We start from the raw sequence: 55801 nt of genomic DNA, 5'->3' as shown, positions 1-55801 counted from the left end.
CCGAAGTACGCGGCGGACGTGCCGAGGAACCCGACCGCCACACCGGCCAGGGCCGCCCCCACCAGCCGGCCCGCCTGGTGCACCAGAGCCCCGACCCCGATGGCCGAGGGCACGTCCTCCGCGGGTACGAGGTCGTTGCCCAGCAGCGCGCACGCCGGGTTGTCGACGGTCGCGACGACACCCGTGAGGGCGGCCAGCACCATCAGCGAGGTCATGTCGATGAGGTCCAGCGCCACGAGGACGGCCGTGGTGAACGCGATCGCGCCGAGCACCGCCTGGCTCACGGCCGCCGTCAGCTTGCGCGGCCACCGGTCGACGGCGGCCCCGCCGAGCACGCTGATCAGCAGCGCCGGAGCGGCCTGCACGGACATGGACAGGCCTGTTGCGGCGGCGGACCCGGTGATCTGCAGGACCAGCAGGTTCTGCACCGTGAGCTGCATCCACGTACCGGCGTTCGACACGAAGTTCGCGACGGACCACCAGCGCATGCTGCGGTACCGCAGCGACCGCCAGGGCGAGCGGGAAGCGGGCAGGGCAGGGGAGGGGAAGGAAGGCACAGTGCGGTACTCGAAGACGAGTCGGAGGACTCAAAGGAGGGCGACGAGGGAGCGCGGCACACCGGCGGCGCTGCACGGTGGACCCCTCGACGGGTACGGCGCCGACCATCGTGGCAGAGGGGACCGGAGAAGCGGTTCCACCTGCCCTTGATCCACCCTCTCCCGCCGTCCAAACGCCCTGCCCGGCAGGGGCCTTGAGGCCACAGTGTGGTTGATCACACGGCAGTCGGCACACGGCAGTCGACACACGGCGGTTGATCACGCGCACACGGAAGCGGGGCCCGTCGCCTCGGGCGACGAGCCCCGCTCATCGGGGGTGACCTGGCTTACCCGGACTTGCCCCGGCCGCTCAGGGCGTCCCGCAGCCGGTCCACCATTCCGGTGCCCGGAGCCAGGAGCTTGTTGGCCGGAGGCTTGTCGGGGGCCGCCGGGTGGGGCCGGGTCGGAGCGGTCTTCTTCGCCTTGCGCACCTTGTCGCCCAGCTCGTTGAGCGTGTCCATCGGACAGGCCTGCCGCAGCCGCGGGAAGAGGTTGCCCTCCTCGTCGGCGATGTGCGAGCGGATCTCGCTCATCAGCATGCCCACCAGCCGGTCGAAGTCGGCGTCGCCGGCGTCGCAGCCCTCCAGATCCTTCATGATCTGCTCGGCCGTGGCGTGATCCTTCAGCTCCTGATCGGCGACGGCGTCCCCGCCCGCCACGTGCTCGCGTACGGCGGGGTAGAGGTAGGCCTCCTCGGCCACCGAGTGCCGTACGAGCTCCATCGTGACCTGATCGGCGTACATCTTGCGTTCCTGGTGGCCGGACGGCAGTGCCTCGATCCTGCCGAACATCTCCTCGACCTCGCGGTGGTCGGTCACCAGCTCCTCGATGACGTTTCCTCCGTGTCCCATCTCCTTCACCTCCAGCGCTGGGGTCCCCCCCGTCCTCGGGGGGTTGACGTGCCGGTCCGCCGGGTGCCGCGCCGGCGGCTCAGGCGGGGAGCTTGGCCCGGACCCGCCCCACCGCGGTGGCCGGCCGCGCGGTGGCGCGGACGGAGCGGCGCACCAGGCCCGCGTCGCGCCGCAGACCCCGGGCGGCGTGGGTGCCGCGCCACACCACCGAGGGGCGGGCGCCGGTGTCGTCGGCGGCGATCAGCAGTCCGCCGAGCATGGACATGTTCTTGAAGAAGTGGATGCGCTGCTGCGCCCGCTCCTCGGGGTTCTGCGCCTCCCAGAAGCGGTGTCCCGCCAGTGTGGTCGGCACCAGCGTTGCCGCGATGGCCAGTGCGGCCGGGCGCGGCACGCGCCCCGTGGCCAGCATCAGCCCCGCCGCCACCTGTACGGCTCCGCTGAGCCGTACGACCTGCTCGGTGCGGTCCGGCAGGACCGGGACCCGCTCGGTGACCGGTTGGACGACAGGCTCGGCGGCGTCGGACACCTCCTTCGGGTCGCGGACGGAATTCATACCGCCCGTGAGGAACATCGAGGCCAGCAAGGGGCGGCCGAGCACACGCAACAGACTCATGGCCCTCTCCAGAGAGTCGGTGGGTACAGCGCTCGCCGGGTTCCCCAGCCCGGCCCGAACCACTCACACCGTCCGGTGCCGCGCCCACGCCTCCTCGCGCAGCGCCCCGGACAGCCGTCCGCACCGTGCGGGTTGTGGCCCGCTCTGACCAGGGGTGAGGTATCAGGGACAACTGCCGCAAACCAAGTAACACATGCGCGAGATGTTGAAGAAGTGATGCAAATAAACTTCTGCGCCAGTTGGCATGATTTGTCGCAATCAGGTGCACTAGAGAGGAAGCATCCACTTCAGCAGAGGAGATGGTGCAATGACTGCCACCGAGAAGGCCACCAAGGACCTGACGGGCATCCAGAGCGCCGACATCGAGGCCGCGCTCGACCCCGCAGAAGCCGACGGCATCTACCGCGACAGCCGCGAGTGCGCCGCACTGGCCCTGTTCAAGGGCGGCTACGGCCTGCTCCTTTCGCCGCCCACCCCGCGCCCCAAGAAGGGCTAGTGGACCGACAGGAGTAGAAGATGGAGCAGTCAGGCACTTCGTCCCTCTTGCAGGGCGCGGTGCAGGACCTGGCTTCCGGTGTGGTCTCCGCTCTTCGGAGCGGAGACCACGCTCGTGCGACCGCCCCCGAGCGGTCCCACGCGGAAGCCGAGGACCTCGCCCTCGCGGCCGTACGCGTGCTGGGAGCCGACGCGTTGCTGCCGAGCACCCTTCTGCACACCCCGCCCCTGCCCGACGAACTCGCCGTATTCCGCAAGGCCGTGGAGGCCTACCCGCCCGGAGCCGACGCCGCACCCACCGTCCGGTGGAGCCACTGGGCCATGCGGCACACGCTGCGGCGGCTCGACCCGGGCCACGCCGACGCCCCGCACGAGGAGCCCGACGCCGCGTGGCTCGAGGACGCGACCTGGCAACTCCTGACACACCAGCTCGCGGTGCTGGCCGCCCTCGCCGTGCCGGGGGAGGACTGCGCGGTGGCCCGCGCGGCACGGCAGCGTCCGGTCGACGTAGCCCGGGGCTTCGTGCGCGCGGTACGCCGCAGGGACTGGCGACAGGCGGCCGGCGCCGGACGCTGGCTGACCCTGCTGGAGGGCGTACCGCAGACGCTGGGACTCGACAACGGCCTGGACTTCGTGGAGCTGATGGGCGGTCAGGATCCGCTCGTGGCTCTGCAGGTGAGTGCGGCACGGCTGACGCGGACGGGAGCGTTCGTGTGAGGGACGCACGGGGGACACGGCAGGTGGCCGAGGACGCGCTGGCATGGGTGTCGGCGCATCGCGCGCAGTTCGCGCTGGGCGAGGACGCGCTGGCCGCCGACGGACAGGTGAACCGCAGCTGGAAGCCGCTCGGGGAACTGGCCCAGGTGTGCGCGACCGTGTGCCGGCACACCGCGCCCCCGGATCCGCTCCACGCATGCGCGGCCGACCTGATGGCCTTCGCGTGGCAGGAGACCGGCCAGGGCGAGCTCTTCATGCGCCTGCAGCGGCTGGAACCCTTCGCCACCTACCCCTTGGAGGTGTACGCCGCCATGGCCGCGGCGGGCCTGCGCCACCGAGGCTACGAGGCGGCCGCCGCCACCGTCGCCCGCACCCGCGGCTGGCAGCTCACCGAGCAGGAGCCGACGCGGCGGCTCGGCGTCCTGAACGCCGAGGGGCGCAGCGGCATCCGGCAGTCCGACGCGATGCCGCGGTCGCTGCGGCGCACCTGGCTGGCCGGGCTGCCCGAGCCCTGGACCTTCGAGCAGTCCTCCGGCTACTCCCTCACCCACGTGGTCTTCCACCTCACGGACTGGGGCCGCGCCGGGCCCGCTGGGCTCCCACCCGACCTCGCCGGCTACCTGGCCGACTGGCTGCCGCCCTGGCTCGACACCTGTCTCGACGCCGGGATGTGGGACCTCGGCTGCGAGCTGCTGGCCGTGGCGGCGAGCCTGCCCCTGCTGCCCGAACCCGCCGTCCTGCACGACGCCTGGGCCCGGATCGCGGCGGTACAGCACCCCCTCGGCGCGGTCCCGGAGCAGGGGAGCGGAGCGGACCACGACAGCAGCCCGGACTTTCTCTCCCACTACCACCCCACCCTCATGGCGGCCTTCGCGGCGACCCTGACCACCGGGCGGCTCGACGACGGAACCCGGGCAGCCACGCACCACCGGCCCGGCGGACAAGGAGTGCTGGGATGACCGACACCCGCCTGATCCACAACGTCGGAGTAGGCGCCCTGGAATGGCTGTGGGCCCACCGTGACGGATTCGAGCTGGAACCCGACGTCGACCCCGAGATCGGCTTCCTGGAGCGCTTCAAACCCATCGGCGAACTGGCCATGATCTGCAAGGTGCTGTTCCGCGAGGGTGTCGCGGGATCGCGCCAGGCGCAGCTGGCCCGGCAACTCCTCGACCACGCCTGGCGCGAGACACTGGACGGCGGCCGCATGCTGGTGCGCGGACAGCTCACGGAGCCCATCTCCCCCATCCCCTTCGAGGTGTACCTGCCCTTCAAGGAACTCGGCTACAGCCGGCCGGAGGTGGAGCGGGCAGCCGTCCTCAACCACCGGATCGACAGCTGGGCGGCTTTCGAGGCGACCCCCACCCGGCGGCTCGGCCTGTCCGCGTTCCAGCGCCGGTTCGGCCTCCCGCCCCGGCCGCCGGAGGCCGAAGTGAGGGGCACGACCTGGCTGGCCCGCACCCCCGAGCCCTGGACGGTGGAGGGGCACATCGCCTACGACGTCACGCACAACGTGTTCCACCTGACCGACTGGGGGGAGAGGCCGGACGGTCTGCCGCCCGCCACCGCCGACTACCTCGCGACCTGGCTGCCGGTCTGGATCGACGACTGGCTGGACCTGGAACGCTGGGACCTGCTGGGCGAACTGCTGGTGGTCGACGCCTGCCTGCCCCGTCCGACCCTGGACGAACGGGCCTGGGAGGGCTTCGCCGCGGCACAGCAGCCCGACGGCGCCATGCCCGCCCTGCGGACGATGCCCGAGGGCGCGCCGGACGAGGTGTTCGACATCGTCTACCACCCCACCCTGGTCGCCGCCTACGCCTCCGTACTGGCCACATCCCGGTCGTTGTCCCTGCTGGCGCCCGCGTCATGACGTCCCGTCGGCACGCACCCTGGCCGGGTGGAGCGCTCGGCGACGCCGAATCCGCGGCCAACGAGCCGCCGTCCGTACGCCACGCGCCGACCGACGACGACCCGGAGGCCTCGCGCGGCACGCCTGCGGACCGGTCCCCTGCCCCGCATGACATGCCGTCGGACGAGTCCCGGCACCTGCGCGCCGCGCTCACGACCGCGGGGCCCGCCCCGCGCGTCCGGTCGCCGGAACCTCCCCCCGACGACGGCCCGGTCCTTGAACGGCTCGCCGACGCCGTCACCGCGTCCGACGCCCCGCAGGTGGTGTTCGCCCTCTCCCGGCACGGGCGCCGCAGCCTCGTGAGCGGCGGCACCGCCCCGTCCCCGCCGCTCGCCCCCGAGAACCTGCGCTACGAGATCGGCTCGGCGACGAAGACGTTCACCGGGCTGCTGCTGGCCCGGCTGATCAGCAGCGGCCGGCTGACCGGTGGTGAACCGGCCGCCGCCCTCCTGGGCGGGGGGCGGCCGGCAGGTGCGAACCCGGTGACGCTCGCCCACCTGATCACCCACACCTCCGGGCTGCCCGCCCTGCCGGCCGGGTTCCTCCTCCGGGCCCTGCCCGCCTGGACCACCAACCCGTACGCCCGCTTCCCGGAGGCCCGGGTCGTCGACGCCTTCCTGCGTCACCGGCCGCGCCACCGCCCCGGCACCCGGTGGCGCTACTCCAACTTCGGTGTCGCCGTCCTCGGACACGCACTGGCCGCCGCGACCGGCACCCCCTGGGAGGACCTGCTCACCGACCAGATCCTGCGGCCCCTCGGTCTGGACGACACGACCCTGCGCGCTGACGACTGTGGTCTCGACGCCCTCGGGCACGGAAGGGACGGCGTGTCACCCGTGCCCGCCTTCGACGCCGGAGGCTTCCAGGCGGCGGGTGCCGTACGGGCCACGCCGCACGACCTGCTCACCTTCCTCGAGGCGCACCTGGACCCGACCGGCGTGTCACCGCACCTCGCCCCCGCCCTGCGGGCGGTGCGCCGCCCCGTGCTGCGCAGGGGCATCGGGCACCGGCACGTCCACACCATCGCCTGGTTCCGTCACCCGACGGACGGCGAACCGATGTACTTCCACAGCGGCGCGACGCTCGGCCACCAGGCGTTCCTGGGCTTTCGCGCCGACACCGGCACCGCCCTGGCCGCGCTGTGCACCCGCCGCTTCCGCGCCCACGACCCGTTCCTGGCCACCGCGTACGCGCTGCTGGCACAGGAGTAGCGGGTCCCACCCGGCGCCGGCGGTACATGCCTCGCGGACGCCGGACAGTCCTGCCCCCTCGTCACACCCGCCGCCACAGGGCCGGCGTGCGGGTGGGCGCCCATGCGCCCTGCGCCTGGTGGGTCTGCAGGCACCGGTAGCGCACACCGGCGTGAAGCACGGTGGCCCCGGCTTCATAGACACGGCCCACTGCCCACGCCTGCGTGACGTTGCCCTGCGGAGGCGTGGGTGCGACGGCGGCGGTCTTCAGGGTGAGGCCGAAGTCGCTGAGGAGCGCATTGATCGGCTGGTAGAACGTGGTGCCCCCGCTCCCGCAGTCACCGGTACCGCCGGAGGTCACGCCCTGTGCCTGGACGCCCGCGACAAAGGGCCCGCCGGAGTCGCCCGGCTCGGCGCACACCGTCGTCCGGGTCAGGCCGTCCACCCTGCCCTGTGCGTAGCTGACGCTGGTGTCGTGCTGCCCGATGCTGCCGCAGTGCCACCCGGTGGTGGAGCCCGAGCGGCAGACGGCGGCCCCGACGAGCGCCTGGACCGAGCCGGTGATCTGCACCTTCTGGTCGCCCTCGGCCCTCACGTTCGCGGTCGTGTTCCACTGGTCGTCGACGGCGACCCACGACATGTCCTTGCCCGGAAACGTGGAGGCCTGGAACGTGCCCTGCGCCGTCTTGTCGAAGCCGGTCGTCGTGTCGCCCTGCTTGCCGCAGTGGCCCGCCGAGGCGAAGCCCTGCTGTCCGCCCTTCGTGACGGAGAAGCCGATCGAACACCGGGCGGCGCCGTCGATGTAGTAGGCGTCGCCGCCGGTGATGTCCGCCAGGAGGCGTGGCCGGTTCGCCGTCACCTTGACGCCGACGCCCTTGGCGTCGAGGCCGGCCGACTTGATGAACGCGGCGGCCGCGGCCTTGGTCCGGGCCTCCACGGCGACCCGGTTCGTGGGGACGTCGACGTACCACAGGGGCGTGTCGCGGGTGTCGACGCGGGCCGCCGCCCGGTCCAGCTTCCTCTTCGCGGCCGTCAGGTCGCGCAGCGTCTTCTTCACGACGGCCGCTTTGGCACCCTGGGCCTTGATGGTGGGCACGTCGGTGGCCTTGGTGGTCGCCACCACGAGCTCCTGCGAGGTCGCGCCGCGCAGCCAGGCCCCCGCGAAACGGTTCCCCAGCGCGTTGCGCAGCAGCCCTGCCCGGGTTCCCGCCTCCGCCTCGTTGATCAGCCGCCGGGAGGCCTGGGTCCGGGTCAGCCCGAGGTCACGCTCCAGGGCGCGCAGCAGCGGAGCCGACGGCCGGTCGGCGCCGAGGGTCTGGGCGGTCGAGGGCAACGGGCCCGCGGGGGGTGCCGGTTCGGCCGCCACGGCGGACGGGAACCCGGTGGCGAGGAGCGCGCCGAGTGCGGTCAGAGCCGTCCGGCGGCCGGTCACGGCATGTCTGGGTGCCATTCGATGTGTCTCCTTCGATCGCGGTGAAACTGCCGACGAGGCCATATGCCTTGCCGGAGCGCCCCCGAGTGATGTCCCGGGCCGCCCCGTTTCGCGCTGTGGTGCGGGGAAGGGCGCCATGTGCAGTACTGCGGACACCCGGCGTGTCACGCGGACTTCAGGCCGGGCGAACCCACCTCCGTGACGAAGGACGCGGCCGTCGAGATGGTGCCCCCGGGCGTGTTGACGGCCGAGACGGTCCGGAAGTCGACCTCGGCCTTCTGGCGGCCCAGCTCGACCCGGACGTAGCCGCGCCGGCCGTCGTAGTACTTCATGTGGGGGTTGGCCTTCATGAACGTGTCCCAGTTGTCCGGCTTGCTGGTTCCGTTCCCGCCGCTGGCGATGGAGGTGCAGGTGAACTCCGTGCCCAGCGTCCTGGACTGCGGGTCGTCGAAGTCGTCCTTGAGGTCGAAGGCGTAGCCGACGTGAACATCGCCCGTGAGGACCATCCAGTTGTCGATGCCGGCGGCTTTCGCGCCCGCCATGACCCGGCCACGGGAGGCTCGGTAGCCGTCCCAGGCGTCCATGGAGACCCGGGCCGGCTCGGTCAGGTCGAACTTGCGCTGAGAGAAGCACACCTGCTGGGGCATCACGTTCCACAGCGCGCCGGAGTTGCGCCAGCCGTCCAGAAGCCAGCGCTCCTGCGCGGCGCCCGTGAGCGTACGGGCCGGATCGTCCGACTCGCTGCCCGGTGCGTGTGGCCGGTCGTCGTAGGCCTGGTCCGAGCGGTACTGGCGGGTGTCGAGGATGTCGAACTGGGCGAGCGAACCCCAGGCCAGCCGGCGGTACAACCGGGCATCGGGGCCCTGCGGCAGCTGCTCGGCACGCAGCGGCTGGTTCTCCCAGTAGGCCCGGTAGGCGGCGGCGCGCCGCACCAGGAACTGCTCCTGGGGGCTGCCGTTCTCGTCGAGGCCGCCTGCGTAGTTGTTCTCCGTCTCGTGGTCGTCCCAGGTGACGAGGAACGGGTGCCGGGCGTGCGCGGCGAGCAGGTCCGGGTCGCTCTTGTAGAGGGCGTAGCGCAGCCGGTAGTCCGCCAGGGTGGTCGTCTCGCGGTTGAAGACGTCAGGGAGTGTGCGGTCGGTGTAGCGACGGGCCCCGCCGGTGGAGTCCACCGGGTACTCGTACAGGTAGTCGCCGAGGTGGAACACCACGTCGACGTCCTCCTGCGCCAGATGCCGAAAGGCCGTGTAGTAGCCGTCCTGGTAGGCCTGGCAGGCCACGGCGGCCAGTCGCATGCCCGCCGTGTCCGTGCCCAGGGCCGGCGCCGTACGGGTCCGGCCGGTGGGGCTGATCCAGTTGCCCACCCGGAACCGGTAGTAGTAGTGGCTGTCCGGCATCAGGCCCTTGATGTCGACGTGCACACTGTGGCCGTACTCGGGATGGGCCGTGGCGGTCCCCTCCTGCGCGACGATCGCGAACCACTCGTCCAGGGCCACCTCCCAGGAGACGACGACCCGCTGCCGGCCCAGGCCGCCGTCCTCGGCGAACGGCTCGGGGGCCAGCCGGGTCCAGATCAGTACCGAGTCGGGCAGCGGGTCGCCGGAGGCCACACCCAGGGTGAACGGGTCGTCGGACACCCGGGCGGCGTCGAGTTCGGGAGCGGCGGTGGCGCCGCGGGCCGGCCGGTTGGTGGCGAAGGCGAGCATCACCGCCGCCGCGGTGACCGTGAGGAACCGGCGGCGGGCGACATGCGGCGCGGCGGTGCGCAGCACGGCGTCGTGCGGGGAGAAAGCATGCTCGGACGGTGCTCTGCGACGGCCCGTCAGCGCCATCTGGTGTCCTCTCGTACGGGGCGGTTGCGCTCCCGTGCGGATGCGTGGGGACATCGTCGGCGTGCGGAGCGCGGAGCTCGCATGCTAAGCAGACAAAATGCTTTAAACGGGCACGACGTGCGGGGGGTTCACACCACAGGTGGTACACCGGTGGCTCGGTGCGCCTGGCGGCGGGCAGCAGAAGACCCCGCGCCGGCGATCGCGTGCGGCGCGAGAGGAGTGACAAGCGAGGCCCGACCGGGCCTGCGTACACGGAAGGATCGTGTGAAGGCGTTGCTGCGGTCGCGGATCACTTCCACCTGCGGGCCGGCACCGACCGTCGCAGCGCTCCCGGTCCGAACCGGCCGCTGCGGCAGCCCTTCACCGGCCAGGTCCTCAGCGGGCCTGCCGGACGGCGGCGCCGGTCGCGGCCGGCTCGCGCGCCGGCAGGTGGTAGACGTGGAAGGCCCGTCCGATGACCGGCTGGGCGACGTTGCGCACCCGCACGCCGCCGCTCGTCATGCCGTGTTCGGTGCCGGCGTGGGCGTGCCCGTGCACCGCGAGGTCGGCGCCGGCGGTGTCGATCGCCTCCGCCAGCAGATAGCTCCCCAGGAACGGGTAGATCTCCAGCGGCTCGCCCGCCAGGGTGTCCGGGACGGGGGAGTAGTGGGTCAGGGCGATCCGCGCGTCACAGCCCTCCTGGGCCAGTTGCTCCAGGGCGGCCCGCAGACCGTCGGCACACCGGCGCGCGTGCCGGACGAACTCCTTCATCACCGGCTCGCCGAACTCCCCGGCACACCGGCCGACGAAGCCGCCCCCGAACCCCTTGGTCCCGGCGACGCCGATCCGCGCCCCGCCGCTCTCCACGACCGTGCCCTGTCCTTCCAGCACCTGCGCGCCGGCGTCCCGCAGGATGGCCGTGACCTCGTCCGGACGATCGTCGTGGTGGTCGTGGTTGCCGAGGACGGCGACGACCGGAACGGCCAGGTCCTGGATCTCCCGGGCCACCACCCGCATCTCCTCGGGCGTGCCGTGCCGGGTGAGGTCCCCGGCCAGCAGCAGGAGGTCGGCGCACTCGGGCAGGGTCTCGAAGGCGGGGCGCAGCACACCCTGGCTGTCGGGCCCCATGTGGATGTCTCCGACGGCTGCGATGCGGATCATGAGAGCTCCTCCGCGTGGTCGGGAGAGGACGCCTCGGTGACCACGAGGTCGCTGTGCACGGGGAACCCGGCGAGCTCCTCGTGGACGGTGCGCACGATCTCGTCGCGACAGGGCGCCGAGGGCACGGTGCCGGTGAGCAGGACCGTCCGGCCGCGGGCCTCGACCCGTACACCCAGTTCACCGAGCTCGCCGGAGGCGAGGCGATCCTGGAGGTGGGCGATGCGGTAGTCCAGGTTCTCGGCCGGCGGCCCGCCGCCCGCGTCCTGGGAACCGTGGGTGCTCATGGGTGCTCCTTCAGATGACGTTCAGGCGCTCCAGGAGGAAGAAGAAGGCCGCGGGCATGGGCTCGTCCCCGCACTCGCGCCGCACCTTCTCCCAGTCGACCTTCTCCCGCAGGGCGCGTGCGATGGGCAGGGCCGCCCCGAAGTCGCAGTGGTGTTCCGAGAACGCGGCGGTCAGACTCCACAGCAGATCGGTCGGGGCCAGCACGGGCATGCGCACCGAGTCGACCGACAGCTCCTGCGCCCGCTCCAGCATGTCCGCGCCGACCGGCCGGTGTGCCAGCTCGAAGATGATGTCGACCGGCTGGCCGAAGCACGTGGCCTTGATCAACCAGTCCTCCGGCGGGGTGTACACCGTCAGCCCGGCCTCGTGCAGCGTGGCCGCCACCGCTTCCGCGTCCTCGGGGCGGATCGCGAAGTCGACGTCGTGCTGGAGGTTCTTCTCGCCGCCGTGGGCGTACGCGGCCACACTCCCCGCCAGCGCGAACAGGTGCCCCTTGCGCTTGAGCAGGGCGCCGACCTGTTTGGCCGCCTCCAGGAGCGCCTGGTTGCGGTCCTGGGGGAGTTCCTGCAGCGGCTGGTCCGCCTGCGGATCCTGTGGTGGCGCGGGCTCGGCACCGTCCGGTGCCGTCCGGAGGTCGGGGATCCCCGGTCGCCGGACGAGCGTCGCGTCATCACCGTTCTGCGTCATGACCACTCCTTCGCCGAACCGGACAATCCGCTCCCGTGCGGTGTCCGGACCCGAGACGGCCTGTGTGCCCGCATTGAGTACCCGGTGTTCCCGACCCGACACGGACGGCTTCCACGCGCCTTTCACCCGGCCGACCGCCCCGGAGTGTCCCGGGACCCCGGCCGAACAAGAGAAGCGCATAGCTCGCCAAAGGCGGAATATGGGGCAAAGGGGTGGGAAGCCGGATCACGCCGCCGACAACGCGCTTGTGGAGGTCGACATGAACCAGGAGACATCACGTTCGTCGGATCTTCCGCAGCCGTTGCGGGCCGTGGCCTCGGGCCTCAGGCACCTGCCGGGCGCGGAGCAGGTGGGCAAGGCGGCCACGGGCGCGCTGGACATGATCGGCGCCGTCTCGCCGCGCGGCCGCCGGATGGCCGTCTACGCCGGCGCCGGGGTGCTCGGCGTGACCGGACTGGTGGAGTGGCCGGTCGCGGTGACCGGAGCCGCCGTGGCCTGGCTGACCCGGCCGCGGCCCGTGCAGCGGCCCGACGGCGCGTCACCGAACGGCGGAACACCGACCGGCAGCAGCGACGACCACCGCACCGCCCAGGCCGGCGAGTACGACGAGGACACCTCCGCGTACGGCCCCGGCGGCAAGCTCGCCTCCTCCCACTACCGGCACGATCGGCCGGAACAGCACGTCCACGAACAGCCCGCCAAGGTCGGCGACACCGCCACCGCCTCCGCCCTGAAGCAGGTCGCCGAGGCCACCGCGCACCACGGCGACGAGCAGCCCCACGGGCCCGCACACGACAGCCGCCCCACCGGCTGAGTCGGGACAGCAGATGCTCACACGCTTCGACGTCACCCCGCTCGTCGGGGCCGTGGCCGGCGCGGCCGCAGGCGCCGCCCGCGGCACCGCCCAGTCGATGACGTCCGTCTACGACACCACCCGCCGCGTCCGCAACGTCGCACGCAACGCCCTGACCGGCGGACAGCACTGGAAGGCCGGGCAGCGCCTCCACCTCGCGCTGCGGCACTCCGACGGCGACGCCGGAGCGCTCGCCCGCAGGGTCGCCGAGGAACTCGTCGAGCACCCGGACGTCCTCACGGCGTACTGGGACGGGGGACTGGGCCGCCTGGTGGTCACCGTGGCCGAGGACGCCGCCACCGACCGCGTCACCGAGCTGGCCACCGGGCTCGCCACGCGGCTGGGTCTCGAAGAGGGCGCCGACCCGACCACCCGGGACACCAGCCACCCCGGCGACCCCGCCGAGGTACGCGTCACCGCGGCGGCGATCCTGCTGGACGCCGCCGGAGCGGCCGGTGCCCTGGCCGGCCGGTCCCTGCGACTGCCCCCCACCTCGCGCGTCATCACCGCCACCGTCACGCTGTTGCGCGAGAACCCCCGCTTCCGGGCCCTGCTCCGGCAGCGGTTCGGCACGTCCGGCATGGAACTCGTCCTCGCCGCCGCCAACGCCGCCGCCCACGGCATCGGCCAGACCCCGCTGGCCCTCGTGCTCGACGGCATCCTGCGCGGCAACCAGCTCACGGAGGCGGTGGCCAGGGCCGCGGCCTTCGAGGCACTGCACGACGACGTCTGCCACCACCGGCGCACCAGCGTGTCCTGCCCCGCGGACACCCGGCCGCCGCTCAAGGTGACCCCCGCCGCCGAGTACGCCTCGCACGCCAGCACGGGCAGTCTCGCCGGCGCCGCCGCCACCCTCCTCATCACCCACAGCGCCGGGGACGCGGCCGAAGCGGTCCTCGCCGGCTCCCCCAAGGCAGCCCGCTACGGACCGGCCGCCTTCGGCGCGACCCTCGGCACCTTCCTCGCCCACGACGGGATCCTGCTGCGCAACGGAGAGCGCCTGCGGCAGCTGGAGATCGCCGACGCCCTCGTCCTGCACGCCGACGCCCTGCGCAGCCTGCGGCAGGACGGCACCGACGACGGCCTGCCCGACGACCCGGTCCACCCCTTCGCCGAGGCCGTCCTGGACGCCGCCCGCCGGGCCGGACTGCACGTCGTGATCGCGGGCGGCTCCGACCTGAAGGACATCACCCGGCTCGCCGACGAGGTCGCCCCGAGCGCCAAGCCGTTCGGGGACGTCGTACGGGCCCTGCAGGCCGAGGGACGCGTGGTCGTGACCGTCGCCCGCCTGCACGAGTCCGGCGACGGGCCCCTCGCGGCCGGACTGCCCGCCGGTGACGTGGCCATCGCCCTCACCGACGGACGGGCAGCCGTCACCTGGGGCGTCGACGTGCTGGCCCCGAGAGGCCTCGCCGATGTCTGGCGGCTGCTCACGGCGATCCCCGCCGCCCGGCGCGTCGGACGCCGGTCGCAGACCCTGGCCCGCGCCGGCGCGGCCCTGTCCGGTCTCCTGGTCGCCCGCGGCGGGCAGCCCCCGGGCCGTCACCTCCTGTGGCCCCTCACCCGGCACGCCCCCGTCAACATCGCCGCCGCCAACGCCCTGATCACCGGCTGGTTCGAAGCCGTCCGCGTCGCCCGGGCCACCCCGCCCCCGCCCCGGCTGCACATCCCCTGGCACGCCTTGGAACCCCACGAGGCGCGGGAACGGCTGGCGCGCGTCGACCGCGAAGGCGAGCCCCGCGGACTGGCCCTCGTCGCCGACCGCTCACGGCAACAGGCCGTACGCCTGACCCGGCACCCGGCGGTCGCCCCCGCCCGCTGGACGTGGCAGGCGGCCGGTGCCGTGCGCCGCGAACTCGACGACCCGCTGACCCCCGTCCTCGCCACGGGCGCCGTCGCCTCGGCGCTGCTCGGCTCGGTCGTCGACGCGCTGCTCGTCGTCGGCGCCATGGACCTCAACGCCGTGACCGGCGGACTCCAGCGGCTGCGCGCCGAACAGGCCCTGGCCCGGCTCGCCGCCCGGCAGCAGCCCAAGGCCCGCAGGCAGGACAGCCGCCAACGCACGGTCACCGTCGACGCCGCCCGGCTGCGACCCGGCGACGAGATCAGCCTCGGCGCCGGCGACGTCGTACCCGCCGACGCACGCCTGCTGGACGTCGACGGCCTGGAGGTCGACGAGTCGGCGCTCACCGGCGAGTCCCTGCCGGTGAGCAAGTCGGTCGAGGCCACGCCCGGGCTCCCCGTGGCCCAGCGCACCTGCATGGTCTTCGAGGGCACCACCGTGGTGGCCGGACGGGCCACCGCCCTCGTCGCCGACACCGGCGACCAGACCGAGGCCGGCCGGGCCGTCACCCTCGCCGCCCGCACCCCGCCGCCCGCCGGGGTGCAGGCGCGACTCCAGGAACTGACCCGCAAGGCCCTGCCGGTGACCTTCACCGGCGGCGCCGCCGTGACCGGCCTGTCCCTGCTGCGCGGCAGCCCCGTCCGGCGCGCCGTCAGCGGCGGTGTCGCGGTCGCCGTCGCCGCCGTCCCCGAAGGCCTTCCCCTCGTCGCCACCGTGGCTCAGATGGCGGCGGCCCGCCGGCTCTCCCGACGCGGCGTCCTGGTCCGCACCCCGCGCACCCTCGAGGCGCTCGGCCGGGTCGACACCGTCTGCTTCGACAAGACCGGCACCCTCACCGAGAACAAGCTGCGCCTGGTCCGCGTCGCCACCGCCGACGGCACCGTCCTCGACACGGACGACGAGCAGGCCGACCCGATCGTACGGCTGGCCGCGCGCGCCTGCCCGCAGGAGGAGACGGGCCAGGGACGCCGCGTCGCGCACGCCACCGACGAGGCCGTCCTCGACGTCGCCCCGCCCGACCAGGGCTGGGCCCCCACCGGCGAGCTGCCCTTCGAGACCCGCCGGGGCTACGCCGCAGCGGTCGGTCGCGACGGCGACCCGGACATGGACGAGCTCCTCGTGGTCAAGGGCGCCCCCGAGACGATCCTGCCCGCCTGCCGGGATCTGCCCGGCCACGCCTCGGACACCGCCCACGAGCTCGCCGCGCAGGGATTGCGCGTCCTCGCCGTCGCCCGCCGTGCCTGCCGGGCCGACGACGCCGAGGCCGAACTCGAGGCGCCACTCGCGGACCTGGAGTTCAGCGGTTTCGTCGCCCTCGCCGACGTCCCGCGCGACACCTCGCACGCCCTGCTCGCGGAACTGCGCCGCTCCGGCATCGTCCCCGTCATGCTCACCGGCGACCACCCGGAGACCGCCCGCGCCATCGCCCTGCAACTGGGCTGGCCGGAGGAGACGGAGGCGGTGACCGGTGACGAACTCGTCGCCATGGAACGCCGCGAACGCGTCCGGGTCCTGCGCGTCGCGGGCGTCATCGCCCGGGTCGCACCGGAACAGAAGCTGCACGTCGTGGAGGCCCTGCAACAGGCCGGGCGGGTCGTGGCGATGGCCGGTGACGGCGCCAACGACGCCGCCGCCATCCGCGCGGCCGATGTCGGCGTCGGCGTGGAGTCGCGCGGCTCGGCCGCCGCCCGCAACGCCGCCGACCTCGTGCTCACCACCGGCGACCTGTCCGTCCTCGTGGACGCGGTCGCCGAGGGCCGTGCCCTGTGGCGCAGCGTCGCCGACGCGGTGAGCATCCTCATCGGCGGCAACGCCGGCGAGGTCGGCTTCAGCGTCCTCGGCACCCTGCTCGCCGGTGCCTCGCCCCTGTCGACCCGTCAGCTGCTGCTGGTCAACCTCCTCACCGACATGTTCCCGGCCATGGCCGTTGCCGTCACGCCGAGCAGCGACCCCTCCACCGCGGAGCACGCCGCGACCGGCCCGATGGGCCTCGACGTCCTCGGCGCGCCCCTGCTGCGCTCCATCCGCCGCCGTGGCATCACCACCTGCTTCGGCGCGGTCGCGGCGTACGTCATCGGCCGCCTCACCCCCGGCACCGAACGCCGGTCCACCACCATGGCCCTGTGCGGTGTGGTCGGTGCCCAGCTGGTGCAGACCCTCTCCGGGCGGCGCCACAGCACGCTGGTCTGGGTCACGGCCCTCGGCTCCGCCGCCGTCCTCGCCGCTCTCGTCCAGACCCCCGGCGTCAGCCACTTCTTCGGCTGCACCCCGCTCGGGCCCGTGGCCTGGGCCGGCGTCGCCCTGGCCATCGCCCTGTCGGCCCTGGCCCCCCGCATCGAGCGGCTCCGGGCCGTCCACGCCCTCTACGACGGTGCGGCGCGGCTGGCCCTGCGTCTCAACGACCTGAGCCGCCAGGCCCGGCACCTCTTCCAGAGCGGGATCGCCGCCCCGGTGGCGGCGTAGGGCAGCACACGAAAGGAGGCCGTCACCACGAGCTGTGGTGGCGGCCTCCTCAGGTGCGGTCAGACCTTGCCGCGCCAGGCGCCGGTCTCCGTCCCGCGAGCCTCCATGAACTGCTTGAACCGCTTCAGATCACCGGAGACCTGCCGCTTCACGAAGCCCAGCTTGTCGCCGACGTTCTCGGCCACGCCACTGGGGTCGAAGTCCATCTGCAGCATGACCTTGGTCGTGTCGTCCTGGATGCGATGGAACGTCACCACACCGGCCTGCCGCGCCTCGCCGTCCACGGTGGTCCAGGCGACGCGCTCGTCCGGGACCTGCTCGGTGATCTCCGCGTCGAACTCCCGCGCCTGTCCGCCGACCTTCGTCACCCAGTGCGTGAGGGTGTCGGTGCGCTGCTCGATGCGCTCGACACCGTCCATGAACTCGGGGAAGGACTCGAACTGCGTCCACTGGTTGTACGCGGTGTGCACCGGCACGCGGACCTCGATGGATTCCTCTACCTGCGACAAGGCGAAACCTCCCTCTCTCGTGTGTGAGCGGCGGACGGGTACCAGATCTCGCGCCGCTCACTCCTCGTCATCACAAGTTGCCCGACCAGGTGTTTTTTCCGCCCTCGCTGGTACTCGGCCAGGAACTACGGACCGGGAGGTGATCGTCATGGCGGACACGCGCCGCACGGCCCCCGCCGCTCCCCCCAAAGGGAACGCGTCGGCGGCCGGGGAGGAGCCGGTGGGCGAGCTGGTGCAACGGGCCACCGAGCAGCTGACCGACCTGGTGCGCGGAGAAATGCGCCTCGCCCAGGCGGAGATGACCGAGAAAGGCAAACGCTACGGCAAGGGCGGTGGCCTGTTCGGCGGAGCCGGCGTACTCGGCTTCGTCACCCTCCAGGCACTGGTCGCCACGGTGATCGCCGCCCTGGCCGTCCCGCTGCCGGTGTGGGCGGCTGCGCTGATCGTCACGGGCGTCCTGGCGGTCGCCACGGGTCTGACGGCGCTGGCCGGCCGCTCACAGGTGCGCAGCGCCACCCCGCCCGCCCCGCAGCAGACCATCGACAGCGTGAAGGCCGACGTGGCCGAGATCAAGGAGAGTGCACAGCGATGACCCAGCCCCCGCACGACGAGCCGACCGCCCGCAGCCAGGAGGAGCTGCGCGAGCAGGTCGAGCACACCCGCCACGAACTGGGCGACACCGTCCAGGCCCTGGCCGACCGGGCCGACGTCAAGACACGCGCCCGCGAGAAGGCCGTCGCGGTCAGGGAACAGGCCGGGGCGAAGGCCCAGGAGTGGAGCGGGCAGGCCAGGGCCAAGGCCGCGCACGTCGCCCACACCGTGGAGGAGAAGCTGCCCGAGCCGGTCAAGCAGAAGGGCGTCGCCGCCGCTCAGGGCGCCAGGGAGAAGGCAGCGCAGGCCGAGCAGGTCTGGCAGGACAAGGCCCCGCAGCAGGTGCGCGACCACCGTGCCGCCCTGCTGGCGGGTGCCGGTGCCGTACTCGTGGCCTGCCTGCTGATCCGCCGCCGCGGCAACCGCTGAGCGAACGCGGCCCCGTGGGTGAGCCGCGGCCACTGTGTGCGAGCCGCGGCCACCGCCGAAAAGGAACCGCCCCATCGAGGGCGCGACACCCGGCCCCCGTCACCGCTTGCGGTGGCGGGGGCCGAGGCGGCAAGGTCTGGTGCCGTGGCCACCTTGCTGATCGTCCATCACACGCCGTCGCCGCACTGCCAGGCGATGTTCGAAGCCGTCGTCTCCGGGGCGACGGACCCCGAGATCGAGAACGTCCGGGTGGTCCGCGTGCCCGCGCTGTCCGCCACCGCCTCCGACGTCCTCGCCGCCGACGGTTTCCTCCTCGGCACTCCCGCGAACCTCGGCTACATGTCCGGAGCGCTCAAGCACTTCTTCGACCAGGTCTACTACCCGTGCCTGGACGCCACCCGCGGCCGTCCCTTCGGGTACTGGGTGCACGGCGGCAACGACGTCACCGGAGCGGTACGCGGCATCGAGTCGGTCACGACGGGCCTCGGCTGGCGCCGCACCGCCGAGGCCGTGACCGTGACCGGCGAGCCGGACAAGGGCGACCTCGAGCGGTGCTGGGACCTGGGCGCGACGGTGGCCGCCGGACTCATGGGCTGAACCGCGCGGACCGTCAGGTCTCCTCCAGCCGGCGCCGGTCCTCCTCGTCCCACGCCCGGGTGTCCCGCGGCTGGGTGTACGGCTCGGCCTCGGGCGGATGCCCACCGGCGATGGCCCGCTGGCGCACCGTCTCCGCGTCGAACTCGAGACCCAGCAGGATCGCCAGGTTGGTGATCCACAGCCAGACGAGGAAGACGATGACACCGGCCATCGTGCCGTAGGTCTTGTTGTACGAGGCGAAATTGGCCACGTAGACCGCGAAGCCGGCGGACGCGACCATCCAGATCAGCAGGGCCAGCAGACTGCCGGGCGTGATCCAGCGGAAGCCCTTCACCTTGGCGTTCGGGGTCGCCCAGTACAGGATGGCGATCATGGTCGTCACCAGCAGCACCAGCACGGGCCACTTCGCGTACGTCCACACGGTCAGGGCGGTGTCACCGATGCCCAGGGTCGTCCCCACCTGCCGGGCGATCCCACCCGTGAAGACCACGATCAGCGCACTGATCAAGGCCATCACCATCAGCACGACCGTCACACCCACCCGCACCGGCAGCAGCTTCCACACCGGCCGGCCTTCGGGCATGTCGTAGACGGCGTTGGCCGAGCGGATGAACGCGGCCACGTAACCGGACGCCGACCACACCGCCAGCACGAGGCCGACGATCGCCATCAGCGAGCCGATGCCGGCGTTGCCCTGCAACTGTTCGACGGCACGGGTGATGATGTCGCGTGCCGAGCCGGGGGCCAGCTGCTGGACGTTCTCGAGCACCTTGTCCGTGGTCGACCTGCCGGTGAGGCCCAGCATCGACACCAGCACCAGCAGCGCGGGGAACAGCGCCAGCACACTGTAGTAGGTCAGCGCGGCCGCCCGGTCGGTCAGCTCGTCGTCCTTGAACTCCCGCAAGCTTCCCTTCAACACCGCGCCCCACGACTTCCGTGGCAGGTCGGTCGGCGTGTCCGGCGCCGCACGCTCCACCTCGGGGCTCGGTCCGGGCTCTTCGGAATCGGGGGCGTGAGCCTCCCGGCGTTCCTCCTCGAAAGTCTCCGGGCGACCCGCCTCGGACCCCGGGCGGGGGCCTTCCGGAGGCGGGGCCTCGGTCTCGTGTTGTTCTTTCCGTCCCGGAATATGCAGCTTCACCATGTGAGCCGGGTAACCCCTGGCGAGGGCCTTAAGCCGCGCCCGTGCAAGCCGGATGTGAGGTGTCGGCGTGTGGTGTCCGGAGGCCCGGCGAAAGGGGTTGAGGGAGCGCTCCCACAGCGGCACGATGCCACCATGACCACGTCACCCACCGTCCGCCCCTACCGGCCCGAGGACCGTCCGGCCCTCGACGACATCTGCATCCGCACCGCCCACCACGGCGAGGACAGCCGCCCCCACTACGCGGACCCGGGCATCTTCCCGGCGACCTTCGCGGCGCCGTACGTCCATCTGGAGCCGGAACTGGCCTTCGTGCTGGACGACGGACAGGGGCAGGCGGTCGGCTACATCCTGGGTGCCGCGGACACCCCGCGCTTCGCCGATGCCTTCCGTGCCACGTGGCTGCCCCTGGTCGCCGACCGCTACCCGCAACCGCCCCGGCCACCGCGCACCCCGGACGAGGTGATCGCCGGCTTGCTGCACCACCCCGAACGGATGGTTCTGCCCGAACTGGCCGCCTACCCCGCCCATCTGCACATCGACCTGCTGCCCGCCTGGCAGGGCCGGGGCCATGGCCGCCGCCTGATGGGGACGTTCCTGCGGGCCCTGCAGGACGGCGGAGTCCCGGCCGTACACCTGGTCATGGCGACCGCCAACACCCGGGCCAGAGCCTTCTACGACCGCATGGGCTTCGAGGAGATCGACGTGCGCGCGCCGGGCGAGGTCACCTGCCTCGGTCGCGCCACGAAGGAACTCGACCGGCTCTGACCGACCCGGAAGTGGCGCAATCACCCATTGCCGACCCGCCTCATCGGGCGCAGTCTGGGCAAGGTGGGAGCGCTCCCACTTCGAAACATGATCGAAAACGCGAATGAACGCCCGACTGAACGCACGACAACCCCCACATCCGAAAGAGGAGATCATGAGTTGTCATGGTCATGACTTACGGTCGTCCAGGTTCAGGTCTCGTCCGGCGCTCGTCCTGAGCATGCTGGTCGCCGCACTGCTCGGTCTGATCCCGTGGAGCGGTACCGCCGTCGCCCACGGCTCGGTCGTCGACCCGGCCTCCCGCAACTACGGCTGCTGGCTGCGCTGGGGCAGCGACTTCCAGAACCCGGAGATGGCCCGGCTGGACCCCATGTGCTGGCAGGCGTGGCGGGACAACCCCAATGCCATGTGGAACTGGAACGGCCTGTACCGCAACGGCTCCGGCGGGAACTTCCAGGCCGTCGTCCCCAACGGCCAACTGTGCAGCGGTGGCCGGACCGAGGGCGGCCGGTACAACTCCCTCGACGCCGTGGGTGCCTGGAAGACGACGGACATCACCGGCAACTTCACGGTGAAGCTCTACGACCAGGCCAGTCACGGCGCCGACTACTTCCTGGTGTACGTCACACGGCAGGGCTTCGACCCCACCACCCAGCCGCTGACCTGGAACGACCTCCAACTCGTCCAGCGCACCGGCAGGTACGCGCCCAGCCAGAACTACGAGATTCCGGTGAGCACTTCGGGACGGAGTGGCCGCCACATCGTCTACACGATCTGGCAGGCCTCGCACATGGACCAGACGTACTTCCTGTGCAGTGACGTGAACTTCCGCTGACCTGCGCCGCCCCGCCGGACGGCGTGTCCGGCGGGGCCCGGGCCGGCCCGGGCTTCATGAGAGTTCTCCGAAAATTTTCGAAGTGAGTGAACACGCCGGTGCTCCCGTACGTATGGGGCGAGGGGATTTTCATGCCCGGCACGCCACAAGCGCAGGAGAGCACCCTTGGGACGCAACACGCGAAGACGCCCTACAGGCCCACGACGCGCGACCTTCGCCGCTTTCGCACTGATCCTGGGCGGGGGCGGCCTGATGGCCGCGAACGTCTACGCCTCCGCCACGGACGGCGGTTCGGGCGGTGACGCCGCCCAGACGCGGTCCGGCACGGGGGTCCGGACCGCGGGCGCCACGATCGACTGCCCGGACGTCGGCAGCAAGTTGACCTCGGTGCCCGAGCAGGCGCGGGGGGAGGTCGACAAGGAACTCGCCCTCCTGGACGAGCAGATAGCCAAGGCCTACCAGCGGCTGAGCGAATCGGCACAACAGGTGCGGCAGGACCCCGGCTTCGCCGACAACGCGGTCGTGAACCCGCTGAAGGAGAAGCGGGCCGCGACCCTCGAGCGCATCGCCATCGCCATCGACCGCGTGGGAGACCGCCCCGAGGGGCTCGACGCCCTCGCCGCCTGCACCCTCCAGGACGGCAACCAGGTTCCCGCGCAGGGCGAAAGCAAGGACGCCGACGCAACCGAGCAGCCCGGGCAGGAGCAGGGCCAGGCAGGCCAGGGGCAGCAGAACGGCCAGGGTCAGGGCGCCAACGGCGGGCAGGCGGGCAACGGTCCCGTCGCCGCCGACTTCGCGGACATCAAGAGCGTCCAGCCCAACGTGGCCAACCCCCGCGAGGAGGGCGGCGCATCCCGCGGCTCCTTCGCCACGAGCTGCGGTGTGAACGAGAACGGGCTGTTCAACTCCGACAACATCATCGCCGCGCCGGGTGTCACGAACGGCGCCCATCACTTCCACGACTACGTCGGCAACCAGTCCAACAACGCCTTCGCCAGCGATCAGGACCTGGCGAAGGCCGAGACCAGCTGTGACGACCAGGGCGACAAGTCGTCCTACTACTGGCCCGTCGTGCGTCTGCAGAACGGCGCCGCGGAGCAGGACGCCGACAAGCCCGGCGGCGGCATCGAGGGCAACGCCGGCGAGATCGTGACGCCGAAGCAGGTCACCCTGACGTTCGTCGGCAATCCGCGCGAGAAGGTCACGGCCATGCCGCGGCTGCTGCGCATCATCACCGGCGACGCCAAGTCTTTCGTCAACGGCCCGGCCAACGCCAACGCCTCCTGGAGCTGCACCGGCTTCGAGGACCGGCAGCTGAAGGACAAGTACCCGCTGTGCCCGCAGGGCAGCGACGTCGTACGGACCTTCAAGTTCCAGAGCTGCTGGGACGGGCGCAACATCGACAGCGCCAACCACCGTACCCACGTGGCGTTCGCGGACGCCTCCGGCAACTGCCCGTCCGGCTTCCGCCCCATCCCGCAGCTCGTCCAGCGCATCGTCTACGACGTCGACGCGCCGAGCCTGCAGGACGGCGGCCGTACGACACCGCTGTTCGCGGTCGACTCCTTCCCGGAGCAGCTGCACAAGCCGGTCACGGACCACGGCGACTTCATCAACATCTTCGACGAGGATCTGATGGGGGAGATGGTCGACTGCATCAACGACGGCCGTAAGTGCGGAGCCGGAGCGGACGGCGGGCAGAACCCCGCACCGGGCGAGGAGCCGGAGGAGGAGCCCACCAAGACGCCTCAGGCTCCGCAGGAGGAGCCGACGAAGACCCCCGAGGCCCCGCAGGAGGAACCCACCAAGGCGCCTCAGGCCCCGCAGGAGGAGCCGACGAAGGCTCCCGGGGCCCCGCAGGACGGCAACGGCGGCGGGAAGCCCGGCGACGAGGGCGACGGCGGCGGCAAGGGCGACGGCGGTGACGACGGCAAGGGTGAGGCCCCGAAGCCGCCGTCGGACAAGCCGGTCCCCGAACCGGAGCCCGGTGACGCGTCCACGGCCCCGGGCACGGCCCAGCCCGAGGTGAAGGCCACCGACTCGGCGGACGGCGGCAACTCCGCCGGGAAGGGCGGCGGTGCCAAGGACGACGACGGCGCCAAGGACGACGACGGCGCCAAGGACGACGACGGCGCGGACGGCCTCGGCGAGTCCCAGGCCGTCGGCACGGCGACCAGTGCCGCCCCGACCCCGTCGTCCCCGTCCCGCACCGAGCCCCAAGCGGTCGGTGAGGGCGGCCTGGCCGACACCGGAGCGCAGCTCTGGCCGGCCGCTGCGGGCGCCGTGCTGGTCATCGCGGGCTTCGTCGTACTGCGCAGGGTGCGGCGCGGCTAGGAGCCACGCCCGGACGTGAGCCGTGAACGGCGGCGGGATCCCCATTGGATCCCGCCGCCGTCGCGCGTCTCGGGAGACCGGCGGCGGGATCCACCAGCGGCAGCGCCACCGGCATCGGCGATGGTCCGGCCGCCGATGCCCTGCTCCGGCCCCGTGTTTCGGCCCTGTGTCTGTGTTCCGGTCCCGTGCTCCGGCCCCGTGTTCCGGTCCCGTGCTCCGGTCCCCTGCTCCGGCACCCTTCGACGGCCGCCGAATGATCGACCCTCTAGCGTGATCCCATGAACCTCACCGGGAACGGCACGAGCGGCGGAGCGGCGGCGTGACGCCGTGGGAGATGGCCGCCGTGCTCGCCGCCGGCACGGGCGCCGGAGCCGTCAACGCCGTCGTCGGCTCAGGAACGCTGATCACCTTCCCGGTCCTGCTGGCCGCAGGGCTGCCCCCGGTCACCGCCACGGTGTCCAACGGGCTGGGCCTGGTGCCCGGTTCCATCACCGCGGCCCTCGGCTACCGCGAGGAACTGCGCGGGCAGGGCCGGCGCGTCCTCCTGCTCGGCATCGGTGCCGTGCTGGGCGGTCTCGCGGGTGCCGTGCTGCTGCTGACCCTGCCCGCGACGGCGTTCGAACGGATCGTGCCGGTCCTGGTGGGCCTCGCCCTGGTCCTGGTGGCGTGCCAGCCCTGGATCGCGAAGAGGGTGCGCCGCCGTCGCGAGGCAGGAAGCGGCCCCGAGCGCCGTGACGGCGGCCCCCTGCTGTTCACGGGGCTGACGCTGGCCAGCGTCTACGGCGGCTACTTCTCCGCCGCGCAGGGCATCATCTACGTCTCCCTGATGGGCATGCTGCTGGACGAGACGCTCCAGCGGCTCAACGCCGTGAAGAACGTGCTGGCGGCGGTCGTCAACACCGTCGCCGCCGTGCTCTTCCTGTTCTTCGCCCACTTCGACTGGACGGCCGTCGTCCTCATCGCCGCCGGATCGGCACTCGGCGGTCTCATCGGATCCAGAACCGGCCGCCGCTTCAGCCCCGCCGTCCTGCGGACCCTGATCGTGTCGGTCGGCACCGTCGCCCTCGTCCACCTGATGCTCCACTGATCCCGTTCCGACGGGTATGCAGGGTCCGGGAAGGAGGGGCGTCGGTCCTGTCGCCCCGGGCGCCCGGTGGAGATCAGTGGTGGCGCCGCCGGCCGTTCGACAAGCGTGCCCATGTCTTCCCGGGCACCGTGATGGTCGTAGCGATCCGGTTCTGGCTTCGGGGGTAGCTCCATTATCCCTGTGCGGGGAGGTGCCTGTCACCGTTCTCCGGAATGATCTTTACGTCTGATTCGCACCTTTACGCTTGCTGGCGACAGGCACAACGCACGCATCAGATATGGGAGTTGAGAGTGACGCACGATATTGCCGCGCTGGCCGTGGAGCTCGCGGACATGGCTGCGGCCGATCACCGGTCCGCACGTAGCGCGAACAGTGATGACCCTGCCGAGCAGTTGGCCTGGCGGCGGTTGACCGCCCGGCACGGTGACCGGCTGGGTGAGATCATGGACGACTACGGCTGGCCGACGGCAGAACTGGTCGGTGAGGAGGCCGCACGCGCAGCATGGCTGATCGCCCAGCACGCCGACCGGCAGCTCGATATTCAGCGGCGCGCCCTCCAGTTGATGCAGCAGGCGGTGTCGGCAGGCTCGGCCGGCCCGCGCGAGCTGGCCTTCCTGCGCGACCGTACGCTGGTCAATGAGGGCCGCAAGCAGATCTACGGCACTCAAATCGCCGGCGTGAAGGACGGGGCGCCGATTCCGTGGCCTTGTGAAGAGCCCGAGCGCATGAACGAACTCCGTGCAGAAGTCGGCATCGAGCCCTTCGACGAGTACGTTGCCAAGTTCTCCCTGACCTGACGCGCTGTTCCCGGTCGCGTGCTGCGGATCACTGCCCGGGGCCGACCTGCCACAGGCTTTGATCCGCCGAACAGGACCGTAACCGCACCACGCAGTCCTCAATGTCAATATGGGATGGGCCGCACCATCGGGTCGAGCAAGACCGCGAAGCTGCCCCAAGCAGCCGCCGGTGTGAGCGAGTCGGGGCAGCGGTGGGAGTCGCGGTTCAGTGACCTGCCGGACGTGCCTCGGCCTTCGCCCCCTCGGCGTCGATGTGCGGCACCACCCGGTCCAGCCACCGCGGCATCCACCAGGCGTGCCGCCCGAGCAGTGTCATCACGGCCGGCACCATGAGCAGCCGTACGACGGTCGCGTCGATGAGCACGCTGACGGCCAGGCCCAGCCCGAGCATCTTGACGACGATGTTGTCGCTGACGATGAACGCCGCGAACACGCTCACCATGATCAGCGCCGCACAGGTGATCACCCGGGCCGTGATCTCCAGGGCGTGCGCCACCGACCCCTTCGCGTCCCCGGTGCGCAGCCACGCCTCGTGGACGCGCGACAGCAGGAAGATCTCGTAGTCCATGCTGAGGCCGAAGATGATGGCGAACATCATCATCGGCACGTAGCTCTCGATGGGCACCTTGCCGTGCACGCCGAGCGCGGGCCCGCCCCACCCCCACTGGAACACGGCGACGACCACACCGTAGGAGGCGGCGATCGACAGCACGTTCAGGACGGCCGCCTTGACGGCGACGAGCAGCCCCCGGAACACGGCCAGGATGATCAGGAACGCCAGGCCGACCACGACGAGGATGATGACGACCAGCCGGGAGGAGACGATGTCGCGGAAGTCGACCTGGGCCGCCGTCGTGCCGGTGACATAGCCCTTGGCGTCCGTGCCCTCGACCGCGTCCGGAAGGCTCTGGTCGACCAGACGGTTGGTCAGGTCCGTGGTCGTGGCGTTCTGCGGCGACTTGGTCGAGTAGACGGTGCCGATCAGGACGTCGCCGTCCTGAGTCGGCGTCAGCGGGGTGACGGCGGCGGCGCCCTGGACCGAGTCGAGCGTCTGCTGGGCCTTCGAGGCCAGGCCGGAACGCTGCGAGGAGGGCACGTTCGTCTGGTCGATGACGACGGTGAGCGGTCCGTTGGACCCGGGCCCGAACGCGTCGGTCATCAGGTCGAAGGCCCGCCGGTCGGTGAAGGACGTCGGATCGGCGCCGTCGCCGATGTGGCCGAGCTGGATGGAGAACACGGGGATCGCGAGCACCACGACCACGGCGACACCCGCCGACAGGAACCACAGCGGTCTGCGCTCCACCCGCTGCGCGTACCGGTGCCAGGTGCCCTGCGGGGTGTCTCCCGCCTCGGTCTCGGCGACGGGGCGGCGCACCCGGTAGCGGTCGATACGCCGGCCGACGAGTCCGAGCAGGGCCGGGACCAGGGTGAGCGCGCCGATGACGGCGGAGACCACGGTGACCGCGGCGGCGAGTCCGAGCAGACCGATGAACCCGACCCCGGAGGCCGACAGGCCGGCCAGCGCGATGATCACCGTGCAGCCGGAGACGAGGACGGCATGGCCGCTGGTGGCCGCGGCCTGCCCGGCGGCCCTCACCGCGTCCGCGCCGTCCATGAGGTTCTGCCGGTGCCGGGTGATCATGAACAGGGCGTAGTCGATCCCGACTCCGAGCCCGATCATGGTGGCCAGGGTGGGGGAGACCGTCGCGAAGGTGAACGCGGCGGCCAGCAGCCCGAGGATCGCCAGACCGCCGACGACGCTGATCAGTGCGGTGAGCAGCGGGACGACGGCGGCGATGACGCTGCCGAACCCGATCAGCAGCACGATGACGGCGACGCCGAAACCGATCAGCTCGCTCACCCGGTCGTCGGCGCTCGGCCGGGCCAGCTCACCGAGCGGCCCGCCGTACTCGACCTCCGCCCCGGCCGAACGCAGCGACTGCACGGCACTGTCGACCCCGTTCAGGTAGTCGTCGCCGAGCGTCGAGGGCTGCACGTCGAAACGGACGGTGATGTACGCCGTCTTCTTGTCGTCGGACAGCGGCCCGACGTTTGGCTGCTGCGACTGGCCCGAGGACGACCCCTGCGCGGACAGCGGGTTCTGGGCCGACAGGACGTGCGGCAGCTTCTCCAGGTCGGCGACCGTCGTGGAGATCTGGGAGCTCAGGGCGGTCAGGTCCTGCTGGTCGTCGTGCAGCACGATCTGACTGCTGTAGCCGCCGGCCTGCGGATCGTGCGCCTTCAGCACGTCCAGGCCCTGCTGGGACTGTGCCTGGGGCAGGGAGAAGTTGTCGGAGTACTCCCCGCCGAACGCCCGGCTGACGACCTGCAGCGCCACCAGCGCCACCAGCCAGGCGATGATGACGATCACGAAGTGCCGTGCGCACCACTCGCCCATCCGCCGCAGCACACCTCCGCTCGCGGGCTTCCGGTCCCGTTCAGCGGTGCGGCTGTGCGGCATGGACGTCGTCTCCTGTGTCGGCTCGGCCGGGAGGTAAGTGCCGTCCATTAGATGCCCGCGGCATCACTCCGGCAGTTCAGGCACGCGGACTCCCCGGGACTCCGGGCGCCCGTTCCCCCGAAAGGCCCGCCTCCGCGCACGGCGCCCGTCCCGAACGCCCCTCACCGCTCCTGACCCCGAGGGCCACACCGAGCCCCACCAGCGCGCTGCCCGCCGCCTGAGCGAGTCCGTAGGAACCCGTGCCGACGAGCGGTGCCGTGCAGGCTGCCGCCACCGGGATGAGACCGGAGAACAACGTGGCACGTTCCGCGCCGATCCGCTGCACGCCGATGTACCAGCACACGAAGCCGACCACGGTGACCACCATCGCCTGCCACAGCAGCGCGGCCGTCTCGACGCCGTCCGGACGCCGCAGCAGGCCGGCGCCGTCGGCCAGGAGTCCGACCACCGCCGACTCCACGGCGGCGACCGCGCACACCGTGGCGGACAGCAACCGGGGCCCGAGCGGCCGCAGTACGGGAACGGCGAGTACGGCGAACCCGACCTCCCCGGCCAGGGCGCACACGGAGAAGGCGATCCCCATGCCGTCCGTGCGTCCCCAGCCCTGGACGGTCAAGGCACCGACGGCCACGAACAGCGCGCCGTACAGTACGGCCCGTTGCGGCCTGCGCCCGTCCAGCAGGGGCACGAGCACGGCGACGGCCACCGGCGCACAGCCCACGAACACGCCGGGCACCGCCGGTTCCGCCGTGCGCTCGGCGGCGATGACGGCCAGGTTGAAACCGACCATGCCGACCGCCGCGAGCAGGGCGAGACGGCCCCACTGGCGGGGTGTCAGAGCCCGAAGCCGTTCGGCGGCACCCTTCCCGGCCACCGGGACCAGCAGCAGACAGGCCAGCCCGTAGCGCAGGAACTGACCGCCCGCGTACGGGTAGTCGCCCAGCACGCTGTTGGCCGTGAAGGACCCTCCGACGAGGACGCAGGCGAGCGCGGCGAGCAGGGCTCCGCGCGTGGTCGTGGCGTTCATGGAGGTGACGCTAGGCAGCCGGGCGGCCCGGGAAGGAGTCCACTTCCGTGCCTGTTTGGTGGACCACTTCCCGGGCCGGGGCTTCAGCCGATGTGGTAACTGTCGCCGTAGACCTTCCAGTCCAGCGGCGGGTTCAGATCGAGGTTGCGCCGGTTCAGGAAGACGCGCTGCGCCGTGTCGACCCGGCTCGTGTCGCTGTGCGCCTCCTCCTGTTTCATGGCCCACACCCGCGCGTCCAGGAAGGCGTGGAGGTAGGTCACCTCGTTACCGCCCTGCGCCGGCGGCTTCGCCGTGCGCAGGGCCCGCCGGCGGATGTTGCGCAAGCTCGTGGGGTCGCCGCCGTCGCCGTGCATGACGATGGCGTCGTAGTAGGCGAACTGGCCCAGCACCCGCAGCCCGTCCGCCTTCCCCTGCCGGACCGCGGGGCCGAAGTACACCCGGTCCCGCTCGTCGTCCTGGGCGCGCCGGAACTCGGCGTCCCGCGCCGCCCGGCGCCAGTCGCCGGGGAAGCCGGGGTCGAGTCCGTCGTGCGAGTCGGAGCCGTCGACCTCGCGCAGGGCCGGCAGGTACCTCGCGAGGACGTTGCCGGGCCTGCGGGCGGTGTAGAGCTCGACGAGGTCCAGCATGTCGCCGGTGCCGGAGCAGAATCCGATGATGCCGGCGGTGTAGCCACGACCGTCGCCGATGTCCTCGATGTACTGGTACTGCGCCTTCCAGTCGAGCGAGGAGTTCTCCGCGCTCGACACGAGCTGCATGGCGATCTCCTTCTTCGCCGGGTCGTCGAGCCCGATCGCGGCCACGGAGGCCGTTGCGTGCGGCGGCCTCAGGAACGGGGTGGTCGCGAGGGCCGCGCCGAACAGCGCCAGGACGGTACGGCGGCCGGCCGGGGCGGAGGGGTGTCTCACGGTGCCTCCAAGAGTGGGGGGTTGGAAGAGCGGGCCGTGCAGAACTGATAGGAAGGTTTCCTATCACTGTGAAGGCGCAAGGAAAACAACCGGGTTGGAAGTTCGTAGGGTCGAACAAGCCGGTTCACCGCCCGCAACGGCCGTCATCTCCGGCGGGCCGCCGTGTCGGGGGTGCCGAGAACGAGGGTGGTGTCCCCGGAGAGTCGACGCCACGGGAACCAACAGCCCCTCTCGTACGTCAAATCAGTGCCCGCCAAGGGCCGAACGGTCGGACCGCCCAGCCGGAGAGGGGAATCGCCGTGGACGAGGCGACGTCGCAGCAGGGGAGCGAGGCGGAGAGCGCCGCCCGCCGGGCACGCTTCGGGGCACTGCCGGAGCCGGTGCGCGTGGAGGACATGGTCGAGGAGCGGGCAGCCAGCGTGCCCGACCCGGCGCGCACCTCCTACAACCAGGACGAATGGCTCGTGCGCTACTGCCTGTGAGGCATCCGGCCGGTGCGGGACGCTTGCGAGGTGCTCGCGCCCAGGTCGCGCAGCCACCGCACGACGTCGTCGGTGTCCCGGGCGCGGGCGATGTCGAGCGGGGTCATGCCGTCGTAGCCGCACGAGTGGGGCGGCGCCGTGCTGGTGGAGGTAGTGCGCGGTCGGCAGTTGCCCACCCTGGCAGGCGCCCCGGAACGCGCTGGTGATCTCGTCCCGTGACGGTGGCTCGTCCGCCCCGACGTACCCCCGGACCCGGTCGAGCAGCCCGAGGGTGGCCGCGTCCTGCAGGGTGACGCGGGCGCCGTGTTCGATCAGCCGGCGGGCGGCGCGCCACTGGCCGGATCCCCGGCGTCGGCGAGCGGGGTGCCGCCGCCGATCACCGCACCGGACGCTTCGATGCCGGCCCCCGCCGCGATCACCGCACCGGGCGCTTCGATGCCGGCCCCCGCCGCGATCACCGCACCGGGCGCTTCGATGCCGGCCCCCGCCGCGATGAGCGCTTCCGGTGAGGACACATCGTTGTGGCCGGCCGCCCAGTGCAGCGGCCGTCTCCTCGTAAGCCCCGACGAAACGGGCTCGGGGGCCGGCCCCGGCGGCCACCAGGGCCGCGGCCACCCCGGGACCGCGGGGGAAGGGGCCCGGCCATTCGGTGGCGCTGTGCAGCAGACTGCGCGTGCCCGTGCCGTTCTCACCCTCTTCGGTGATGCGCACGGTGGCGAGACCAGGGTGACCGGCGAGCAGGTGCCGGAAGCCGGGCAGATCACCGGTCCGTATCGCCTCCGTGACGGCCACGGCCGGCGGATCCCGCGATGTCAGCGTCCGCGAGCCGGTCGCCCCGTGCCGTCCGGGACTCCCGATTCCGCCAGCAGACGTCCGCCGACGCGGCCGCCTGTGCGACACGGCCGGTACACAGGCGCCGGCTGCCCCACGGTCATGCCCCAGGCCTGCACATCCGGCCGCAAACCGGTCACCCGTCCGGACGACATGCCCGCACGCTCCGCCAGGCGTAGCGTCCGGGGTAGGAGCGGGAGGACACCATGCCCGGGAGCAAGGAGCACCCCGGCGGCTCCGGAGCGCCGGACGATGCCCTGGGGATCGCGCTGGCCGACACCGTGCGCGGCACCGGCGCCTCGATCGGCGGCCTCTACCTGATCGAGGAGGCGGAGCCTGCGCTGCGCCTGGTCGCCCTGTGCGGTCTCCCGGTGGCCTTCAGCGCCCCCTGGCAGCGGCTGCCTCTGACCGCACCCGTCCCGGTCACCGACGCGATCCACGACGACGCACTGGTCAGCATCGCCGGCCAGGACGAGATGGCCCGCCGGTACCCCCGGGCCGCCGCCGCACTGCCCTACCCGTTCGCCCTGGTCGCCGCCCCGCTGACCGGCGTACAGCGTTCCTGGGGCGGCCTCGTGCTGATGTGGCCCGCCGGCCGTCCGCGCCGGGTCACACCGCGCGAACGCGGTCACATCACCTCCAGCGCCCGCCGCATGGCCCGCCTCCTGGACGACGCCGCCCGGCCCCCGTCCCTGCCCGACCTGCCGCGCGTCGTCCCCGTCGACGCCCCCCGCCACCCCGCACAGACCGGCCTGGCCGCCGCCGACTACCTCGAGCGCCTCCCCGAGGGCGCCCTGGCCCTCGATCTGGAGGGCCGCATCACCTTCGCGACCGCCACCGCGGCGCGTCTGCTCGGCCGTGGCGCCGACCGGCTCGTCGGGACCCGGCCCTGGCACTCGCTGTCCTGGCTCGACGACCCCGTCTACGAAGACCACTACCGCACGGCGCTCGTCGGCCGCGCCCCCGTCTCCTTCACCGCGCTCCGCCCACCGGACCAGTCACTGACCTTCCATCTCTACCCCGACAGCAGCGGCATCAGCGTCCGCGTCCTGCCGAGCGCGGAGCAGACCGAGCACGCGCCGCCCACCGGTGCGCGGCCGCCCGTCGCGGCATCGACGGGACGCCTCTACCAGCTCGTGCACCTGGCCGCCGCACTCACCGAGGCGGTGACCGTGCGCGACCTCGTCGCCCTGATCGCCCACCAGATCCTGCCCGCCTTCGGTGCCCAGGGCCTGGTGCTGTCCGGTGTCGACGCGGGCCGGCTGAAGATCACCGGCCACCACGGCTATCCGGCCGACGTCATGGAGCGGCTCGACGCCCTGTCCCTGGACACCGACCTCACCCCCGCCGGCCAGGTCCTCGCCAGCGGCAGCCCCGCCTTCTTCGCCGACCCCGGCGAGCTGGCCGCCGGCTACCCGGACGCCCCCCAGATCAGCGGCAAGCAGGCCTGGGCGTTCCTCCCCCTGATCATCTCCGGCAGACCGGTCGGCTGCTGCATCCTGTCCTACACCCGGCCGCACACCTTCACCGCCGACGAACGCGCCGTCCTCACCTCGCTGTCCGGCCTGCTCGCCCAGGCCCTCGACCGCGCCCGGCTCTACGACACCAAACACCGGCTCGTGCACGAACTGCAGCGCGCCCTGCTGCCCCGGGCCCTACCGCGCCTGCCCGGCCTCGACGTCGCCGCCCGCTACCTGCCCGCCGGCCACGGCACCGAGGTCGGTGGAGACTTCTTCGACGTGCTGCGCCTGAACGACACGAGCGCGGCCGCCGTGATCGGCGACGTGGAAGGCCACAGCGTCGCCGCCGCGGCTCTCATGGGTCAGGTGCGTACCGCCATCCACGCCCACGCCACCGCCGGCGCCGCGCCCGGCCAGGTCCTCGCCCGCACCAACCGGCTCCTGGCCGACCTCGACTCCGAACTGCTCGTCTCCTGCCTCTACGTCCACCTCGACCTGGGCCGCCACCAGGCGTCCCTCGCCAGCGCGGGACACGTGCCGCCGCTGCTGCGCCAGGCCCGGCACCCCGCCGGCGTCCTCGAGGTCGAGCCCGGCCCGCTGCTGGGCATCGATACCGGCACCGACTACCCGGTCACCACCGTGCCCCTGCTCCCCGGCACGACCCTCGCCCTCTACACCGACGGCCTGGTCGAACTCCCCGGCACCGACGTCACCCGGACCACCGCCGACCTCGCCGGGCACCTGGACTCCGCCGACGGCCACGACCTGGAACGCCTCATCGACCGGCTGGTGCGCCACACCACACCCACGGGACGGCACACCGACGACATCGCCGTGCTCCTGCTGCGCGCCTCCCGCCGGAGCGAGGCTCCGGTCGGAGACGTCACCCCCGGTCCGGGGAATCGGCCCTGACCCACCGGGCCACGTCGCGCAGCTTGAGGTTGTGGTCCTGGGAGATGCGCCGCAGCACATCGAAGGCCTCGTCCTCGCCCAGCCGGTGGCGTTCCATCAGGATCCCCATGGCCTCACCGATGGCGTGCCGGGTCTCCAGCGCGTGCTCCAGCTGGTCCACGGTCCGGGCCGTGGCCAGCGCCACCGCGGCATGCGAGGCGAGCAGCCAGCCCGCGGCCTCGATGTTCTCACCGAAGGCCCCGGGACGGCGCGAGTAGAGGTTCAGCGCACCGAAGTCCTCCTCGTCGGTGTAGAGCAGGACACCGGTCATGCTGCCGATCCCGAGGTCGCGGGCCGCCCGGCTGTAGCGCGGCCAGGACGGCTGCGGGCGGGTCATGTCGGCGATCCGGAACAGCCGCTCCCCGTCCACGCGGCGCGCGGCGTCGAAGCACGGCCCTTCGCCGAGCTCGCCCTGCAGCCGGTCGGACTCCGCGACGAGGTCACCGCACACGGACAGGGTCACGGCCCGGCCCTTCGAGACCTTGAGGATCCCGGCGGCGTCGCAGCCCTCGATCAGCCGCACCGCCGATGACGAGATCGCGTCCAGCGTCGCCTGGACCGAATCCTGCGCGACCAGATCCCGGGCGAGCCGCGCCATCTGCTCGGCGTACCGCTGCCACTCCACCGCAACCACCGCCCTGCTCGCCGGTCCCGACCACCGTACTCCGTGCCGCTTCGTTCCCCGTTCTTCCGTTCTCCCGTGCAGTCGGGCGTCCGGGCGCCCGGAGTGCGATGCCGCGATCACCGGTACGCCGTCAGCAGCAGAGCCACGTCGTCCGGCCGCTCCCGGGCCCGCCGGGCCGTGCCCACCAGCCGGTCGGCGAGATGCTCCACCGAGTCCGCCGGAGTCTCGGACAGACGGTGGCGGACCGCGTCGATGCCCGTCTCGATGTCGCTGCCGGGCTGCTCCACCAATCCGTCGGTGTACAGGGCGAGAACGCTGCCGGGGGCCAGGGTGAGCGCGGTGACGGGGTACACCGAGTCGGGCTGCACGCCCAGCATGACGCCGCCCGCGAGATCCAGCGTCTCGGCCCGCCCGTCGGGGTGGCGCAGCAACGGCGGGGGATGGCCGGCCCGCACCGCGAGGGCCCGTCCGGTGGCCGGGTCGAGTTCGATGTAGCAGCAGGTGGCGAAGACGTCCGACTCCAGCTCGCTCAGCAGCCGGTTGGTGTGCGTGATGACCTCCTGCGGCGGGCGCTCGCTCGCCGCGAAGGCGTGCACCGCGCTGCGCAACTGCCCCATCACCGCGGCGGCGCCGACGCTGTGCCCCTCGACGTCCCCGATGACCAGGGCCACGCCACGCCCGGTGGTGATCACGTCGTACCAGTCGCCGCCGATCGCCATGCCCTGCGTGCCGGGCAGGTAGCGGCCGGTGGTGCGCAGGCCCTCGACGGTGGGCAGCCGGTGCGGCAGGAGTCCCTCCTGGAGGCCGCGGGCGACGGCGGACTCCGAGTCGTACAGCCGCGCCCGTTCCATCGCCTGGGCGGCCAGGCCGCTCAGCGCGGTGAGGGCGGACCGCTCGTCGGGGGTGAACCGGTGCGGGGCGTCCCAGCCGAGGATGCAGGACCCGACGGAACGGCCGGACGCGATCAGCGGCAGGAACGACCAGGCCTGCATGCGGTCCAGGGTGATGCCCGGATAGGCGAGGGAGAGTTCCTCGGGCGACTCGAAGAACAGGGGGAGCCGCGTGGTCAGCGCGTGGACGCCGGGCAGCTGCGTTTCGAGGGTGACGCCCTCGAACGGGGTGAGGAAGCCCTCCGGGTAGCCCGACTCCCACAGCAGGTACATCCGGCCCTCGCGGACGGTGTAAAGAGCCAGTTCCCGGGCGCCGAAGGCGGGCAGCAACTGCTCCGACACGGCCCGGCAGACGTCCCGCACGGTGACCGCCTCGGTGAGCACGCTCGCCATCTGCACCACGTGGTAGAGCGCCCCGGCCCGCGCGGCCGCCACCGGGCCGGGCGGCGGCGCGACGGCGGTGAGGCCGGGGGCGACGGCGGACCCGGCCTCCGGATCCGGTTCGGCCCCGGTGGGCGGCCCGATCGGAAAGACCCGGCCGGTCAGCCCGTGCACGTCCGGGTACAGCACGAAACTGAGCCAGTCCCCGTCGGGCCGCCGGACCAGGAAGGAGACCGGCTCCTGCGACAGCATCGCCGCCCGGTAGCGGTCCTCGTACGCGGGATCCCGGAGCCAGGTGACCACCTCCCACGGGTAGCGGCCGAAAAGGCCCTCCCGGCCGGAGCCCAGCAAGTCCTCGCAGCGACGGTTGGCATACGTCAGGCGGCCGTCCTGGTCCAGGGAGAAGAGCCCGTCGGGCAGCCGCTCGGCCGCTTCGGCCGCGGTGAGCCCGCCACCCGCGTCGACGAGGGCACCCACGAGGATCCGCGCGGATCCGGTGCCGCCCTGCACGAGGTGGCCCCACAACTCGACCGGCCGGTAGCGGGTCTTCTCCTCGCCCCGGGACTCGTCGCGGACCCGGAAGTGCCGGGACCTGACCCGGCCGTCGGCCAGCGCGTCATGCCGGCTCTCGCGCAGTTCGTGCAGGTCGTCGGGGCTGACACGGGCCTCGATGTCCGCGATGGTGCCGCCGAAGGCCGACCGGTCCAGGCCCAGGAGCGCGAGCGCGTCGTCGTCCGCCGTGCAGTGGTCGCTGTCCAGGTCCCAGTCGATGAGCCCGACCCGGACCGGGTGAGCGGCCGAGGTGGGCAGCCGCACGCTGATCGGCTCGTCGTCGTACTCGACGTGGCGTGCGGCGGAGTCCGGCCCCGGCCGGCCCGCGACGAAGCGGTCGAGGCGCTCTTCCATGGCCCGCTCGGCGGGACGCAGCGCGAGACCGACCGCTTCCCCGTCCATCGGGGCCCGGGCCGCCGAGCGCAGCACGACCAGCACGCCGACCGACTCGCCGCCGGTCCGGACGGGCTGGTAGGCGGAGGCGAAGGGGTAGGGGAGTCCGGCCGTGAAGTGCGGGAAGCGGAGCATGGTGGCGTGCTCGTCCGGCAGCCACAGCGTCTCGCCCCGCCGGTAGGCCTCCGCCATGGGCAGGGCACCGCCCACGGGCACCCGCCACCAGCTCCTGAGCAGCGAACGGGGCACCCCGGTGATCATCGCCAGCACCAGCGAGCGCCGGTCGCGGGAGCGCAGGTAGACCAGCCCGCCGTAGCCGTCGAGGGCCCGCACGGCCTCCACCAGCGGGGCCGTCAGGGCATCCTCGATCCGGCCCGTGTCCTCGCCCCGGGCCCGGACCTCAGCCCCGTTCCGGCTCCGGCCGACGGCCGACCGCGGCCCGTCCGGTACGGCGGCTGCCTCATCCATGTCGCGTCCTCCCGGTACGGACGCACCGGACATCCATCGCTTCCCACCAGGATGTGCCATGGTCGGCGCTCCGGCGCGGCAAGTGCAACCTTTCGGTCGCCCCGGCCGTCTCATCCTGCATCAGCCACATGCAAGCCTCGGGGGCGGCAATGGTACGAATCAGAAGAGCATGCGCGACTCTCGCACTCGTGGGCGCCACGGTGGGTGTGACGGCCATCCCGGCCGGCGCCGCACCGGTGGCCGGCCCGCAGTCCACCACCCGGGCCACGGCGTGTCCGACCGGCTGGGGAAGCCTTGCCAAGACCGACGCCGGAGCCGGCGTCGCACCGATGACCGACGTCAGGACCGGTCGTCACACCTGCTTCGACCGGATGGTCATCGACGTGCCCGGCGCGGGCAGCGGCGTCGGCTACACCGTCCAGTACGTCGACAAGCTCTACCAGGACGGCTCGGGCCGCTACATCGCCGTGTCCGGCGGCGCCGTGCTCGAGGTGCGGGTGACCGCGCCCGCGTACGACCCGGAGACCGGCGCGGCCACGTATCCCGGCCGGGTGGCGCGTCCCCTTCCGGGGGTGGACCTCACCGGCTACCGCACCTTCCGGGACACCCGGTTCGCCGGCAGCTTCGAGGGGCAGACCCAGATCGGTCTCGGCGTCCGCGCGCGGCTGCCGTTCCGGGTGCAGCAGCTGGACGACCGCGTCGTCGTGGACGTCGCTCACAGCTGGACCGCCACGGGCTGACGGCTACGGGCCGACCGCACGGCGCCCGGCTCTCAGGGGCCGGGCGCCCAGGGTCCGGTCCGGGCCGGCCTCAGCCGCCGCGCAACCGGCCCAGTTCCTCGAGCGTCCGGGCCGCCGCACCGGCCAGCCGGGGCCGGCTGCGGACGAAGCGACGGGCGGCCCGGGCGGGCTCGCGGCCCAGTCGGTGGGCGACACCGCCCGGCACCGGCCGCACCACCGCTCCTTCGTACACGCGAAGGTCACGGGTCTTGAGCGACTCCTTGTAGCGGGCCGGGCCGCTGCCCAGGTCGACGGTCTCGATGCCGTCGGCCGCCGCGGTCTCCAGCATCCGCAACTGCAGCAGCAGGCCGGGGGAGTACTTGGCGTACGCGCGGTCGTACGCCGGGAACCACCACGACAGCACCGTGCGCGAGCGCAGCCCCAGGTGCGCGGCGACGGGTCGTCCGGCGGCGTACAGCACGGACAGCACGCCGCGGCACTCCGGCTCCTCGCTCTCCCCGAGCAGTCCCACCAGCCGGGTGATCCACTCCTGCGCGAACCGGTCCCGCCGGCCGGTCCGCCGGTACTGCGCCGACTTCCACTCCATCAGCGCCCGCAGCGCCGCCGGGTCCCGGGCGTCGTACACGAACCGCACCTCGCCGACCTGCCGGGCCAGCCTGCGCTCCTTGGCCAGGGTCTGTCTGAGGAAACCCGGCGACTGCGCCCGCAGATGTTGCGTGTACGCCGCGAAGCCCTCGCCGATGTCGACGACCGGGGAGGCGAGTTCCTCGACCGCGTGCGGCACGAACACCCCCTGACCGGCTTCGAGATTGTCGAACTCGAAGGACGACAGCCCGCACACCCGCAACAACCGCCGGGCATCCAGCCTGATCCCGGGGCGTAACACGGCCCCCTGACTGTCGGACACCCCCAGCCCGATGGCCCGGCCCCGCCCCAGCACCCCCGCCTCGTAGGGGAAGAATCCCACCGGGGACCCGTCGTCCTGCAGCACCGCCACTCTGGCCCCCGGCCTGACCCGCCCCACCGCCACGGTGAACGCCGGGTCGAGAAAGGGATTCGCCGGTGCGCCGGACTCCGTCCGGATCTCCCGCCACATCTTCTGTTCGTTCGGGCCGAGTTCGTCCGGCCGCAGAACGAGAACGCGCTTTCCAGGCAACTCTGCCTCCTGTGTCATCGGCATGGGGGACACACGAAGGCCTGCAATTCACCGCGGTTCGGCACCAGGGCAGTACTCAGGCCGCACGGCGCAGGCCGTTGTCGGTACTGCCGTCGCTCAGCAGCGGAACGTCTGCAACCGTTCGGTGCTCGGGGCGGGTCCGACCGCCCCCGGACACCGGCTCGTTCCCGCCGCACGCAGATCCGTACCGCCCCGGTCCACCACGGCCGCCCCGGTCACCACCGGGCTCACCCCTGCCGCCCCCGTGGCCCGCGGCGTGCGCGCCGCGAGCTGCCGAACCGACGGCTCGTCCTCACAGGGGCATGTTTCTCCGGCCCCTTCGGCCTCGGCACGCGCAGCGGGGCTCGCAGCCGTCGCGTCCACCGCCGCCGCGACCGTCACGTCCGGACGTCCGTCGTCGGCGCTCCCCGAAACGAGGAGCTGCAGCAACAGCAGGCAGGCCACCAGACCTGCCACCGCTGCCCAACGTCGCCGCGCCATCAGACCCCTGACCTGCGTTGTGGCGGGGGAGTACGGAGTGGACTCGGCTTCAGGGCCGGCACCGGACCAGACCCCCGACACGGCCGGCTGCGCTTCCAGTAGGCCGAGCCCTGCTCCGCCCCGTCAAGTCCCGGTGTGACGATTCGTCCCTCTCGGCCGGTTGCCGCCACAAATCCAACGGAAAACGCTGCCTCCTGACGGGAGCTCAGTCGCCGACGCTCAACACCTCACCCGGCTTCGGCGCCCGCAGGTCCAGCGGCTCGTCGAAACCGCTGAACGACGTGGTGGTGTGCTGCGCGGCGCTCTTGTACACCGTCTTCAGCAGATACGGTTCGCCCTCGTCGGCCACGTAGAAGGTGTACGTACCTCCCTTGTCCGCCTTGTCGGTGACGATCACTTCGATGGCCTTCGTGTCTCCGACGCGCGCGGATCCGCCCTTCTTCGCCGTGCCGAACGAGTCGAAGGGCCGGGTGCAGGAGGTGAGTCCGTCGCCGCCCCTGGAGGCCGGGTCCACGGGCGTCCTCACCCACAGCTTCTGCTCGCCGGTGGCGCCGGGGTTGTTCTTCCACTTCTGCAGATAGGCCCGGTTCGGGCGGACGTAGTCGGTCTTGCCCAGACGGATCTGCTCCAGGGCGCCACCCCCGGACCAGGTGGTCTTCGACCTGCACCGGCCGTCCAGGTCGGTCACGAGGTGGCTGGTGACCGTGCCGCCGCTCGTGGTGCGGTTGGTGATGTCCACGGTGACGGTGTCCAGCTTCCGCATCCTCGCGTTGGCCTCGTCGAGGATCTCGCCCGCGGATCTGGCCTCGCCGGAGCCGCCGGCTCCGCACGCGGTCAGGGCCGCCCCCGCCAGCAGGCCGAGCGCGGTCGTCGTGATGGTGGCCATGGCCCGCACGGAGCCCCCCTGTTGGTCGTGTCGGCCGTTGATCAGCCAGGGGAGCCTACCCGCCCGCTCCGCCGGCCTCGGTCCCGTGGACCAGCTCGATCGCCCTGCCGAGCGTGTCGAGCTTCTCGTCGAGGGTTTCGCCGGCCGGGTAGAGACGGACGGTGTTCACACCGGCGTCGCACCAGACGCGCAGGCGCCGCCGCACCATCTCCTCCGTGCCGATGAGCGTGGTGGCCAGCACCATCTCGTCGGTGACGAGCCCGGCCGCGCCGTCCCGGTCGCCCGCCTGCCAGCGCCGCCGGACCTCCGCCGCGACCTCGGCCCAGCCCTGGCGGCTGTAGGCCCGGTTGTAGAAGTTTGTCGACGCGGAACCCATGCCGCCCAGACTGAAGGCGAGTTCCTTCTTCCGGCTCGCGACCATGGCGGCCAGCGCCTCCTCGTCCCGGGCGAACGCGACCTCGGCGCCCTGACAGACGTCGAAGCCGGCGCGCTCACGGCCGGCGGCGGCCAGTCCCTCGTCCAGGGGAGCGAAATAGGCCTCCGCAGCGCCCTCGGGGACGAAGCTGGTGCCGAGCCAGCCGTCCGCGACCCGGCCGGTCAGCCGCAGCATGGCGGGCGACAGAGCCGCAAGGTAGACGGGAACGGGGTGCTCGGCGCGCATGGACAGGCGCATCGGCACCGCCTCCCCGCCGGGCAGCGGGATACCGAACTCGGAGCCGGAGTAGGCGATTTTGTCTCCCGCGACCACGTGACGCAGGATCTCCACCGTCTCGCGCACGCGCGCCAGGGGACGGGCGAACGGCACCCCGTGCAGGCCCTCCATCACCTGCGGACCGGACGGGCCGAGCCCCAGCAGGAACCGCCCTCCGGACAGGTTCGACAGGGTGATCGCCGTCTGTGCGAGGGCGACCGGTGTGCGGGTGCCGACCTGCATGACTCCGGAGCCGAGCAGCATCCGCTCCGTGCGGGCCGCGTAGAAGCCCAGGGCGGACGGGGCGTCCGAGCCCCAGGCCTCGGCCACCCAGCAGACGTCGAGGCCCAGTTTCTCCGCCTCCACGACGAAATCGGCCTGCCGGGACCAGGAGCCCATGGCCGCCGCCTCGACGGTCGTCGCCGCGCGCATCACGCCTCCAGCCGGTGCTTGATGTGCTTCAGCGTGGCGGTCATGCCCCGCTCGAACTCCCGCAGCCGCACGAACACGATCTTCTGCTCCTTCTCCGGCATGGCGTCGATCGCGAACGACAGCCCCGAGCGCCCGGGCCCCATCCGCATCCACTGCGACAGTTCGGTCCCGCCGTCCCTCGGCTCCAGCCCGAACCGCCACACCGCGCTCGGCTCCGCCGGATCCCCGACCGCCCAGGCGAACACCCGCTCCGGATCGCACGCGACCACCGTCGAGGTCGTCTCCCACTCGCCGAACTGCTCGTGCTGGTTCCGGCCGACGAATCGGGCCCCTACGGCCGGTCCGGCCACACCCCCGGCCCACCGCGCGGACTGCAGCTCGTCGCTCATCTCGGGCATCCGCGTCACATCCGACACCAGCGCCCAGACCCTCCCCGGCGGGGCGGCGACCCATGTCGTCACCTCGACCGTCGGCTGGTCCGCGTACCGTGCGCCCGTCCACTCCATCGCGTGCCGGCCTCCTCGTCGACAAGAACTGTCGCCCTAGAGTTGCGTAATGAGACTCACCTGGTCAAGCAGTAGGAGACTGAAGGAAGGTGGGTGAACGTGCCGATGTGGCCCGGTGCGCGGAACCGCGCCCGCAGGGCCGCGTACGCTACCGGTGGCTCCGCTCCCGGGGATCTTCACGTCCGACGTGACCGGCGGTGGGGGGAGCCGTCCAGGATGACGGTGGTGGAGCCGACGCGTCGGCGGGCACCATGGTCACGGCGGGGCGCGGTCTCCAGGGCCCGCCCGCGCCGGCCTTCGAGCGGAGGGACGAGATGGGATCGGCGATGGACGAGCGGTTTCACCGCCGGCAGAGATGGGCCGCCCGGGGCGCCCTGGCCGCGGCCGCGCTGGCGGCCTTGCTGCCGCTCGTCTCCGGCGGTCTGCGAGGGCTGCTGCTGCTCGTGGCTGCCCTCGCGGGGCTCGCCTTGACCGCGGCCGCGCTCTGGTGGGTCCTGTCCCGGCGAGGAGTGGTCCGTATCGCGTCGGCCGCGCTGGCCGTCGTTGCGCCCGTCGGCCTCATCACCCTCTTCGCTGCCGCGAATCTGCTGTGGGTGGTCTTCCTGTCCCTGCTCCTGTGGTGCGGGGCGGTCTGGAGCGGCCGCTACGCCCTGCGCAGTACGGGCCTGCGGACCGTACGGGTCAAGGAGTACCGCACACCGCCGCCACTGCGCCCCTTCCTGCTGCTCAACCCGCGCTCCGGTGGTGGCAAGGTCGAGAAGTTCAACCTGCAGGAGAAGGCCGAGGCGTTGGGCGCCCAGGTCGTGCTGCTCGACCCGGACCAGCACCAGGACGTCACCGCCCTGGCAAAGGCCGCCGTGGCCGACGGGGCCGACCTCCTGGGCGTCGCGGGCGGCGACGGCACCCAGGCCCTGGTCGCCGCCGTCGCCGCGGAACACGGACTGCCCTTCCTCGTCATCGCCGCCGGCACGCGCAACCACTTCGCCATGGACCTGGGTCTGGACCGGGACGACCCCGCCACCTGCCTCGACGCCCTCACCGACGGTGTCGAACTCCGCGTCGACCTCGGGTTCGCCGACGACCGCCCGTTCGTCAACAACGCCTCGTTCGGCGTGTACGGGGCCGTGGTGCAGAGTCCCGGCTACCGCGAGGGGAAGGTGGGGGCCGCACTGGAGCGGCTGCCCGACCTGCTCAGCCGGCAGAGCGGTCCGCGGCTGACGGCCACCGCCGACGGCACCACCGTCGTGGACCCACAGGCGATTCTGGTCAGCAACAACGCCTACCGCATGGACGACCCCTTCGGCTTCGGCCGGCGCGAGCGGCTCAACTCCGGGCGGCTGGGCGTGCTCGCCGTCCGTGTGGACAGTGCCGTGGAAGCGGCCGAACTGCTGCTGTCCCCGCGCCCGGAGGGGCTCACCGTGCTCACCGCCCAGCGCGTCGTCGTCCACGCCGACCAGGCGGAGCTGGAGGTCGGCCTCGACGGTGAGGCACTCACCATGCCCGCCCCCGTCCACTGCCGCATCGCACGCCGCGCCCTGCGCGTCCGGGTACCCCGCGACCGTCCGGGAGTGCCCGAGGCGCCCCCGCGCCTCGACTGGCGCCGGCTGCGGAAGCTGGCGGCCGCGGTCGGCCGTACCGCCGTCCCCACGCGGTCCCGGCACACCTGAGCGCCCACACGGCACTGAACGCAGGAGGTCCCCCGTGCCGCGTGGCACGGGGGACCTCCTGCGTCACTCCGTCGGTCACGCCTCCTTCGGCCCGGCCTGCTGCACCACCTCGAAGGACCACAGCGTCGAGCCGCTCGCCGCGGGCTTCGGCCGTTCGCCGCTCTCGCCGGCGCCCTGGTGCGCGCTCTTCATCGGCCCCTCCATCCAGGCCTGGAACGACTCCTCGTCACGCCACCGGGTGTAGACGAGGTAGGTGTCGGTGCCCTCCACCGGGCGGAGCAGCTCGAACCACTCGAACCCGTCGGAGTTCTCCACGGCGTGCGCCCGAGAGGCGAACCGCTTCTCCAGCGTCTCCCGCTGCTCGGCGGGCACGGTCAGCACGTTGATCTTGACTACGCTCATGGGCCCCATCTTGCCCGACGGCGCATCCGTGCAAGTTAAGCCCTTCGCCCTCAAAGGGTTTTGAACGTGTTCAAATGTGAGCTGGGGTCGCTGCGACACGTCGAAGGGGAGACCTTCATGAAGTTCGTGATACCCGGCGGGACCGGACAGGTCGCCTTCATGCGCGCCCTGCGTAGGGCGTGGGGGATCCCGGTGGGCCTGCCCGCGACGCGCTGGACGGCGGAGATCGGCGCCTTCGTCCTGCGTTCGGACACCGAACTGCTGCTGAAGAGCCGCAGCGTCGTCCCCGGCCGCCTGCTCGAAGCGGGCTTCGCCTTCGACCACCCGGCATGGCCGACGGCCGCGGACGACCTCGTGGGACGTCTCCGCGGCCGCGCGGCGAGGTGAGCTCGGATCAGCTCTGCTGCCTGCCCTGTTCCAGGGCCTTTCCGGTCATGTCGGTGACCTGCCCGGCCGGAGGCTCGTCCGCCTCCACCTCGGTACCGAAGTCGGTGAAGTCCATGACCGTGCGCACCGTGACCTTCTCGGGCGCGGACGAGGCATCGGTGGAAGACCGTTGCGTCGCCGTCGCCGGGGCCTTGACGGTCATGTCGATCTGCTGGCGGCGCATCCGGCCTTCGTCGTCCAGCCAGACGTCCATCGGCAGGGTCGGACCGACCTGCTTGCGCAGCGTGTCGCCGTTGGGCAGTTTCGCGACGTCGACCAAGACGCGGTAGTGCGTGGTCTTCACACCGCCGATCGTGGCCGTGCCCTTCTTGGTCACGTCCTTGTCGGTGATCGCCTTGGCGTACGCGGCGGACTGCGCCGGGTCACTCATGGACCGGTCGCCCGCGCCCTGCTGTGCGGCGACCTTCCCGAGGTCGATCTTGATCCAGGGCTTGCCACCGGGCGCCTGCCCCTTGGGCATCTTCTGGTAGAGGACCTGGTCGATCACCCGTTGCTCGATCCGCTGCCCCTGCACCGTGAGCGTCATGACGCTGTCACCGTCGTCCAGGTCGATCGCGCCCTGCCCGTTCGCGGTCTGCGAGGTGCCCCGGGCGGAGGTCCGCACCTTCAGCTTCACCTCGGCGGTGTCCTCCTCGGCCGTCCTGTCGTAGGCCGAGCGCACCGCCTGTGTGCCCTGCTCCTGGGCGCCGGCGCTGGTCTTCGCCGACGATCCCCGCGCGTCGTCGCCCGAGTCGCCGCCGTCGCCGCAGCCGACCAGCACCGTCCCCGTCAGGACTCCGGCGACGCCTAAGGCGCAGACCCGCGTGCCGTTACCTGCCCTGCCCATCGGACCATCCCCTCTCAGGTGTGTGGTGCGACCCAAGTGCCCCAGTCGGACATGAACACACCTGTCTACCCAAGGAGTTGGATACCGGGAGGAACCGGCGTCCCGGTCAGTGGCCGCGGCTCCTGAGCTTGCCGAGCAGACGCTGGGCCTGGGCCCGCTTGCGGGGATCGGCCGCTGCCCGCCGTGCCTGCTCCGCGGCCCGCCGTCCCTGCGGGCTCCTGGCGAACTCCTTGATGCGATTCAGCATTCCGGCCATGACGCACCTTCCTTCCTGATCCACGTCGGTTGTCTGTAGTTCGTCTACCCCTCGGGTGAGAGGTACAGGCACCCTCCTGCCCGGACGGTCCGCGACCGAACGTGTTTGCCGCCGGAGTCAGAGGCAAGTCGGTGTCCATGACTGAAGAGAACAAGCGCACGAATCAGAAGGCGACCACCGTACAGACCGCCGAGTCGAAGGCCCGCCGCACGGCGGACAAGGCCACCGCGCCGGCCTCCCAGGCGGCGAAGGGTGCCGCGGACAAGGCCGGTGAGGCGGCGTCAGCGGCCAAGTCGGGCGCGGAGCGCTCCGCCGAGACGGCCAAGACGGCCGCCCAGACCGCGGTCAAGGGCGTCGAGGCGGGCCGCCAGGCGGTCGTCACGGCCTCCGGCCACGTCGCCACCACGGCCAAGACCGCCTGGACGGTCATCGCCCACCGCAAGCTCGTGGCCGCGGGCGTCGGAGCGGGTCTGACCGCCCTGAGCGCCGCCTCCTACGCCGTCGGACGCCGTGCGGAACGTGGCGCACACGGCCCCCTCACCCGTCTCACCGGCGGGCGGATCTGAGCAGCGCCGGCGCGATGGACGTGCCGGCACCGGGGGAGCGGGCGGCGCGACGCGCCACCGGGTGGTCCGGTGGCCCGTGGCGCCGCCTTCCTCGTGATCCGAGCCGCTCCCTCCCGCGTGGCCTGGCGCACATCCGCCCCTCACCGGGGCGCGCCCCTCGCGCGGCCCCGCCGTGACGAGAAAGGATGGGACCGCACACGTTGGATCAACCCATGCGGAGGAGCGGGCCCATGCAGCACGAGCGAGCGGGACATCCGGCCGGACCCGAGGATCTCGTCGACGTCGCTCGGCTGGTCACCGCGTACTACGCGCGCCGCCCCGACCTGGACGACCCGGGCCAGCGCGTCACGTTCGGGACATCCGGACACCGCGGTTCGTCCCTGGCGAGCGCGTTCAACGACGACCACATCGCCGCGACCAGCCAGGCCATCTGCGAGTACCGGGCCGGCCAGGGAATCGACGGCCCCCTCTTCCTGGGCGCCGACACCCACGCCCTGTCGGAGCCCGCGCGCGTCACCGCCCTGGAGGTGTTCGCCGCCAACGAGGTGACCGTGCTGATCGACGACGCGGACGGTTACACACCGACCCCGGCCGTCTCGCACGCCATCCTCACCCACAACCGTGGCCGCACCACCGGCCTCGCGGACGGCGTCGTCGTCACGCCCTCCCACAACCCGCCCGGAGACGGCGGGTTCAAGTACAACCCGCCCAACGGGGGCCCCGCCGCCTCCGACGCGACCTCCTGGATCCAGGACCGGGCGAACGAGATCATCCGCGGCGGCCTCAAGGACGTACGGCGCCTCCCCTACGCCCGCGCCCTCGCGGCTCCCACCACCGGCCGCTACGACTTCCTCGGCACCTATGTCACCGACCTGCCCGGCGTGCTCGACCTGGACGCGATCCGCACGGCGGGCGTCCGCATCGGGGCCGACCCGCTCGGCGGGGCGTCGGTCGCCTACTGGGGCCGCATCGCCGAACAGCACGGCCTCGACCTGACCGTGGTCAACCCGCACACCGATCCCACCTGGCGGTTCATGACGCTGGACTGGGACGGGAAGATCCGCATGGACTGCTCGTCGCCGTACGCGATGGCCTCGCTCATCGAGCAGCGAGACCGCTTCCAGATCTCCACCGGCAACGACGCCGACGCCGACCGGCACGGCATCGTCACCCCGGACGCGGGCCTGATGAACCCCAACCACTACCTGGCCGTCGCCATCTCCTACCTCTACGCCCACCGCGACCGCTGGCCGGCCACCACCGGCATCGGCAAGACCCTGGTCTCCTCCGCCATGATCGACCGGGTCGCCGCCGACCTGGGGCGCGAGCTGGTCGAGGTGCCCGTCGGCTTCAAGTGGTTCGTGGACGGACTGGCGGGCGGCACCATCGGCTTCGGCGGGGAGGAGTCCGCAGGGGCGTCCTTCCTGCGCCGGGACGGCTCCGTGTGGACCACCGACAAGGACGGCATCCTCCTCGCGCTGCTCGCCTCCGAGATCACGGCCGTCACCGGGAAGACCCCCTCCGAGCACTACGCGGCACTGACCGCCCGCTTCGGCGAACCGGCGTACGCGCGTATCGACGCCCCCGCGACCCGCGAGGAGAAGGCCCTGCTCGCGAGGCTCTCCCCGGCCCAGGTCACGGCCGACACCCTGGCCGGGGACGCGGTCACCGCGGTGCTCACCGAGGCCCCCGGGAACGGAGCCGCCATCGGCGGCATCAAGGTCACCACCGACAACGCCTGGTTCGCGGCCCGCCCCTCGGGCACCGAGGACGTCTACAAGATCTACGCCGAGTCGTTCCTCGGCCCGGACCACCTCGGCCGGGTCCAGGAGGAGGCCAAGTCCGTGGTGCTGACGGCCCTGTCCGGCTGACCCCGGCACAATCCGGCCCGGGCCACTCCCATGTGGCCCGGGCCGTGCGCCGTCTGCTGCGCCGGTGGTCGCCGCGGGACCCTGTCGGCGCCCCGGGAGACACCCGCTCCGCCGCCACCCGACCGGATCAGCCCGCGCCGGGCGCTCCACACGAAAGAGGGGCCCGCGCCCCCGACGTGCCCGCGATACAGGACACTGGAGGAAGATCCGACCGGGAAGGACCGACACGTGATCATCTTCGGCACCAAGGGCTACCTCTACCAGCTGGCGATACTGACGCTCGTGTGCGGTCAGTGCAAAAACCCCGCCGCCCACACGCTCAGGAAGCGCGTCACGAAGTTCACCCTGTTCTTCGTCCCGCTGTTCCCCATCTCGACGAAGTACCTGACGCAGTGCACCTTCTGCGGCGCGGAACAGAAGGTGACCGAGGAGCAGGCGGAGCAGCTGCAGACCCAGAGCACCAACGGCCAGAGCGGCCAGGCGCACGGGCAGACGCAGCAGCACGACCGGTTCTGATCCCGGCGGCCCGGCCGCTCCGGCACGGGCCTCGACGCTCACTGATCACATCCGATGTGGCAACCGGAGCATCCCGGGTACTCGGCCTCCACGGGCCCGGACCTGAGTGGGCCGATGGGCCTCCTGCAGTCGATCAGTGAATACGGAGGCAGTCAGATGAGCACCATCAAGGAAACCGTGGAAGTCGACGTCCCCGTCCACACCGCCTACAACCAGTGGACGCAGTTCGAGGAGTTCCCGAACTTCATGGAGGGCGTCGAGGAGATCAGGCAGCTGGACGACCGCCACAACCACTGGACCACCAAGATCGCCGGGGTACGGCGCGAATTCGACACCGAGATCGTCGACCAGCTGGCCGACGAGCGGGTCACGTGGCGCACGACCAGCGGAGACACCCACCAGCGGGGCTCCGTCCGCTTCGAGCGTATCGACGACACCCACACCAGGGTGGAGCTGGTGATGGAGGTCGAGCCCAGTGGTGCCGTGGAGAAGGCGGCGGACATGATGGGCACGATCGACCGCCGGGTGAAGGGCGACATGAAGCGCTTCAAGCAGTACATCGAGGAGCGCGGAGTCGAGTCCGGCTCGTGGCGCGGCCGCGTCGAGCCGGGCGGCCCCAGCGGCGCCGGTCCCATCCTCTGACACCGGCCGCACTCTTCTGACACCAGCGGCACTTCCCCGAACCCGGCCTCCACGGTGAGGCCGGGTTTTGCCGTGCCCACGTGCCGCGCTCGGCGCGGTGAGTCCGTGAAGTTTTTGGACAACATATTGACATGCACCTGTCCATATCGGCCTCCTGGTGGCACGCTGCCCCCTGACCGTCCGCAGTGACACCCCTGCCTGACCGGGTGGGCGGGCTTCCCGCCGCCCGGCCCCCACAGCAGAAGGAGACCGCGTGATAGGCCGAACCCGCAGCCCGTACCCGTCCGGCGGCAGCACCCGCGTCCGCCGCTCCGTCTTCGGCGCGCTCGCCGGCGTCGCCGCGCTCCTGGCGACCGGCGTCACCGCCACACCCGCGAGCGCCGTACCGGACCCCGGCGTGATGACCTCCTCGGCGCAGGAACGCGCCCTGGCCTTCTGGACCCCGCAGCGGATGCGCGAGGCCACCCCGCTCGACCTGCTGACCGTCGACCGCTCCGACGTGAGGGCCCCGGCGCTCCGCAAGGGCAAGGCGACGGTCGTGGCCCCCAGCGCGCCCGCCTCTGCCACGGGTCCGCTGGCCTTCCCGCACGGCGGCGGCCCCTGGTCCGGCGGGGGAGCGGTGACCAAGACCGCGGGACGGGTGTTCTTCAGCTACCAGGGCCGCACCGCGTCCTGCTCCGGCAACGCCGTCACCAGCGCCAACAAGAGCACCGTGATCACCGCCGGTCACTGCGTCAAGCTGGAGGGCGCCTGGCACACCAACTGGGTGTTCGTGCCCGGCTACCACGACGGACAGCGCCCGTACGGCACCTGGACCGCCTCCAAGACCCTGTCCACCCCGCAGTGGACGGCCAGTGAGGACATCAACTACGACATCGGCGCGGCCGTGGTCGCACCGCTGGACGGGAAGAAGCTGACCGACGTCGTCGGCGGCCAGGGTCTGGCGTTCAACACCGGCTACAACAAGGCCATGTACTCCTTCGGCTTCCCGGCCGCGGCACCGTACGACGGCGAGAAGTTCATCTACTGCAGCGGCACCACCACCCGCGACTTCCTGCTGTCCAACGACCACGGCCTGACCTGCAACATGACCGGCGGCTCCAGCGGCGGCCCCTGGTTCACCCAGTTCAGCGAGGCCACCGGGACCGGCCTGCAGTCCTCGGTGAACAGCTTCAAGTACAACTTCCTGCCGAACGCCATGTACGGCCCGTACTTCGGCGCGGACGCCCAGAACCTGTACCAGAGCGCCCAGACGTCCTGAGCCGGCGCGTCACCGGGAGCCGCCTCCTCCGTCGCCGCGTGGCGGAGGAAGCGGCTCCGCTCGCTGCGCCGCGTGGCGGAGGAAGCGGCTCCGCTCGTTGCACCGCGAGGCCGTCCCGCATCACGACGGTCCCGGAACCCGGCCCGGACACAAAGCCCTCACCGTCCACCGGGTGATCCCACAGCCGATCGCGCCGGCCCGGACACGAGTAACCTTCCCGCCCCTCGACGGTCTGTCTCCACGGGGACGGCCATGGGGGCGGACCCATCAGATCGCGTCCACAGCCCGGACACGCAGCGGTGGGAACCGGCCGGACAACACCCGCAACGGCGATTTTCGTCCACGTGAGGCCATGCACCGCGTGTCATCCGCCCGGCCGGTCCACACTGGGACCCATGCGCGTGGTGATCATGACGGCGGGATCGCGCGGCGACGTCGCGCCCTACACCGGGTTGGGCGCGGGGCTGGCACGCGGCGGGCACGAGGTCACGCTCGCCACCCACGGCCTGTTCGAACCCCTGGCCACCGGATCGGAGGTGCGCTTCCACCCGACCCCGGTCGACCCGCACGCCGTGTCGCACTCCGAGCGCGGCCGCGATCTGCACGCCGGCACCACCGGCCTCGGCAAGCTGCTGCGTGCGGTGTCGATGGCCCGGTCCGTGGCCGAGGAGATGACCGACGCCCTGGTCCAGGCGGCCCGCGGCGCGGACGTCGTCCTGGCCGCGGGAGCCGTCGCGCCGCTGGGCCGTGCCATCGCCGAGGGGCTGAGCCTGCCCAGCCTCGGCCTGTTCCTCCAACCCCAGCATCCGACGCGCGAGTTCGGCGCGCCCATGCTCGGCGGACGATCGCTCGGCTCGGTGGGCAACCACCTGGGCGGACGGGCCGTGCTCTCCGCCGTGGACCGGGTCTTCACCCAGGCCGTGCACCGGCTGCGCACCCGGCACGGCATGACCGTGCCCCGCCCTTCCGTCGGCCGCCGGGCCCACGAGCGGGCCCAGTGGCCCGTGCTGCACGGCTTCAGCGAACGAGTGGTGCCCCGCCCGAAGGACTGGCGCCCCGGACTGGAAATCGCCGGCTACTGGTGGCCGCACGACACGCGCGCACTGCCCGGCGAAGTGGAGGAGTTCCTGGCCGCAGGGCCCCCGCCGGTGTTCGTCGGTCTGGGCAGTGCGACGGTGCCGGATGCCGGGCACCTCAGCGCCGAGATCGTGCGTGCGCTGCGGACGGCGGGACTGCGCGGCATCATCCAGCAGGGCTGGGCGGGCCTCGCCGCCCGCGACGACGCCGATGACGTGATCACCGTGGGCGACGTGCCCCACGCGCTGCTGTTTCCCCGTACCGCCGCCGTGATCCACCACGCCGGAGCCGGCACCACCGCCGCCGTCCTGCGCGCGGGCGTCCCCACGGTTGCGGTACCGGTGCAGTTCGACGGCGGCTTCTGGGCGGCGCGCCTGGTCGCCCTGGGGACGGCACCGTGCGCCGTCCCCCTGCGGCACCTCACCGCCGGTGCACTGGCCTCCGCCCTGCGCCGCGCCACAAGCGATCCTCACCACCGCCTCCGTGCCGAGGAGTTGGCCCGTGCCCTGGCCCAGGAGGACGGCGTGGCCCCGGTCCTGGCCGCGCTGGACCGGCTCACGGCGTGACCGGTCGCCGGCGGGACGGCTCCATGCGCGGGAAACGGTGGTGCAGCAGGATCGCCAGGGGAGCGGCGGTGAACACCGAGAAGTGCCGGCGTCCGTGCGCGGGAAGTTGGCGTGCCCGAGCAGGGCACCCTTGGTGATGACCTGGCAGTCGAGGTAGGTCTGCAGCACGACCTCGCTGTCCACGGCCGACTGGTTCTCGCACAGCAGGAGCCTTACGGCGTAGTCGTCGTCCCGCGAGAGCAGTTCGACGGCGTCGGCGGGCAGGTGCGGGCTGCAGGCGGCGCTGCGGCGCAGCAGGACGTTGGCCGACCGGGCGCATCGGCGCAGCATGTCGGGATCGGTGCAGCGGCGCACCCATTCGACGGGATGCAGCCGGTCGGACGGGCTGATGGTGATGTCGACGGCGTCACGCTCTGTCTCCGTCAGCTCGGGCCGGACCGAAACGGCCAGCCGGACGCTGTGCGCGTCGTCGCCGGCCAGCCTGCGGACGACGTCGACGGGCAGGTGAGGGTTGGCCGCCAGTTCGCGCCGGACCGACTCTTCGCCGTCGGCCGCGAGCCGTTCGGCGGTCGCTGTGCTCATGGCCCCGTAGCGGATCACCTCCTGCCGGGAGAAGGGGCCGAGGTCCGCGTCGAGCAGGAGGTCGGTGTAGCGCGCGTCGTCGCGGCAGGCCTCCCGCACGGCGGCCCGGCGTACCTCTTCCACGGGGTCATGGAGGAGGCGGTCGCGGGTGCCTCGGGAGAGCGCGGCCCACTCGCGGCATGCGGCCCTCCGGAGGTTGGCGTCCTGGTGGTCGGCGAGACGGGTGACCAGCTCCGCAGCGGTGTGCCGGGAGTCGGCCGCGCTGCGGCGGACCCGTGCGTCCTCGTCGGCGAGCAGCCGCTTCTGGGCGACGACCGGAAGCGGCTCCACGGGAATGCGGAACCAGTCGGGGCCGTAGGCCAGAGCCTCGCGCACCCGTGCGTCGGGATCGTCGACGAGCCGGGCCCGCTGTTCCGGCGTCACCGAGGGGTTCGCTGCGAACGCCGAGCGCAGCCTGTGATCGGGATGTACGACGATCGCGTCGACCACCTCGTCCGGCAGTGCGCGCCAGGCCAGGGTGTCCCAGGCGGCGATGGCCTGCTCCGAGAGCAGCCTGGTCAGTACGTCGACCGGTGCCGCCGGGTTCCGCGCGATGGCATTGATCGCCTCGCGGTCCGGACACGAGTCGCACATGATTCCCCCTGTTCGCCGGCGGATGACGCAGGCCCGCAGATTGTGCTGGTGAGATGCGTGCGAGGTCAACGCCGTTCAACAGACGCCCCCTTGCTCCGGTTCACCCCTGGTTCCGGCGGTCGGCTGTCCGGGCGGCCCGTACGGGGGTACTCGGTACCGGTGCGCACGGTGGGTCAACGGGCCCCGGCCGCAAGCGGCTTCGGTTGCGCAGGAGCGGAGGGCGGATGACGGTCGACCTGCTCGGCTTCCTCGGCGTTGTGCTGGTTGCGTATGTGGTGCCGGGGCCGGACTTCCTCGTGGTCGTCAGATCGGCTGCCGAGGATCCCTCGAAAGGCAGAGCGGCGGCACTGGGCGCCCAGACCGGGCTGTGTGCGCACATGCTGGCCGCCGCGGCCGGCCTCTCGGTGATCGCCACCCGCTCGCCCGTGGTGTACGACGGGATCAGACTGATGGGGGCGGCCTACCTCGTGTATCTCGGTGTGCGGGCCGTACTCACCGCCCGCCGGACCGGCAGGGAAGGGCACAACGCGAACGAGGCCGCATCCGACGCCCCGCAGGAGGACGGGCCCGCCCAGGGGCGTCTCCGGAGCGGTTTCACCCAGGGGTTGCTCACCAATGTGCTCAACCCGAAAGCCGCCTTGTTCTTCCTCAGCGTCCTTCCCCAGTTCGTCGACGCTGACGGATCGATGGCGCAGCAGATCTTCTTCCTGGGCATGCTGGACATCCTCATCGGCGTCGCCTATTGGTTCGCCCTCGTCGTGGTCGCCGCGCGACTGCGAGCCCTGCTCGTCAGGCCGAAGGTCCGCCGGCGCTGGGAGCTGACCACCGGCTGGCTGTTCATCGCGATCGGCGTCTCGGTGGCGGCCGTCGCCTGAGGGTTCAGGGGTGACCCGGCTGGGCAGTGGGCTAGGGAATGTCATGAGCACGACTGCCCTTCCCCCACAAGGAGGTCGATCATGCACGTCCGTATGCTGACCGGTGGTCTCGCCGCGGCCTGTCTGGTGTCCGTGTCCCTGACGGGTGGTCAGGCCGCGGCCGTCACCCCCTCAACGGCCGACGGGCCTCTGGCCGCCCGTGTGGTGACCTACGACGCGAGCGGCTCCGCGGAGTTCAAGAGTGCCGTCAACCGGGGTGCGGCGATCTGGAACGAGAGTGTCGACGCCGTCGAGTTGCGGCCCGTCGCGGCCGGGCAACGCGCGAACATACGGGTCCTCGCGGACAACGGCTGGCCGCGCGCCCTGCCCACCACGCTGGGCAACGGCACCGTGTACATCGGGCGCCAGGCCGTCGACCAGGGCTACGACACGATCCGCATCTCCGCGCACGAACTCGGGCACATCCTGGGCCTGCCGGATCGCAAGCCCGGACCCTGCTCGAGCCTGATGTCCGGCTCCACCGCCGGCACGTCGTGCACGAACCCGTACCCCGACGCGGCGGAGAAGACGGAGGTCGAGGGGAACTTCGGCGGCGCACTCGCCGGGCGGGCCCCGGCGGCGCCCGCCGGGGTGATCGTGGACTGACGCCGGCGACACCCGTTCGAGAAGGCTCCCGCGCCTCGCGGAACGGCTCGCCGTCGTCAGTGGCGGGAGCAGCGTCGACGGCTCCCCTGTGCCGGAGGTACAGCGGGGGAGCCGGACGCGTTACGCAGTGCGGTTCTACCGGGAGCGGTCGCGGTACTGGCTTCGGCCGCGCAGCGTCGACGTCAGCAGCCCGTGGGTCTCTGCGTCGGCGGCGGCCACGAGCCCACGACCCGTCTCACGGATCGGGGCGCCGTCGATTCCGGTGACGACACAGCCGGACGCACGGCACAAGGCGATACCGGCTGCGAAGTGCACGCTCCCGGACAGGTCCTTGCCGGCCGTGACGTACGCGGCCCGCTTGCCGGCAGCCACCCAGGCGAGCGCAAGCGTCGTGGATCCGACACGCGGCCGGAAACGTTCGACGAACTCGGGGTGCGCCGGCAGATCCACGGTCCGGAACGCGGGCGCACCCGAGGAACGGCGGATCCAGGTTGACGTCCACCAACCCGGTGGCCGCGGTGACCGTGGAAGAGGCCCACACCGCACCGGGCGTCGAGCAGTACCTGGACTCCCGAACCCCGTGAGTCCGCAACGCCGCCTCCCGCGGGTGGGGGGGGGGAGAAAAAGGGAGGGGAGGGGG

General features: G+C 72.2%; 50 protein-coding genes and 2 pseudogenes (1 of these 52 cut by a window edge). 28 read left to right on the top strand and 24 right to left on the bottom strand.

The window, feature by feature from the left end; genetic code table 11:
* The 3 genes from ACZ7EG_RS35735 to ACZ7EG_RS35725 all read right to left on the bottom strand — a co-directional run.
* Nucleotides 1-533, bottom strand: the 5' portion of a protein-coding gene (locus ACZ7EG_RS35735; RefSeq protein ID WP_471088423.1) for an MFS transporter. The gene continues 754 nt to the left of window position 1, outside the view; 533 of the gene's 1287 nt are visible here — the first part of the coding sequence; the start codon lies at nucleotides 531-533; its stop codon lies beyond the left edge, outside the window.
* Between the two features lie 350 nt (nucleotides 534-883).
* Nucleotides 884-1447 (bottom strand): hemerythrin domain-containing protein, encoded by a 564-nt coding sequence (locus ACZ7EG_RS35730; protein WP_471088332.1) that lies wholly within the window; start codon nucleotides 1445-1447, stop codon nucleotides 884-886.
* A 79-nt stretch (nucleotides 1448-1526) separates the two neighbouring features.
* Nucleotides 1527-2060: a DoxX family protein gene (locus ACZ7EG_RS35725; RefSeq protein WP_471088330.1), complete on the bottom strand. Its 534-nt coding sequence runs from the start codon at nucleotides 2058-2060 to the stop codon at nucleotides 1527-1529.
* A gap of 307 nt (nucleotides 2061-2367) precedes the next feature.
* Here ACZ7EG_RS35725 and ACZ7EG_RS35720 point away from each other — a divergent pair, with 307 nt between their 5' ends.
* Genes ACZ7EG_RS35720 through ACZ7EG_RS35700 form a run of 5 tightly spaced genes read left to right on the top strand, consistent with a single transcriptional unit; the run spans nucleotide 2368 to nucleotide 6395 of the window.
* Nucleotides 2368-2556, top strand: coding sequence for a hypothetical protein (locus ACZ7EG_RS35720; RefSeq protein WP_471088328.1), 189 nt, complete (start codon nucleotides 2368-2370; stop codon nucleotides 2554-2556).
* Between the two features lie 20 nt (nucleotides 2557-2576).
* Entirely contained in the window at nucleotides 2577-3272 is a 696-nt protein-coding gene (locus tag ACZ7EG_RS35715) for a hypothetical protein (protein ID WP_471088326.1), read from the top strand.
* On the top strand, nucleotides 3269-4231 hold the full coding sequence (locus ACZ7EG_RS35710; RefSeq protein WP_471088324.1) for a DUF6895 family protein: 963 nt from the start codon (nucleotides 3269-3271) through the stop codon (nucleotides 4229-4231). Before ACZ7EG_RS35715 ends, ACZ7EG_RS35710 begins: the two co-directional genes overlap by 4 nt.
* On the top strand, nucleotides 4228-5145 hold the full coding sequence (locus ACZ7EG_RS35705) for a DUF6895 family protein (protein ID WP_471088321.1): 918 nt from the start codon (nucleotides 4228-4230) through the stop codon (nucleotides 5143-5145). Before ACZ7EG_RS35710 ends, ACZ7EG_RS35705 begins: the two co-directional genes overlap by 4 nt.
* Entirely contained in the window at nucleotides 5142-6395 is a 1254-nt protein-coding gene (locus ACZ7EG_RS35700; RefSeq protein ID WP_471088319.1) for a serine hydrolase domain-containing protein, read from the top strand. The genes ACZ7EG_RS35705 and ACZ7EG_RS35700 overlap by 4 nt, the downstream gene beginning before the upstream one ends.
* A gap of 61 nt (nucleotides 6396-6456) precedes the next feature.
* Here the strand turns inward: ACZ7EG_RS35700 and ACZ7EG_RS35695 are convergent, their stop codons facing one another.
* From ACZ7EG_RS35695 to ACZ7EG_RS35675, 5 genes are all read right to left on the bottom strand, one after another.
* Nucleotides 6457-7824: an alpha-lytic protease prodomain-containing protein gene (locus tag ACZ7EG_RS35695; RefSeq protein ID WP_471088317.1), complete on the bottom strand. Its 1368-nt coding sequence runs from the start codon at nucleotides 7822-7824 to the stop codon at nucleotides 6457-6459.
* Between the two features lie 146 nt (nucleotides 7825-7970).
* On the bottom strand, nucleotides 7971-9635 hold the full coding sequence (locus ACZ7EG_RS35690) for an alkaline phosphatase D family protein (protein WP_471088315.1): 1665 nt from the start codon (nucleotides 9633-9635) through the stop codon (nucleotides 7971-7973).
* Nucleotides 9636-10010: 375 nt separating this feature from the next.
* The gene (locus ACZ7EG_RS35685) at nucleotides 10011-10775 is read right to left on the bottom strand and encodes a metallophosphoesterase family protein (protein WP_471088313.1); all 765 of its coding nucleotides are present in this window, start codon (nucleotides 10773-10775) and stop codon (nucleotides 10011-10013) included.
* Nucleotides 10772-11059: a BON domain-containing protein gene (locus ACZ7EG_RS35680; RefSeq protein ID WP_097214668.1), complete on the bottom strand. Its 288-nt coding sequence runs from the start codon at nucleotides 11057-11059 to the stop codon at nucleotides 10772-10774. Before ACZ7EG_RS35680 ends, ACZ7EG_RS35685 begins: the two co-directional genes overlap by 4 nt.
* Nucleotides 11060-11069: 10 nt before the next feature.
* Entirely contained in the window at nucleotides 11070-11747 is a 678-nt protein-coding gene (locus tag ACZ7EG_RS35675; RefSeq protein WP_362050310.1) for a nucleotidyltransferase family protein, read from the bottom strand.
* Between the two features lie 259 nt (nucleotides 11748-12006).
* Here ACZ7EG_RS35675 and ACZ7EG_RS35670 point away from each other — a divergent pair, with 259 nt between their 5' ends.
* Both ACZ7EG_RS35670 and ACZ7EG_RS35665 read left to right on the top strand, forming a co-directional pair.
* On the top strand, nucleotides 12007-12561 hold the full coding sequence (locus ACZ7EG_RS35670; protein WP_471088310.1) for a hypothetical protein: 555 nt from the start codon (nucleotides 12007-12009) through the stop codon (nucleotides 12559-12561).
* A gap of 13 nt (nucleotides 12562-12574) precedes the next feature.
* A complete protein-coding gene (locus ACZ7EG_RS35665) occupies nucleotides 12575-16906 on the top strand; it encodes a cation-translocating P-type ATPase (RefSeq protein WP_471088308.1) in 4332 nt (1443 codons plus the stop codon).
* 59 nt (nucleotides 16907-16965) lie between these two features.
* Here ACZ7EG_RS35665 and ACZ7EG_RS35660 read toward each other — a convergent pair whose 3' ends face one another.
* Entirely contained in the window at nucleotides 16966-17415 is a 450-nt protein-coding gene (locus tag ACZ7EG_RS35660; RefSeq protein WP_471088307.1) for an SRPBCC family protein, read from the bottom strand.
* Nucleotides 17416-17563: 148 nt separating this feature from the next.
* On the opposite strand from ACZ7EG_RS35660, the gene ACZ7EG_RS35655 reads away from it, so the two are divergent.
* The 3 genes from ACZ7EG_RS35655 (at nucleotide 17564) to ACZ7EG_RS35645 (ending at nucleotide 19032) form a co-directional block, all read left to right on the top strand.
* A complete protein-coding gene (locus tag ACZ7EG_RS35655) occupies nucleotides 17564-18007 on the top strand; it encodes a phage holin family protein (protein WP_471088305.1) in 444 nt (147 codons plus the stop codon).
* On the top strand, nucleotides 18004-18435 hold the full coding sequence (locus ACZ7EG_RS35650) for a DUF3618 domain-containing protein (protein ID WP_471088303.1): 432 nt from the start codon (nucleotides 18004-18006) through the stop codon (nucleotides 18433-18435). Before ACZ7EG_RS35655 ends, ACZ7EG_RS35650 begins: the two co-directional genes overlap by 4 nt.
* A gap of 111 nt (nucleotides 18436-18546) precedes the next feature.
* Nucleotides 18547-19032 carry a flavodoxin family protein gene (locus tag ACZ7EG_RS35645; protein WP_471088301.1) on the top strand — a complete coding sequence of 162 codons (486 nt, stop codon included), beginning with the start codon at nucleotides 18547-18549 and terminating at the stop codon, nucleotides 19030-19032.
* Nucleotides 19033-19045: 13 nt separating this feature from the next.
* Here the strand turns inward: ACZ7EG_RS35645 and ACZ7EG_RS35640 are convergent, their stop codons facing one another.
* Nucleotides 19046-20173 (bottom strand): YihY/virulence factor BrkB family protein, encoded by a 1128-nt coding sequence (locus tag ACZ7EG_RS35640; protein ID WP_471088299.1) that lies wholly within the window; start codon nucleotides 20171-20173, stop codon nucleotides 19046-19048.
* A gap of 132 nt (nucleotides 20174-20305) precedes the next feature.
* On the opposite strand from ACZ7EG_RS35640, the gene ACZ7EG_RS35635 reads away from it, so the two are divergent.
* From ACZ7EG_RS35635 to ACZ7EG_RS35615, 5 genes are all read left to right on the top strand, one after another.
* A complete protein-coding gene (locus tag ACZ7EG_RS35635; protein ID WP_471088297.1) occupies nucleotides 20306-20938 on the top strand; it encodes a GNAT family N-acetyltransferase in 633 nt (210 codons plus the stop codon).
* Between the two features lie 154 nt (nucleotides 20939-21092).
* Nucleotides 21093-21773: a lytic polysaccharide monooxygenase auxiliary activity family 9 protein gene (locus ACZ7EG_RS35630; RefSeq protein WP_471088295.1), complete on the top strand. Its 681-nt coding sequence runs from the start codon at nucleotides 21093-21095 to the stop codon at nucleotides 21771-21773.
* 252 nt (nucleotides 21774-22025) lie between these two features.
* Nucleotides 22026-24107 carry a DUF1996 domain-containing protein gene (locus ACZ7EG_RS35625; RefSeq protein WP_471088421.1) on the top strand — a complete coding sequence of 694 codons (2082 nt, stop codon included), beginning with the start codon at nucleotides 22026-22028 and terminating at the stop codon, nucleotides 24105-24107.
* Nucleotides 24108-24426: 319 nt separating this feature from the next.
* Nucleotides 24427-25194, top strand: a complete 768-nt coding sequence (locus tag ACZ7EG_RS35620; RefSeq protein WP_471088293.1) for a sulfite exporter TauE/SafE family protein — start codon at nucleotides 24427-24429, stop codon at nucleotides 25192-25194.
* A gap of 290 nt (nucleotides 25195-25484) precedes the next feature.
* On the top strand, nucleotides 25485-25991 hold the full coding sequence (locus ACZ7EG_RS35615) for a DUF6624 domain-containing protein (protein ID WP_471088291.1): 507 nt from the start codon (nucleotides 25485-25487) through the stop codon (nucleotides 25989-25991).
* 205 nt (nucleotides 25992-26196) lie between these two features.
* Here the strand turns inward: ACZ7EG_RS35615 and ACZ7EG_RS35610 are convergent, their stop codons facing one another.
* The 3 genes from ACZ7EG_RS35610 to ACZ7EG_RS35600 all read right to left on the bottom strand — a co-directional run bounded on the left by ACZ7EG_RS35610 (nucleotide 26197) and on the right by ACZ7EG_RS35600 (nucleotide 30384).
* Nucleotides 26197-28452, bottom strand: coding sequence for an MMPL family transporter (locus ACZ7EG_RS35610; RefSeq protein WP_471088289.1), 2256 nt, complete (start codon nucleotides 28450-28452; stop codon nucleotides 26197-26199).
* Nucleotides 28453-28528: 76 nt separating this feature from the next.
* Entirely contained in the window at nucleotides 28529-29479 is a 951-nt protein-coding gene (locus ACZ7EG_RS35605) for a DMT family transporter (RefSeq protein WP_471088287.1), read from the bottom strand.
* 83 nt (nucleotides 29480-29562) lie between these two features.
* Nucleotides 29563-30384 carry a chitosanase gene (locus tag ACZ7EG_RS35600; protein ID WP_471088285.1) on the bottom strand — a complete coding sequence of 274 codons (822 nt, stop codon included), beginning with the start codon at nucleotides 30382-30384 and terminating at the stop codon, nucleotides 29563-29565.
* A 299-nt stretch (nucleotides 30385-30683) separates the two neighbouring features.
* On the opposite strand from ACZ7EG_RS35600, the gene ACZ7EG_RS35595 reads away from it, so the two are divergent.
* Nucleotides 30684-30866: a hypothetical protein gene (locus ACZ7EG_RS35595; RefSeq protein WP_471088283.1), complete on the top strand. Its 183-nt coding sequence runs from the start codon at nucleotides 30684-30686 to the stop codon at nucleotides 30864-30866.
* Nucleotides 30867-31177: 311 nt separating this feature from the next.
* On the opposite strand, the gene ACZ7EG_RS35590 is transcribed toward ACZ7EG_RS35595, so the two are convergent.
* The gene (locus ACZ7EG_RS35590; protein WP_471088281.1) at nucleotides 31178-31381 is read right to left on the bottom strand and encodes a hypothetical protein; all 204 of its coding nucleotides are present in this window, start codon (nucleotides 31379-31381) and stop codon (nucleotides 31178-31180) included.
* A 522-nt stretch (nucleotides 31382-31903) separates the two neighbouring features.
* On the opposite strand from ACZ7EG_RS35590, the gene ACZ7EG_RS35585 reads away from it, so the two are divergent.
* Nucleotides 31904-34069: a SpoIIE family protein phosphatase gene (locus ACZ7EG_RS35585; protein ID WP_471088279.1), complete on the top strand. Its 2166-nt coding sequence runs from the start codon at nucleotides 31904-31906 to the stop codon at nucleotides 34067-34069.
* On the opposite strand, the gene ACZ7EG_RS35580 is transcribed toward ACZ7EG_RS35585, so the two are convergent.
* Together ACZ7EG_RS35580 and ACZ7EG_RS35575 are read right to left on the bottom strand one after the other, a co-directional pair.
* Nucleotides 34041-34706 carry a GAF and ANTAR domain-containing protein gene (locus tag ACZ7EG_RS35580; RefSeq protein WP_471088419.1) on the bottom strand — a complete coding sequence of 222 codons (666 nt, stop codon included), beginning with the start codon at nucleotides 34704-34706 and terminating at the stop codon, nucleotides 34041-34043. The two genes, ACZ7EG_RS35585 and ACZ7EG_RS35580, sit on opposite strands and share 29 nt — an antisense overlap.
* A gap of 143 nt (nucleotides 34707-34849) precedes the next feature.
* A complete protein-coding gene (locus ACZ7EG_RS35575) occupies nucleotides 34850-37417 on the bottom strand; it encodes a SpoIIE family protein phosphatase (RefSeq protein ID WP_471088277.1) in 2568 nt (855 codons plus the stop codon).
* A 149-nt stretch (nucleotides 37418-37566) separates the two neighbouring features.
* Here ACZ7EG_RS35575 and ACZ7EG_RS35570 point away from each other — a divergent pair, with 149 nt between their 5' ends.
* Nucleotides 37567-38157 carry an AMIN-like domain-containing (lipo)protein gene (locus tag ACZ7EG_RS35570; protein WP_471088275.1) on the top strand — a complete coding sequence of 197 codons (591 nt, stop codon included), beginning with the start codon at nucleotides 37567-37569 and terminating at the stop codon, nucleotides 38155-38157.
* A gap of 70 nt (nucleotides 38158-38227) precedes the next feature.
* Here ACZ7EG_RS35570 and ACZ7EG_RS35565 read toward each other — a convergent pair whose 3' ends face one another.
* The 4 genes from ACZ7EG_RS35565 to ACZ7EG_RS35550 all read right to left on the bottom strand — a co-directional run bounded on the left by ACZ7EG_RS35565 (nucleotide 38228) and on the right by ACZ7EG_RS35550 (nucleotide 42329).
* Nucleotides 38228-39331: a GNAT family N-acetyltransferase gene (locus ACZ7EG_RS35565; RefSeq protein ID WP_471088273.1), complete on the bottom strand. Its 1104-nt coding sequence runs from the start codon at nucleotides 39329-39331 to the stop codon at nucleotides 38228-38230.
* Between the two features lie 688 nt (nucleotides 39332-40019).
* The gene (locus ACZ7EG_RS35560) at nucleotides 40020-40700 is read right to left on the bottom strand and encodes a hypothetical protein (protein WP_471088271.1); all 681 of its coding nucleotides are present in this window, start codon (nucleotides 40698-40700) and stop codon (nucleotides 40020-40022) included.
* A 55-nt stretch (nucleotides 40701-40755) separates the two neighbouring features.
* On the bottom strand, nucleotides 40756-41823 hold the full coding sequence (locus ACZ7EG_RS35555; protein WP_471088269.1) for an LLM class flavin-dependent oxidoreductase: 1068 nt from the start codon (nucleotides 41821-41823) through the stop codon (nucleotides 40756-40758).
* Complete coding sequence (locus tag ACZ7EG_RS35550) at nucleotides 41823-42329, bottom strand: SRPBCC family protein (protein WP_471088267.1); 507 nt, start codon at nucleotides 42327-42329, stop codon at nucleotides 41823-41825. The genes ACZ7EG_RS35555 and ACZ7EG_RS35550 overlap by 1 nt, the downstream gene beginning before the upstream one ends.
* Nucleotides 42330-42643: 314 nt before the next feature.
* Between ACZ7EG_RS35550 and ACZ7EG_RS35545 the strand changes: the two genes are divergently transcribed.
* Entirely contained in the window at nucleotides 42644-43996 is a 1353-nt protein-coding gene (locus ACZ7EG_RS35545) for a diacylglycerol/lipid kinase family protein (RefSeq protein ID WP_471088417.1), read from the top strand.
* 75 nt (nucleotides 43997-44071) lie between these two features.
* Here ACZ7EG_RS35545 and ACZ7EG_RS35540 read toward each other — a convergent pair whose 3' ends face one another.
* Complete coding sequence (locus ACZ7EG_RS35540; protein ID WP_471088265.1) at nucleotides 44072-44398, bottom strand: antibiotic biosynthesis monooxygenase family protein; 327 nt, start codon at nucleotides 44396-44398, stop codon at nucleotides 44072-44074.
* 147 nt (nucleotides 44399-44545) lie between these two features.
* Here ACZ7EG_RS35540 and ACZ7EG_RS35535 point away from each other — a divergent pair.
* Nucleotides 44546-44785: pseudogene (locus ACZ7EG_RS35535) on the top strand (DUF1731 domain-containing protein); the annotation flags it as partial.
* A 7-nt stretch (nucleotides 44786-44792) separates the two neighbouring features.
* Here ACZ7EG_RS35535 and ACZ7EG_RS35530 read toward each other — a convergent pair.
* Together ACZ7EG_RS35530 and ACZ7EG_RS35525 are read right to left on the bottom strand one after the other, a co-directional pair.
* Nucleotides 44793-45671, bottom strand: coding sequence for an SCO4651 family lipoprotein (locus ACZ7EG_RS35530; RefSeq protein WP_471088263.1), 879 nt, complete (start codon nucleotides 45669-45671; stop codon nucleotides 44793-44795).
* Between the two features lie 106 nt (nucleotides 45672-45777).
* Entirely contained in the window at nucleotides 45778-45927 is a 150-nt protein-coding gene (locus tag ACZ7EG_RS35525; protein WP_471088261.1) for a hypothetical protein, read from the bottom strand.
* Nucleotides 45928-46064: 137 nt separating this feature from the next.
* On the opposite strand from ACZ7EG_RS35525, the gene ACZ7EG_RS35520 reads away from it, so the two are divergent.
* The 8 genes from ACZ7EG_RS35520 to ACZ7EG_RS35485 all read left to right on the top strand — a co-directional run bounded on the left by ACZ7EG_RS35520 (nucleotide 46065) and on the right by ACZ7EG_RS35485 (nucleotide 55161).
* Nucleotides 46065-46493, top strand: a complete 429-nt coding sequence (locus ACZ7EG_RS35520; protein WP_471088259.1) for a hypothetical protein — start codon at nucleotides 46065-46067, stop codon at nucleotides 46491-46493.
* 230 nt (nucleotides 46494-46723) lie between these two features.
* Nucleotides 46724-48364 (top strand): phosphoglucomutase (alpha-D-glucose-1,6-bisphosphate-dependent), encoded by a 1641-nt coding sequence (gene pgm / locus ACZ7EG_RS35515; protein ID WP_471088257.1) that lies wholly within the window; start codon nucleotides 46724-46726, stop codon nucleotides 48362-48364.
* A 228-nt stretch (nucleotides 48365-48592) separates the two neighbouring features.
* Complete coding sequence (locus ACZ7EG_RS35510) at nucleotides 48593-48880, top strand: zinc-ribbon domain-containing protein (RefSeq protein WP_471088255.1); 288 nt, start codon at nucleotides 48593-48595, stop codon at nucleotides 48878-48880.
* A 156-nt stretch (nucleotides 48881-49036) separates the two neighbouring features.
* Nucleotides 49037-49522: an SRPBCC family protein gene (locus ACZ7EG_RS35505; protein ID WP_471088253.1), complete on the top strand. Its 486-nt coding sequence runs from the start codon at nucleotides 49037-49039 to the stop codon at nucleotides 49520-49522.
* 253 nt (nucleotides 49523-49775) lie between these two features.
* Nucleotides 49776-50783, top strand: coding sequence for a trypsin-like serine peptidase (locus ACZ7EG_RS35500; RefSeq protein WP_471088251.1), 1008 nt, complete (start codon nucleotides 49776-49778; stop codon nucleotides 50781-50783).
* A gap of 395 nt (nucleotides 50784-51178) precedes the next feature.
* Nucleotides 51179-52426 carry a glycosyltransferase gene (locus ACZ7EG_RS35495; protein WP_471088249.1) on the top strand — a complete coding sequence of 416 codons (1248 nt, stop codon included), beginning with the start codon at nucleotides 51179-51181 and terminating at the stop codon, nucleotides 52424-52426.
* A gap of 1439 nt (nucleotides 52427-53865) precedes the next feature.
* Entirely contained in the window at nucleotides 53866-54516 is a 651-nt protein-coding gene (locus ACZ7EG_RS35490) for a LysE family translocator (RefSeq protein WP_471088247.1), read from the top strand.
* Nucleotides 54517-54597: 81 nt separating this feature from the next.
* Nucleotides 54598-55161 (top strand): snapalysin family zinc-dependent metalloprotease, encoded by a 564-nt coding sequence (locus tag ACZ7EG_RS35485; protein WP_471088245.1) that lies wholly within the window; start codon nucleotides 54598-54600, stop codon nucleotides 55159-55161.
* A 135-nt stretch (nucleotides 55162-55296) separates the two neighbouring features.
* Here the strand turns inward: ACZ7EG_RS35485 and ACZ7EG_RS35480 are convergent.
* Nucleotides 55297-55801 (bottom strand): annotated as a pseudogene (locus tag ACZ7EG_RS35480) (inositol monophosphatase family protein); the annotation flags it as partial.

The organism is Streptomyces sp. NPDC037100 (genome assembly GCF_055606225.1).
This window is presented reverse-complemented; position numbering and strand designations above follow the sequence as displayed.

Excerpts from the sequence above, each read along its gene's own strand:
- ACZ7EG_RS35730 (WP_471088332.1), bottom strand. The coding sequence starts at position 1,447 with ATGGGACACGGAGGAAACGTCATCGAGGAGCTGGTGACCGACCACCGC.
- ACZ7EG_RS35725 (WP_471088330.1), bottom strand. The coding sequence starts at position 2,060 with ATGAGTCTGTTGCGTGTGCTCGGCCGCCCCTTGCTGGCCTCGATGTTC.
- ACZ7EG_RS35720 (WP_471088328.1), top strand. The coding sequence starts at position 2,368 with ATGACTGCCACCGAGAAGGCCACCAAGGACCTGACGGGCATCCAGAGC.
- ACZ7EG_RS35715 (WP_471088326.1), top strand. The coding sequence starts at position 2,577 with ATGGAGCAGTCAGGCACTTCGTCCCTCTTGCAGGGCGCGGTGCAGGAC.
- ACZ7EG_RS35705 (WP_471088321.1), top strand. The coding sequence starts at position 4,228 with ATGACCGACACCCGCCTGATCCACAACGTCGGAGTAGGCGCCCTGGAA.
- ACZ7EG_RS35700 (WP_471088319.1), top strand. The coding sequence starts at position 5,142 with ATGACGTCCCGTCGGCACGCACCCTGGCCGGGTGGAGCGCTCGGCGAC.
- ACZ7EG_RS35695 (WP_471088317.1), bottom strand. The coding sequence starts at position 7,824 with ATGGCACCCAGACATGCCGTGACCGGCCGCCGGACGGCTCTGACCGCA.
- ACZ7EG_RS35690 (WP_471088315.1), bottom strand. The coding sequence starts at position 9,635 with ATGGCGCTGACGGGCCGTCGCAGAGCACCGTCCGAGCATGCTTTCTCC.
- ACZ7EG_RS35685 (WP_471088313.1), bottom strand. The coding sequence starts at position 10,775 with ATGATCCGCATCGCAGCCGTCGGAGACATCCACATGGGGCCCGACAGC.
- ACZ7EG_RS35680 (WP_097214668.1), bottom strand. The coding sequence starts at position 11,059 with ATGAGCACCCACGGTTCCCAGGACGCGGGCGGCGGGCCGCCGGCCGAG.
- ACZ7EG_RS35675 (WP_362050310.1), bottom strand. The coding sequence starts at position 11,747 with ATGACGCAGAACGGTGATGACGCGACGCTCGTCCGGCGACCGGGGATC.
- ACZ7EG_RS35670 (WP_471088310.1), top strand. The coding sequence starts at position 12,007 with ATGAACCAGGAGACATCACGTTCGTCGGATCTTCCGCAGCCGTTGCGG.
- ACZ7EG_RS35665 (WP_471088308.1), top strand. The coding sequence starts at position 12,575 with ATGCTCACACGCTTCGACGTCACCCCGCTCGTCGGGGCCGTGGCCGGC.
- ACZ7EG_RS35655 (WP_471088305.1), top strand. The coding sequence starts at position 17,564 with ATGGCGGACACGCGCCGCACGGCCCCCGCCGCTCCCCCCAAAGGGAAC.
- ACZ7EG_RS35650 (WP_471088303.1), top strand. The coding sequence starts at position 18,004 with ATGACCCAGCCCCCGCACGACGAGCCGACCGCCCGCAGCCAGGAGGAG.
- ACZ7EG_RS35640 (WP_471088299.1), bottom strand. The coding sequence starts at position 20,173 with ATGGTGAAGCTGCATATTCCGGGACGGAAAGAACAACACGAGACCGAG.
- ACZ7EG_RS35635 (WP_471088297.1), top strand. The coding sequence starts at position 20,306 with ATGACCACGTCACCCACCGTCCGCCCCTACCGGCCCGAGGACCGTCCG.
- ACZ7EG_RS35630 (WP_471088295.1), top strand. The coding sequence starts at position 21,093 with ATGAGTTGTCATGGTCATGACTTACGGTCGTCCAGGTTCAGGTCTCGT.
- ACZ7EG_RS35625 (WP_471088421.1), top strand. The coding sequence starts at position 22,026 with ATGGCCGCGAACGTCTACGCCTCCGCCACGGACGGCGGTTCGGGCGGT.
- ACZ7EG_RS35610 (WP_471088289.1), bottom strand. The coding sequence starts at position 28,452 with ATGCCGCACAGCCGCACCGCTGAACGGGACCGGAAGCCCGCGAGCGGA.
- ACZ7EG_RS35605 (WP_471088287.1), bottom strand. The coding sequence starts at position 29,479 with ATGAACGCCACGACCACGCGCGGAGCCCTGCTCGCCGCGCTCGCCTGC.
- ACZ7EG_RS35585 (WP_471088279.1), top strand. The coding sequence starts at position 31,904 with ATGCCCGGGAGCAAGGAGCACCCCGGCGGCTCCGGAGCGCCGGACGAT.
- ACZ7EG_RS35580 (WP_471088419.1), bottom strand. The coding sequence starts at position 34,706 with ATGGCGCGGCTCGCCCGGGATCTGGTCGCGCAGGATTCGGTCCAGGCG.
- ACZ7EG_RS35575 (WP_471088277.1), bottom strand. The coding sequence starts at position 37,417 with ATGGATGAGGCAGCCGCCGTACCGGACGGGCCGCGGTCGGCCGTCGGC.
- ACZ7EG_RS35570 (WP_471088275.1), top strand. The coding sequence starts at position 37,567 with ATGGTACGAATCAGAAGAGCATGCGCGACTCTCGCACTCGTGGGCGCC.
- ACZ7EG_RS35565 (WP_471088273.1), bottom strand. The coding sequence starts at position 39,331 with ATGACACAGGAGGCAGAGTTGCCTGGAAAGCGCGTTCTCGTTCTGCGG.
- ACZ7EG_RS35560 (WP_471088271.1), bottom strand. The coding sequence starts at position 40,700 with ATGGCCACCATCACGACGACCGCGCTCGGCCTGCTGGCGGGGGCGGCC.
- ACZ7EG_RS35555 (WP_471088269.1), bottom strand. The coding sequence starts at position 41,823 with ATGCGCGCGGCGACGACCGTCGAGGCGGCGGCCATGGGCTCCTGGTCC.
- ACZ7EG_RS35550 (WP_471088267.1), bottom strand. The coding sequence starts at position 42,329 with ATGGAGTGGACGGGCGCACGGTACGCGGACCAGCCGACGGTCGAGGTG.
- ACZ7EG_RS35545 (WP_471088417.1), top strand. The coding sequence starts at position 42,644 with ATGGGATCGGCGATGGACGAGCGGTTTCACCGCCGGCAGAGATGGGCC.
- ACZ7EG_RS35540 (WP_471088265.1), bottom strand. The coding sequence starts at position 44,398 with ATGAGCGTAGTCAAGATCAACGTGCTGACCGTGCCCGCCGAGCAGCGG.
- ACZ7EG_RS35530 (WP_471088263.1), bottom strand. The coding sequence starts at position 45,671 with ATGGGCAGGGCAGGTAACGGCACGCGGGTCTGCGCCTTAGGCGTCGCC.
- ACZ7EG_RS35525 (WP_471088261.1), bottom strand. The coding sequence starts at position 45,927 with ATGGCCGGAATGCTGAATCGCATCAAGGAGTTCGCCAGGAGCCCGCAG.
- ACZ7EG_RS35520 (WP_471088259.1), top strand. The coding sequence starts at position 46,065 with ATGACTGAAGAGAACAAGCGCACGAATCAGAAGGCGACCACCGTACAG.
- pgm (WP_471088257.1), top strand. The coding sequence starts at position 46,724 with ATGCAGCACGAGCGAGCGGGACATCCGGCCGGACCCGAGGATCTCGTC.
- ACZ7EG_RS35505 (WP_471088253.1), top strand. The coding sequence starts at position 49,037 with ATGAGCACCATCAAGGAAACCGTGGAAGTCGACGTCCCCGTCCACACC.
- ACZ7EG_RS35495 (WP_471088249.1), top strand. The coding sequence starts at position 51,179 with ATGCGCGTGGTGATCATGACGGCGGGATCGCGCGGCGACGTCGCGCCC.
- ACZ7EG_RS35490 (WP_471088247.1), top strand. The coding sequence starts at position 53,866 with ATGACGGTCGACCTGCTCGGCTTCCTCGGCGTTGTGCTGGTTGCGTAT.
- ACZ7EG_RS35485 (WP_471088245.1), top strand. The coding sequence starts at position 54,598 with ATGCACGTCCGTATGCTGACCGGTGGTCTCGCCGCGGCCTGTCTGGTG.